The 57,671-nt window shown below is 55.7% G+C and carries 44 protein-coding genes (2 of these 44 cut by a window edge); 11 read left to right on the forward strand and 33 right to left on the reverse strand.

Translation table 11 applies throughout. The annotated features are described in order from the left end of the window. The 26 genes from EY643_RS14220 to EY643_RS14345 form a co-directional block, all read right to left on the reverse strand. Nucleotides 1-1,059: the 5' portion of an acetyl-CoA C-acyltransferase gene (locus EY643_RS14220; RefSeq protein WP_153239855.1), read on the reverse strand. It extends 144 nt beyond the left edge of the window; only the first 1,059 of its 1,203 coding nucleotides appear in the window; its start codon is at nt 1,057-1,059; the stop codon falls past the left edge of the window. Nucleotides 1,060-1,087: 28 nt separating this feature from the next. Then, nucleotides 1,088-1,879 (reverse strand): SDR family oxidoreductase, encoded by a 792-nt coding sequence (locus EY643_RS14225; protein ID WP_153239856.1) that lies wholly within the window; start codon nt 1,877-1,879, stop codon nt 1,088-1,090. A 10-nt stretch (nt 1,880-1,889) separates the two neighbouring features. Next, nucleotides 1,890-3,092 (reverse strand): acyl-CoA dehydrogenase family protein, encoded by a 1,203-nt coding sequence (locus EY643_RS14230; protein ID WP_153239857.1) that lies wholly within the window; start codon nt 3,090-3,092, stop codon nt 1,890-1,892. Beyond that, entirely contained in the window at nt 3,089-4,261 is a 1,173-nt protein-coding gene (locus tag EY643_RS14235) for an acyl-CoA dehydrogenase family protein (RefSeq protein WP_153239858.1), read from the reverse strand. The genes EY643_RS14230 and EY643_RS14235 overlap by 4 nt, the downstream gene beginning before the upstream one ends. Nucleotides 4,262-4,315: 54 nt before the next feature. Next, nucleotides 4,316-5,203, reverse strand: a complete 888-nt coding sequence (locus EY643_RS14240) for an SDR family oxidoreductase (protein ID WP_153239859.1) — start codon at nt 5,201-5,203, stop codon at nt 4,316-4,318. 14 nt (nt 5,204-5,217) lie between these two features. Further along, on the reverse strand, nt 5,218-6,366 hold the full coding sequence (locus EY643_RS14245) for an acetyl-CoA C-acetyltransferase (RefSeq protein WP_153239860.1): 1,149 nt from the start codon (nt 6,364-6,366) through the stop codon (nt 5,218-5,220). Between the two features lie 16 nt (nt 6,367-6,382). Continuing rightward, entirely contained in the window at nt 6,383-7,429 is a 1,047-nt protein-coding gene (locus EY643_RS14250; protein ID WP_153239861.1) for an acyl-CoA dehydrogenase family protein, read from the reverse strand. 3 nt (nt 7,430-7,432) lie between these two features. Beyond that, the gene (locus EY643_RS14255; protein ID WP_153239862.1) at nt 7,433-8,599 is read right to left on the reverse strand and encodes an acyl-CoA dehydrogenase; all 1,167 of its coding nucleotides are present in this window, start codon (nt 8,597-8,599) and stop codon (nt 7,433-7,435) included. A 9-nt stretch (nt 8,600-8,608) separates the two neighbouring features. After that, nucleotides 8,609-9,361 carry an enoyl-CoA hydratase family protein gene (locus EY643_RS14260; protein ID WP_153239863.1) on the reverse strand — a complete coding sequence of 251 codons (753 nt, stop codon included), beginning with the start codon at nt 9,359-9,361 and terminating at the stop codon, nt 8,609-8,611. A 13-nt stretch (nt 9,362-9,374) separates the two neighbouring features. Continuing rightward, complete coding sequence (locus tag EY643_RS14265; RefSeq protein WP_153239864.1) at nt 9,375-10,439, reverse strand: NAD(P)H-dependent flavin oxidoreductase; 1,065 nt, start codon at nt 10,437-10,439, stop codon at nt 9,375-9,377. Nucleotides 10,440-10,442: 3 nt separating this feature from the next. After that, complete coding sequence (locus tag EY643_RS14270; protein WP_153239865.1) at nt 10,443-11,243, reverse strand: CoA-transferase subunit beta; 801 nt, start codon at nt 11,241-11,243, stop codon at nt 10,443-10,445. Between the two features lie 17 nt (nt 11,244-11,260). Next, on the reverse strand, nt 11,261-12,136 hold the full coding sequence (locus EY643_RS14275; protein WP_153239866.1) for a CoA transferase subunit A: 876 nt from the start codon (nt 12,134-12,136) through the stop codon (nt 11,261-11,263). A gap of 14 nt (nt 12,137-12,150) precedes the next feature. Further along, entirely contained in the window at nt 12,151-12,615 is a 465-nt protein-coding gene (locus EY643_RS14280) for an Lrp/AsnC family transcriptional regulator (RefSeq protein WP_153239867.1), read from the reverse strand. Beyond that, a complete protein-coding gene (locus EY643_RS14285; RefSeq protein ID WP_153239868.1) occupies nt 12,605-13,102 on the reverse strand; it encodes an Lrp/AsnC family transcriptional regulator in 498 nt (165 codons plus the stop codon). The genes EY643_RS14280 and EY643_RS14285 overlap by 11 nt, the downstream gene beginning before the upstream one ends. Continuing rightward, on the reverse strand, nt 13,099-14,676 hold the full coding sequence (locus tag EY643_RS14290; protein WP_153239869.1) for a FadD3 family acyl-CoA ligase: 1,578 nt from the start codon (nt 14,674-14,676) through the stop codon (nt 13,099-13,101). Before EY643_RS14290 ends, EY643_RS14285 begins: the two co-directional genes overlap by 4 nt. A gap of 170 nt (nt 14,677-14,846) precedes the next feature. After that, on the reverse strand, nt 14,847-15,683 hold the full coding sequence (locus EY643_RS14295; RefSeq protein WP_240732713.1) for an MBL fold metallo-hydrolase: 837 nt from the start codon (nt 15,681-15,683) through the stop codon (nt 14,847-14,849). Nucleotides 15,684-15,686: 3 nt separating this feature from the next. Further along, on the reverse strand, nt 15,687-16,877 hold the full coding sequence (fabV, locus tag EY643_RS14300; protein WP_153239870.1) for an enoyl-ACP reductase FabV: 1,191 nt from the start codon (nt 16,875-16,877) through the stop codon (nt 15,687-15,689). Nucleotides 16,878-16,990: 113 nt separating this feature from the next. Continuing rightward, nucleotides 16,991-18,739 (reverse strand): sugar phosphorylase, encoded by a 1,749-nt coding sequence (locus EY643_RS14305; protein WP_240732714.1) that lies wholly within the window; start codon nt 18,737-18,739, stop codon nt 16,991-16,993. Nucleotides 18,740-18,774: 35 nt separating this feature from the next. Beyond that, nucleotides 18,775-20,004 carry a glycosyltransferase family protein gene (locus EY643_RS14310; protein ID WP_153239872.1) on the reverse strand — a complete coding sequence of 410 codons (1,230 nt, stop codon included), beginning with the start codon at nt 20,002-20,004 and terminating at the stop codon, nt 18,775-18,777. Nucleotides 20,005-20,020: 16 nt separating this feature from the next. After that, nucleotides 20,021-20,851 carry an HAD-IIB family hydrolase gene (locus tag EY643_RS14315; protein ID WP_153239873.1) on the reverse strand — a complete coding sequence of 277 codons (831 nt, stop codon included), beginning with the start codon at nt 20,849-20,851 and terminating at the stop codon, nt 20,021-20,023. Then, entirely contained in the window at nt 20,848-21,744 is an 897-nt protein-coding gene (locus tag EY643_RS14320) for a hypothetical protein (protein ID WP_153239874.1), read from the reverse strand. Before EY643_RS14320 ends, EY643_RS14315 begins: the two co-directional genes overlap by 4 nt. A gap of 94 nt (nt 21,745-21,838) precedes the next feature. Further along, nucleotides 21,839-23,476, reverse strand: coding sequence for a dihydrolipoyllysine-residue acetyltransferase (gene aceF, locus EY643_RS14325; protein ID WP_153239875.1), 1,638 nt, complete (start codon nt 23,474-23,476; stop codon nt 21,839-21,841). Nucleotides 23,477-23,493: 17 nt separating this feature from the next. Further along, entirely contained in the window at nt 23,494-26,145 is a 2,652-nt protein-coding gene (gene aceE, locus EY643_RS14330) for a pyruvate dehydrogenase (acetyl-transferring), homodimeric type (protein ID WP_153239876.1), read from the reverse strand. A 242-nt stretch (nt 26,146-26,387) separates the two neighbouring features. After that, nucleotides 26,388-29,261, reverse strand: coding sequence for an insulinase family protein (locus EY643_RS14335; protein WP_240732715.1), 2,874 nt, complete (start codon nt 29,259-29,261; stop codon nt 26,388-26,390). Between the two features lie 3 nt (nt 29,262-29,264). Further along, entirely contained in the window at nt 29,265-30,362 is a 1,098-nt protein-coding gene (locus EY643_RS14340; protein WP_153239877.1) for an AI-2E family transporter, read from the reverse strand. A gap of 15 nt (nt 30,363-30,377) precedes the next feature. Beyond that, entirely contained in the window at nt 30,378-30,608 is a 231-nt protein-coding gene (locus EY643_RS14345) for a sulfurtransferase TusA family protein (protein ID WP_153239878.1), read from the reverse strand. Nucleotides 30,609-30,837: 229 nt separating this feature from the next. On the opposite strand from EY643_RS14345, the gene EY643_RS14350 reads away from it, so the two are divergent. Continuing rightward, complete coding sequence (locus EY643_RS14350; protein ID WP_153241059.1) at nt 30,838-32,247, forward strand: M48 family metalloprotease; 1,410 nt, start codon at nt 30,838-30,840, stop codon at nt 32,245-32,247. Between the two features lie 18 nt (nt 32,248-32,265). Here the strand turns inward: EY643_RS14350 and nadA are convergent, their stop codons facing one another. Continuing rightward, entirely contained in the window at nt 32,266-33,339 is a 1,074-nt protein-coding gene (gene nadA, locus EY643_RS14355) for a quinolinate synthase NadA (RefSeq protein ID WP_153239879.1), read from the reverse strand. 105 nt (nt 33,340-33,444) lie between these two features. Between nadA and EY643_RS14360 the strand changes: the two genes are divergently transcribed. After that, nucleotides 33,445-33,933: a nitroreductase family deazaflavin-dependent oxidoreductase gene (locus EY643_RS14360; protein ID WP_153239880.1), complete on the forward strand. Its 489-nt coding sequence runs from the start codon at nt 33,445-33,447 to the stop codon at nt 33,931-33,933. Here the strand turns inward: EY643_RS14360 and EY643_RS14365 are convergent, their stop codons facing one another. Together EY643_RS14365 and EY643_RS14370 are read right to left on the reverse strand one after the other, a co-directional pair. Then, entirely contained in the window at nt 33,934-35,916 is a 1,983-nt protein-coding gene (locus EY643_RS14365) for a DUF3604 domain-containing protein (RefSeq protein WP_170287404.1), read from the reverse strand. Between the two features lie 16 nt (nt 35,917-35,932). Next, nucleotides 35,933-36,745: an enoyl-CoA hydratase/isomerase family protein gene (locus tag EY643_RS14370; RefSeq protein WP_153239882.1), complete on the reverse strand. Its 813-nt coding sequence runs from the start codon at nt 36,743-36,745 to the stop codon at nt 35,933-35,935. Between the two features lie 250 nt (nt 36,746-36,995). On the opposite strand from EY643_RS14370, the gene EY643_RS14375 reads away from it, so the two are divergent. After that, a complete protein-coding gene (locus tag EY643_RS14375) occupies nt 36,996-38,702 on the forward strand; it encodes a putative bifunctional diguanylate cyclase/phosphodiesterase (RefSeq protein ID WP_153239883.1) in 1,707 nt (568 codons plus the stop codon). Here the strand turns inward: EY643_RS14375 and EY643_RS14380 are convergent, their stop codons facing one another. Then, nucleotides 38,703-39,947, reverse strand: coding sequence for a GGDEF domain-containing protein (locus EY643_RS14380; RefSeq protein WP_153239884.1), 1,245 nt, complete (start codon nt 39,945-39,947; stop codon nt 38,703-38,705). 131 nt (nt 39,948-40,078) lie between these two features. Between EY643_RS14380 and EY643_RS14385 the strand changes: the two genes are divergently transcribed. From EY643_RS14385 to EY643_RS14410, 6 genes are all read left to right on the forward strand, one after another. Next, nucleotides 40,079-41,890 (forward strand): two-component system response regulator, encoded by a 1,812-nt coding sequence (locus EY643_RS14385; RefSeq protein ID WP_153239885.1) that lies wholly within the window; start codon nt 40,079-40,081, stop codon nt 41,888-41,890. A gap of 18 nt (nt 41,891-41,908) precedes the next feature. Beyond that, nucleotides 41,909-43,864 (forward strand): S8 family peptidase, encoded by a 1,956-nt coding sequence (locus EY643_RS14390; RefSeq protein ID WP_170287405.1) that lies wholly within the window; start codon nt 41,909-41,911, stop codon nt 43,862-43,864. Nucleotides 43,865-44,218: 354 nt separating this feature from the next. Further along, a complete protein-coding gene (locus EY643_RS14395) occupies nt 44,219-44,839 on the forward strand; it encodes a hypothetical protein (RefSeq protein ID WP_205743077.1) in 621 nt (206 codons plus the stop codon). Between the two features lie 221 nt (nt 44,840-45,060). Further along, a complete protein-coding gene (locus EY643_RS14400) occupies nt 45,061-49,497 on the forward strand; it encodes a two-component regulator propeller domain-containing protein (RefSeq protein WP_153239888.1) in 4,437 nt (1,478 codons plus the stop codon). 120 nt (nt 49,498-49,617) lie between these two features. Continuing rightward, the gene (locus EY643_RS14405) at nt 49,618-52,644 is read left to right on the forward strand and encodes a ligand-binding sensor domain-containing protein (RefSeq protein WP_153239889.1); all 3,027 of its coding nucleotides are present in this window, start codon (nt 49,618-49,620) and stop codon (nt 52,642-52,644) included. 74 nt (nt 52,645-52,718) lie between these two features. After that, entirely contained in the window at nt 52,719-53,624 is a 906-nt protein-coding gene (locus EY643_RS14410; protein ID WP_153239890.1) for an FAD:protein FMN transferase, read from the forward strand. Here EY643_RS14410 and EY643_RS14415 read toward each other — a convergent pair. Beyond that, the gene (locus EY643_RS14415; RefSeq protein ID WP_153239891.1) at nt 53,621-54,379 is read right to left on the reverse strand and encodes an enoyl-CoA hydratase/isomerase family protein; all 759 of its coding nucleotides are present in this window, start codon (nt 54,377-54,379) and stop codon (nt 53,621-53,623) included. The genes EY643_RS14410 and EY643_RS14415 overlap by 4 nt on opposite strands. A gap of 119 nt (nt 54,380-54,498) precedes the next feature. Here EY643_RS14415 and EY643_RS14420 point away from each other — a divergent pair, with 119 nt between their 5' ends. Both EY643_RS14420 and EY643_RS14425 read left to right on the forward strand, forming a co-directional pair. Then, nucleotides 54,499-55,083, forward strand: a complete 585-nt coding sequence (locus EY643_RS14420) for a DNA-3-methyladenine glycosylase I (protein ID WP_420841623.1) — start codon at nt 54,499-54,501, stop codon at nt 55,081-55,083. Further along, nucleotides 55,084-56,427 carry an MATE family efflux transporter gene (locus EY643_RS14425; protein ID WP_153239892.1) on the forward strand — a complete coding sequence of 448 codons (1,344 nt, stop codon included), beginning with the start codon at nt 55,084-55,086 and terminating at the stop codon, nt 56,425-56,427. Here EY643_RS14425 and EY643_RS14430 read toward each other — a convergent pair. Further along, nucleotides 56,424-57,131, reverse strand: a complete 708-nt coding sequence (locus tag EY643_RS14430) for a histidine phosphatase family protein (protein WP_153239893.1) — start codon at nt 57,129-57,131, stop codon at nt 56,424-56,426. The genes EY643_RS14425 and EY643_RS14430 overlap by 4 nt on opposite strands. Beyond that, nucleotides 57,131-57,671: the 3' portion of an SDR family oxidoreductase gene (locus EY643_RS14435; RefSeq protein WP_153239894.1), read on the reverse strand. 269 nt of this gene lie beyond the right edge of the window; only the last 541 of its 810 coding nucleotides appear in the window; its start codon lies beyond the right edge, outside the window — the gene reads right to left on this strand; its stop codon occupies nt 57,131-57,133. Before EY643_RS14435 ends, EY643_RS14430 begins: the two co-directional genes overlap by 1 nt.

Below are 57,671 nucleotides of genomic sequence, written 5' to 3' on the forward strand. Positions count from 1 at the left end.
GGCAATGGAGCCGCCATTGACGTTCAACCTGTCATTGTCGATCCCCAACTGGTCACGACTGTAGATAACCTGACAGGCGAATGCCTCATTTAGTTCCCACAGGTCGATATCATTTACGGTCAGGCCGTGACGGGCCAACAGCTTGGGCACAGCAAACACAGGACCAATACCCATCTCATCCGACTTGCAACCGGCAACAGCCAGTCCGCGATAGATACCGAGCGGGGCGAGCCCTTTCTGTTCCGCCAATTTACTGTCCATCACTACACAGGCAGACGCACCATCGGACAGCTGGGACGAGTTGCCAGCGGTGATAAAACGGCCCTGTTTGACCCACTGGCCATCTTTAAACACTGGCTCCAGTGAAGCCAGATTCTCCAGCGTCGTGCTCGGGCGGTTACAATCGTCGCGATCAACTACAGTGTCCTGAAAGCTCGTCTCCTTGGTCTCGCGGTTGAATACCGACATGGTGGCATTCATCGGCACGATCTCATCGTCGAACAGCCCCGCCTGCTGTGCTGCAGCTACGCGCTGCTGACTCTGTAGCGAATACGCGTCCTGAGCCTCGCGGCTGATACCGTAGCGATCGGACACCACTTCGGCTGTTTCGAGCATCGGCATATAGGCAGTGGGATCGATCGCCGTGACCGTTTCAGAAACCGCCCGGTAGGTATTCTTGTGCTTGGTCTGCACCAGGGAAATCGATTCGACACCGCCGGCCACGGCGATATCGTATTCATTGCACATAATGCTTTTCGCAGCGGTGGCGATGGTCATCAGGCCGGAAGAGCACTGACGATCCATGGACATGCCCGCCACAGTGTCGGGCAATCCACCGGCAATGCCGCAGAGACGGCCAATGTTATAGCCCTGTGAGCCCTGCTGGGCAGCTGCGCCGAACAGGCAGTCGTCCACTTCCGCCGGGTCGATGCCAGCGCGCTCCACCGCGGCGCGCACAACGTGCCCCCCCATGGCGGGAGCCTCGGTGTTGTTGAATCCGCCACGGAAAGACTTGGCCAACCCGGTGCGGGCGGTAGATACGATAACTGCTTCTCTCATACTCATTCTCCGATTGAAATTTTGTTGCTCAGGCGTGCTGACTGGACACTGAAACATTCTCGCCTGTCATGTAGCTCGAATAGTCGGATGCCAGGAACATCATGACATTGGCGACTTCCCAGGCCTCCGCCGCGCGTCCGTAGGCTTCCTTGGACTCCAGCTCCTCGAGAAGTTCCTGAGAAGCAGACTTGCGCAGCATCGGGTGTAACACGATCGATGGCGACACCGCGTTGATGCGCACATCAAACTCTGCAGCTTCCAATGCGGCACAACGCGTGAGCGCCATGACCCCGGCCTTGGCCGCCGCGTAATGCGCCTGCTCTTTCTGAGCGCGCCAGCCCAGCACCGAGGCGTTGTTAACAATCACGCCGCCCTGCCCCCGCGCCTTCATCGTGCGCATCATGCAGCGCGTCATCCGCATGGTGCCGTTCAAGGTGACGTCGATGACCTTGTGCCACTCGTCATCTTCCATTTCGATCAGAAGTTTGGAGGTACCGAGACCGGCATTGTTAATCAGGATATCTGCGCCGCCCAGCGTTTCCTCGGCATAAGCAACCAGCGCCTGCACCTCATTTTCCACGGCGACGTTACAGGTCTTACCGTAGATATCGGCAAGGCCGGTCTCTGCCTTCAGCTTATCGACCGCCGCCGCAAGGCGTCCTTCATGTATGTCGCTGATCACTATGGCACGCGCGCCCTCTTCGGCAGCCCGGGTCGCGGCAGCAAAGCCAATACCGGCACCAGCTGCTGCGGTGACCAGCACCGACTTGCCTTTGATCAGCCCGTGACCAGGCACATATTCAGGTGTTTTAAGGCTCATATCTGTATTCCTATTTCGCTGTGCCTTTCGGTTCCCGAGGCATCCCCAGGCCGCGCTCGGCGATGATGTTTCTCTGAATCTGGTTAGTGCCACCGTAGATGGTGTCGGAACGCACAAACAGGTACATGGATTGAAGTCGGCTCAATTCATATGGACCACCTTCGAGAATGTCGCATTCTGGCCCCATCACATCCATAGCGAGCTCCCCAAGGCTGCGGTGCCAGGTTGCCCAGAACAGCTTGTAGATCAACGCTTCTTTCTGCAGGGAACCATCAGAGCCGCTCTGCCCGGATAGCATGCGCAGCGAGTTGTAGCGCATGATCTTGAGCTCCGCATGCGCCCTGGCAATTCGATCGCGAATGGATGGGTCTTTTGCAGCGCCGTTTTCCCTCGCCAACTCGACGACATCGTCAAGCTCATTCTGAAACTGCATCTGCTGGCCCAGAGTTGATACGCCACGCTCAAACCCGAGCAAACCCATGGCAACCTTCCAGCCATCACCGGGCGCTCCAACCATATCACTGGCATCGCAATGGGCGTCGTCGAAAAACACTTCGTTGAACTCGGAGGTGCCGGTGATCTGCTCAATTGGCCGCACATCAATACCCGGCTGATCCATCTTGATCAGGAAAAAGCCCAGGCCCTTGTGCGCAACAGAGTCGGGATCGGTGCGTGCAATGACAAAACAATAGTCGGATTCATGGGCAAGAGAAGTCCAGACTTTCTGGCCATTGATGATCCACTTGCCCTGCTCATCGTCGAAGCGCGCCTTGGTTTTCACGTTAGCCAGGTCGGAACCTGCGCCGGGCTCAGAGTAACCCTGACACCACAATTCGGTTCCCGCCACGATACCCGGCAAGTACTTCTGTTGTTGTTCTTCCGTGCCGAAGGCAATGAGTGTCGGACCAGTAAGGCCCTCCCCGATATGCCCTACGCGCCCTGGGGCGCCGGCGCGAGCATACTCCTCGAAAAAGATAACCTGCTGTTCAATGCTACAGCCACGACCGCCGTGCTCCTTCGGCCAACCCACACAGGTCCAGCCACCTTCAGCCAGCCTCTTTTCCCAGTCCTGACGCTCCTGCGGGAACATATGCTCGTCCCCCGGGCCGCCGCGATACTTGAGTTTGGCGAACTCTCCCGTAAGATTTTCTGCCAGCCACCCTGCAACTTCGGCGCGGAACAGTTCGTCCTCAGCACTAAAACTCAGTTTCATGCCACATCCTCCCCGTCGAGAAGCGCCGCGGCTATTCGCTCTCGATGTTGTGCACCATTGCCCAGCAAATGCTCTGAAGACTTGGCGCGTTTAAAGAACAAGTGCACATCGTATTCCCAGGTAAAGCCAACCCCTCCGTGCAATTGCATCGCATCTCCGGCAACAGCAAAGTAAGCGTCCGAACAGTAGGATTTTGCGACGCTGGCAGCCTCGGGCAACTCACCCGCGAGTTCTGTGCCGGCCAACGCTTCCTGGGCAACGCAGGCTGCGTAATAGATCGCGGAGCGCGCCACTTCGGTTTGCAGCATCATATCGGCGGCCTTGTGCTTCACCGCCTGAAAACTGGCGATAGTGCGACCAAACTGCACCCGCTCGCTGGTATAGGCGATCGTGCTGTCCAACAGCTGCTGACTACCGCCAACCTGTTCAGCAGCGAGTGCTATTGCGGCGAGATCCTGCACCTGACTCAAAGTATCCCAGCCGGCACCTTCTTCTCCCACAAGAGCTTGCGCGTCCAGCACCACTCCCTGAAGTGCCAGTGCGGCCTGCTTGCGCGTCTGATCCATCGTGGGCAGCCACTCGCGCTGAAGACCTGGAGCGTCTGCCGGCAAGAGAAAAAGGCTTATTCCCTGCTCGCCGCTGCTGCCCTCTTCTCTCGCCGCGACGATAATGAGTTCCGCGGTGTGGCCGTCGATGACATAGCGATACTCGCCATTGAGTTCAAAGCCACCGGCACAATGGCGCCAGGTAGCGGTGACAGAATCTGCAGCCCAGTGAGCAACACCCCCGTTACTCGCGATCGTCGCGGTAATGCCGCGCTCGCAGAGCGCTCCCAACCACTGGGCTTTCTGCGTCTCACTGCCCGCCAGCAGCAACGCGTTTGCCGCCTGACAAACTGTCGCGAAGTACGGCGAGCACAATAAGTGACGCCCCATCTGTTCCATCATTGCGACAACTTCAACATAACCCAGGCCCATGCCGCCGTATTGCTCAGGGATATGAATGGCCTGCCAGTACATCTCGCCGCAAACACGCTGCCACAGCTCTGCGTCGTAGCCGATGTCGGTGGCCATCGCCGTGCGCACGGCCTCGCTGGTAGACACCTCCGCCAGGAACGCAGCGGCAGTGTCGCGAATCATTTCCTGCTCTTCGGTAAATGCAAATTCCATGATTGTTCTCTTGAACTATTTTCGTCGCTGATTCTGATCGATTCCGAGGCGGCTTCAGGTGCCCCAGACTTTCTGGGCGGGTGTTTCCTGCGCCAGTAACTCAGTCATAGCCTCGCCAATCTCGGCAGGCGCCCAGGCAGCGCCTCGATCGACGCCCTCCGTGGTTCGCCATCCATCACAGATGCAAATGCGCCCGCCTTCAGATTCGAAGACACGGCCCGACACATGCGCCGCTTCAACAGAGCCAAGCCAGGCCAGCAGGTTGGAAACATTTTCGGGAGCGAAGTGATCGAAGCTGCCGTCTTCAGGCTTTTTCATTCGCTCGGCCATGGCTGGAACCGCGCTGGTCATGCCTGTGCGCGCGGAGGGGGCCACTGCGTTGGCGGTGATACCGTAGCGCCCCAATTCTGCAGCCTGGTTGAGCGTGAGTGCGGCGATGCCAGCCTTGGCCGCGGCGTAGTTTGACTGACCAATAGAGCCCTGCAAGCCGGCACCGGAAGTCGTATTGATAATTCGCGCGTCGACCTCATGCCCTTCCTTGGCCCGGCCACGCCAGTAGTGCACAGCATGTGAACTGATACAGAAATGTCCCTTCAGGTGAACACTCATAATCGTGTCCCACTCGTCCTCCGTCATGGAGGCGAACATACGATCGCGATTGACCCCCGCATTGTTCAGTACAATGTCCAATGTGCCGAAGCTATCAATCGCCTGTTTGATCGCGTTCAGACTGTCGTTGTAATTGGTAATGTCTGAGCTGTTCACCGCGGCCTGGCCACCGGCAGCGACGATGTCATCGACCACGGCCTGCGCTGCGTCTGTGTTGATGTCATTGACAATCACTGCACAACCTTCACTGGCGAACACTTTCGCATGGGCAGCACCGAGGCCGCCGCCAGCACCGGTAACAATGGCTACACGCCCTTCAAGAATTCCACTCATCACTTTTATCCTTTTTACAGTCTTTCCAGAATCGTGACGTTCGCCTGACCGCCACCTTCACACATGGTCTGAAGACCATATCGGCCCCCGCTGCGTTCGAGTTCATGCAGCAGCGTTGTCATCAGCTTGGTGCCGGTGGCACCCAAAGGATGCCCCAGGGCAATAGCGCCGCCATTAACATTGGTTTTAGCGTGGTCGTAACCGGTTTCTTTCAGCCAGGCCATCGCCACCGAAGCGAAAGCTTCGTTGATTTCAACGCAATCGATGTCATTCATGCTCATACCCGCTTTCTTCAACGCGTATTCTGTCGCAGGAATCGGTGCGGTCAGCATCCAGATAGGGTCGTCAGCTCGCACGCTCATATGCGCTATGCGCGCACGGGGTATCAGCTGATAGCGTTTCAAGGCTTCTTCGGACACGATTAGCATCGCAGAGGAACCATCACAGGTCTGGCTGGAAACGGCTGCTGTCACCTTGTCGCAGCCAAACAGGTAATCCAGCTCTGCCATTTTCTCCAACGTGGATTGGCGGGGAGTTTCATCCGTGGCCACGCCTTCCAGCGGAGCGATCTCTCTCTCGAAACGCCCCTCCTCAATCGCTCTCAGAGCGCGCGTATGCGATTCGAGTGAGTAGCGCTCAAGATCTTCACGAGACAGATCCCATTTGTCCGCAATCATTTGCGCCGAACGAAACTGTGTCGGCGGAACATCACCATAGCGCTCCACCCAGCCTTTGGAGCCTGTAAACGGGTCGGTAAAACCCAGTGGCTCCGCGGCAGTCATGGCCGAGGAGATCGGAATCTGGGTCATGGTTTGCACGCCACCGGCAACGACCACATCGTTCACTCCCGCCATCACGGCCTGAGCTGCAAAGTGCACCGCCTGCTGCGAGGAGCCACACTGGCGATCGATGGTGGTTCCGGGAACAACATCAGACAAGCCGGCCGCGAGCCAGCATGTGCGTGCGATGTCACCGGCCAGGGGGCCGATGGTATCGACGCAACCAAACATCACGTCATCATACTCGCTGTCCGGAATATCATTGCGCTCGACCAGAGTCTTGAGCACATGAGCACCCAGGTCTGCGCCGTGGACATGCGCCAGGCCTCCCTTGCGGCGCCCTGTGGGCGAGCGCACTGCATCTACAATATAGGCATCTGCCATGATTCTATCTCCTCGATTAGCCGAAGGTGCCATCGGCACCCAGTGCCGCGCCCTCAGCAAAAATATGTTGTGCCACGCGCTCCTTGTGGAATGCGGCGTCGCCCCAGGTATTGGCCAGAGCCCAGGCCTTTTTCATGAAAATATGCAGATCCACCTCCCAGGTGTACCCCATCGCGCCATGCACCTGAATACAGTTCTTGGCTGCCAGACTGGCCGCTTCACAAGCGACCAATTTCGCCTGGGAGACCGCGTGTGAGGCAATCTCTTCCCCGCCCGCAATCGCATAGGCAGCGCGATGGACCGGCGCTTTGGCGTACTCCAGGCGAACGGCAACATTCGCCATGTGGTGCTTCACCGCCTGGAAAGCACCAATCGCCTGGCCAAATTGCTGACGCTCACTGGTGTACTGCACCGAAATATCAATCATCCGCTGGGCAAGACCCAGAGCCTGGGCAGCAGCGCCGAGAGCACCGCGATTTCGCGTGGCTTCAAGCAGCGTGGATGCCTCATCGCCAGTCGCCACCGCGGCGACGCCGTCATTGACCGTCAGGCTGAACAGCTTGCGTGACGGGTCTACCGACTCGTTGAACTGCAAAGTCATCTGTTCCGGCGTCAGCGCAAACCACTTTCCATCGGTGTACCACAGCACGAGATCGGCGACATGGGCGTCTTCCGCCAGCATATTCTGCTCGATGCCTGCCACCACACGCGCTTCACCTGCGGCCACTTTCGGTAACCACAGCTCCGCCAGCTCTCCCCCCATCGCCTGCAACAAGGGAACCGCCACCAGCACGGTATTGACCAGAGGTTCGGGCAGGGCGACATAGCCGCACTCCTGCGCCAGCAGTACGAAATCGAGTTCGCTCATGCCGAGACCGCCATGCGCTTCAGGCACCGTCAAGCCTGTTAATCCGAGCTCAGCCAGTTGCGCCCACAATTCGGGACTGCGGCCTGTTTCGGTTTCCCAACTGGCACGAATCCGCTCCGGTGTGATTTCGTTCATGAGGAAATCGCGCACCGATTCCTGAAACAACAGTTGGTCTTCAGTAAACGTGAAATCCATGGCTTACTTCCTCGGCATTCCGAGCATGCGCTCGGCAATAATGTTTCTCTGGACTTCGTTGGTACCGGCATAGATGGGCCCAGACTGGGAGAACAACCAACCATCCAGCCAGCTGCCTACGCCTACCGCATCCGGTGCATGGGGCAGCAGTTCGGCGCGGGCACCGAGAATACTCATGGCGGTGGCGTGCATATCTTGGTCGAGTTCGGACCAGAATATTTTGTTGGTGGATGACTCAGCGCCGATCTTGCCCCCCTTGTTCAGGCGACAGGCTGTCTGGTAGGTTGTCAGGCAATAGCTCTCCGCCGCCATGTAGGCACTTATCACCGCATCCTTGACGGCCGGATCACGCTCGGCAACTGCACGGTTTTCACGATAAAGCTCTACAAGGCGTCGCGCAGTCTCCTGGAAGCGTGCCGGAGAACGCAGCATCAGGCCTCGTTCAAAACCGGCAGTGGCCATGGCCACACTCCATCCTGCACCCTCGTCACCAAGGCGATTTGAGACATCCACTTCAACATTGTCGAAGAAGATTTCAGCAAAACCAGGCAAGCCATCCAGCTGTGGAATCGGCCGCACAGTGATACCCGGCGAATCCAGTGGCACGAGGATAAAAGTCAGACCCCGGTGGCGCTCGGAGTCAGGGTCAGTGCGAAACATGCCAAAGCACCAGTCCGCCCACACCGCGCGAGTAGACCAGGTTTTCTGGCCATTGATAATGTATTTGTCGCCTTCAAGCTTCGCAGTGGAACGAATCGCTGCCATATCGGAACCAGCGTTAGGCTCCGACCAGCCCTGGGCCCATACCTCTTCGCCATTCGCCATCTTGGGCAGGATCCGGGCTTTCTGTTCTTCGGTACCGTATTCCATCAGCGTGGGCCCGAGCAGGAAAATACCATTCTGGTTAACCCGCAATGGCGCGCGAGACTTGTAGTACTCTTCCTCGAAGATCAGCCACTCGATCAGGTCGCAGGCGCGCCCCCCTAGCTCTTCGGGCCAGGTCACCATGCCCCAGCAGCCCGCATTCAGTTTCGCTTCCCACTCGCGGTGCTGCTCGAAACCCTCAGCGGTGTCGAAAGTCGTCAGCGGCTCGGCAGGTACGTTCGCCGCAAGCCAGCTGCGCACTTCTTCACGGAAGGCGTTTTGTTTCTCGGTAAAATTAAGATCCATAATTGTTCTCTAGAATTTGGCGTCGCGCTTTTCGACAAAAGCGTCGCGAGATTCCTGGGAGTCACCTGCGGTATAGGCTTCCAGGGTAAAGCCCTGCTCCCACCGGTATTTGTCTTCCAGGTTACCGTCCTCAATACCCGTGAGAGCCTCCTTCGCCAGCTTGACCATGGCGGGAGATTTCTCGGCTATTTTCGCCGCGATTTCGCGCGCGGTAGCCATCAGATCATTCAGCGGCACAACCTTTTCAACTGCGCCCAGACGATAGGCCTCCTGAGCGTCGATAAACTCGCCGGTAAAATACATGTAGCGAACTTTCTGCACCGGGAACATGCGCTGCAGGTGTGCGCCGCCACCCATGGCGCCACGGTCGATCTCGGGCACACCAAAACGGGCACACTCTGAACACACAATGATGTCTGCTGCGCCCGCCATACCGATACCGCCGCCGAGCACAAAGTTGTGCAACGCAACGATTACCGGCTTGGGATTGCGATGGATGGCGCGGAAGGTTTCGTAATTGCCCTTGTTAACATCGACAATCTTGCTGCCATCCGCGGCGAGTTCCTTGATATCAACGCCGGCGCAAAAACCTTTGCTGGCGGAACCAATTACAATCACACGGACGTCATCATTCGCGCCGAGTGCATCGATTTCGTCGGCAATGGCAAACCAGCCGGCACTGTCAAAGGCGTTCACCGGCGGATGATCGAGCATCATTTCAGCGATGCCGTGTTCAATACTGGTGGTAAAGGGCTTGGTCATCGTCAACTCCCTGTTAATTGACCCGCTGGGCGAGTATTTTGAGCCGCTCTTCAGCTTCGCTCACAATAGAATTCATCAGCTCTTCACAGCTGAGCAGTTGGTCGATCACACCGGCTACCTGCCCCGAGGGCAATACGCCTTCAGACGGTTGCCCATCGACCATGGCTTTCTGGATAATCATCGGCGCATTGGCCGACATCATGGCCTGCGAGGTCGTAATGTCGGCGTCCTTGTGCATTTGCCAGGCCGACTTCAGCAGGCTGGTGAACGTAGCGCCGGTATGCTCACGAAAGGCGAGGCCATTGCGCAAAGCGATGATCAGCTTCTGCAGTGGTCCGGCCTTCTCCAGGCCCGCGAGTAGTTCATTCATGATCATGCGCTGCGGCAGACCATCCATCGCCCGGGAAACAATGATCGCGCCCGGATTGTTGCAATCGATGTAGCGCTGCAAGGTTTCCCGCGGCACCGGGCTCTCCTCGGTCATGAGGAAACGTGTACCCATCGCAATCCCATCGGCGCCCCAGGAAAGCGCAGCGGTAAGGCCGCGGCCATCTTTGAAGCCACCGGCGGCGACCACTGGCACTTTGTCGCCAACAGCATCCACAATTTGCGGAATCAGCAGTGTGGTGGGTATGGCGCCAGTATGGCCACCGCCCTCGCCACCCTGCACTGTGACCACGTCGGCGCCGAGTTCCACCGCTTTGATGGCGTGTTTCGGTAAACCCACGGTCGGCATGCAGACAACGCCGGCGTCCTTTAACTTGCCGATCAACTCGGGACCCGGAGAGCGCGAATAACTCACGGCCTTCACGCCGTGGCGAATAACCATGTCGACAATGTCAGCCGCGTTGGGCTGGTACATGTGGAAGTTCACACCAAAAGGCTTAGCGGTGAGATCCTTTACCCGCAAGATATCCCGTTCCATTTCATCGGCGGGAATAGTCGCACCAGCCAGAAAGCCGAAACCGCCAGCGTTGCAGCTGCCTGCTACCAGCCTGGGATCAGCCACCCAACCCATCGCGGTTTGCACGATGGGGTATTGGCAGCCAAGTAGTTCTGTCAATCGCGTCTGGAGCATGACCTAGCCGCGCTCCCCGGCGGGATTGTCCTTAATCTGATAGGCGCGCTGATTATGCGGATCCATCTCAGCGATGATGGCCAGCTGCTCCAGGGTAGGTGCTTCGGTGGTGGGTATATCACCCTCAACAAAGACCGGATAGGCGGTGTTCTCCTGCACCTGCGCAGCGGTGATTCCCGGATGCAGGGACACCAGCCGCACCTGATGATCAGGGCCACCAAAATCCATGACGCACAGATCGGTGACAATCAGGCGGATATCGATATCGTCGAGACTGTGCCCTTTGGGCAAGCGCTCAGGGTTGTAACCAATGGACGATACGAAATCACACTCACCTTCCATGAACACGCGCGTGTTATGGCTGGGAACGAAAAAGCTATTGGGATGTGAAATAGAGTTTCCCGGGAAGCCGCGGGCGCCCAGCATCATCACCTTGGGGGCCTCGTAGGTCCCGCCCAACGCGGACGTGTTGGTCTGCCCGTATTTGTCGATCTGGGTAGGACCCAACATCGCGTGACGCCGCCCGCTCCAGACATTGTCAAAGATACGGGAGAAGCCCATCCAACTCTCATTGGCTTGCACGTGGTCGTCACCGCGCTTGCCGATGGGATTAGGCTCGCTCAGCATCCAGGCTTCTGAGTCAGTCATCATCAGATCCGGATTCGATGTCTTCATCGCCAGGCTGGCTGCCAGGCGTGGAATCACGCCAATGCCCGTGGCGAGTACTTCGCCGTCATTCGCAAAAGCCTTGCTTGCGGCCACGATGCAAAGTTCGGCCAGGGTGTAATCGCTTGCTACAGTCATTTCTCTCTCCTCGCCGATCAGTAAGTGGGCAGTTCAATGGCACGGATAGCGTCAAGGCCACCCACATTCTGCTGATATTCTTCCTCATTGGCTCCGAGGAACGTGTCCAGATACCCCTGAAACCCGGTCTCCTCCTTCGCGGAACCGGTATATGCCTTGAAGTGCGGCACATCAAAACCGTACGCCGGTGAGCAGGAAGTCGGATGAGCCCCGCCGGCAATTTCAACCACACCAGTGGTCTGGGAGCGTTCCCAGTGCACCAGGCGAGCCTGGGCAGGGTCGTGGAAGTATTGGCTATCTACCATCTCGTCACAGGAGACGAAGGTCTTGTCGGCAGCACGAGCAAACCAGTCATCCATATAATGGTCCGGCCCGGCTATCTGACACACACCCCGGTCATCAGCCCGGTCGGCATGAATGAGCGATACGTCGAGTTTCAGTGCGGGCATGGCAACCCACTCTTTGTCGTCATAGGGGCTGTCGACAACTTTGATGTCAGGGTTTTTAGTGACGATATCAGTACCCAGCCCCACTTCAGTAGGTATATAGGGCACTCCCCAGGCGGCAGCGCGCAGGCCCAGCAACATCATGCCTTCGTCGATTTCCATCACCTCGATAGAGCCAGACTGACGCGCTTTGCGGAAGTAGGGTTCAAGAGGAATAAAATCCAGCGATACAAAGGCAAAAACCACCTTCTTTACTTTGCCCGCTGCACACAGCATACCCACGTCGGCACCGCCGTAGGACACGATAGTCAGGTCCTTGATATCGGAGCGCAGAATCTCCCGCACCAGAGCCATGGGTTTACGCCGGGGGCCCCAGCCGCCAATACCGATGGTCATACCATCTTCCAGTTGGGCGACGACGTCAGCCGCTGTCATCTGCTTGTTCATATCGTTTTCCTTACTTAACTGACGATCCGCGCCATGCGGTAATCGTGCTTGATAAAATTAACCCCGAGCGTGCTTTCTGTGCGCCGCACCCCGTCGATACTAGTGATTCTTGCGTGGACGAACTGGGCCAGGTGTTCAGCATTACGCACCATCGTGATGGCGAGAATGTCGGAGCGACCGAGCATCACACCTACGAACCCGAGCTCTTCCACTTCTGACAATTTGCTGGCGACCTGCCGGGCCTGATCACTGCGCTCTACTTCTATCCAGATGTACGCGAGCGCGTGATTTTCGAAACGATCGATATTGGTCACCGCGGTGATGCGCACCTGCTTTTCTTCTTCCATGCGCTTGATCCGCGCGCGCACCGTGCCCTCACTGACGCCCAGACTCTCGGCAATCTCGCGATTGCTAATCCGTGCATCGGGCGCCAGCCGTTCGACAATAGCCTTGTCGACTTCGTCGAGCTTACGCGTCATGGAATGGCACCCAGTCCGGCTGATTCTTGAGTACGTCCACCGCGAGTGAAGGGGTCAGCTTGCACACTCCAGCAAGCGTCGCCAGCGTCTCACTGAGCAGGGTATTCAGGCCCTGCTGGTCGGCGGCGACAACGAGGATTTCTATATCGTGGGTGCCCACCACTGCGTTCACCGAGAACACTTCCGGTATCTGTGCGAGTTCGCGCGCCACCTCTTCCGGTGCCCTGCCCTCTACCTGAACCCCGACGGCGAGCAACATATCGAAACCTGCCGCCTGGGTGTCGGTTACCGCTACCACGCGCATGGTGTTGGTTTCTTCCAGCCGGCGAACCCGGCTGCGCACCGTGGCTTCGGTAATGTTCAATTCACGTGCGATGGCGCGATATGGCATGCGGCCATCCGTACGCAATAATTCGATGATTCCGATGTCCGTCTCGTCCAGGTCGATGGATGGCCCGGAGTTATCGGTGCTGGCAGCGAAATTCACCGTGACTCCTCAGCGGCCAGATCACGCAATTTGTTTTTAAGGATTTTTCCGCCTGCGTTCATGGGAAACTCTTGAAGGAACCCCACGCTACGAGGCACTTTGTAGTTCGCCATCTGCTCACGCGACCAGGCGATAACCGCAGCCTCGTCAATATCAACACCAGCCTCAACCACTATATAGGCATGCGCCACTTCGCCCATGCGCTCATCGGGAACCCCGATCACCGCAGCGCGCGCTACTCCGGGCATGGAGCAGAGAATGTTCTCTATTTCAGCCGGGTACGTATTGAATCCACCGACAATGAACATGTCCTTGATGCGATCGGTAATGCGAACATAGCCATCTTCATCCATCACCCCGACATCGCCGGTTTTCAACCAGCCATCCTCAGTAATGGTCTTGTGCGTTTCCTCGGGGTTATCAAGGTAACCGCGCATAACATTGAAACCCCTGAACCAGATTTCTCCCTCTGCACCTGGAGCGACGGTATTGCCTTCGCTGTCCACGCACTTCATCTCCACACCATCCATGGCGCGACCAGAACTGTGGGAAATTCGCTCGGCACTGTCATCAGCGCGACAGATGGAAACCACGCCGCAGGATTCCGTGAGGCCATAGGCGGTAACAACAACTTCAAAGCCGAGTTCACCTCGCATCTGGTCGACCAGCGCCACAGGCACCGGTGCGGCCCCGGTCACGGCCAGGCGCAAACTGGAAAGATCGAATTCGTGGCGTCGAGGATGGGCTAGCAGTGACTGATAGATCGTCGGAGGGCCAGGGATCATGGAAATGCGATCGCGAGCGATCTGCGCCAGCACTTCGTCCAAATCAAAACTGCGCACCGGCAGAATATGGGCGCCGCGAATGATTGCAGCCAGCCACCCGGCCTTATAGCCAAAGGAGTGGAAAAAAGGATTGATCACCAGGTAATTGTCGTCTGCGCGCAGACCAACAGTGGCACTCCAGTTTTCGAAAGTGCGAATGTTCTGTCCGTGGCAGGTCACCACCCCCTTGGGATTGCCCGTCGTGCCTGACGTGTAGAGAATATCCAGCACATCATCGGGCACAACTTGCGCGGCTCTGGCTGCCACCTCGCCAGCGGCAATAGCTTCTCCGGCAGCGAGAAAATCCTCCCAGGCCGGGCCGCCCAAACCACCATCGAGCATCACCGTACTCTCCAGAGCCGGCAGAGATTGGCCCTCGAGTAAAGCAGGGTAATTTACCCCGAGAAATTCCCCCACGGTGAATAGCAACCTTGCGCCACTGGCGTTGAGCACATAGGCCGCTTCAGCGCCCTTCATCCGGGTATTCAAGGGCACCAGCACACCACCCACTGACTGGGCGCCGAGGGCAGCAATAATCCACTGATAGATATTGGGCGCCCAGATCGCGATACGGTCGCCCTTTTCAAGTCCCGCTGCAATAAAAGCCCGGCCAGCCTCGACACGTGCCGCATCGAGCCCCGTATAGCTCAACTGCACATCGCCATCGGTAATAGCAGTGCGATCACCGTGCTGGGCAGCGGCTTCGGCCACTAACTGGGGCAGAGTTCGGGGCTGGTAGGAATCCGGCATGGTAGCTGGCGTCCTCATGCAAACAAGTGAGGCGCAATAATAGGCCGCTAGCGGACGAGCAACAACCGGATTTCGTAACTATTGGTTCAATTTTCTACGAATAGCGTTATTTATTCTTAAAATTAACGGCGTTATTCGCAGAAGCTCTAAGAATACAGGGGCGCCCGTCTTTACAGAGTGATCAACTCCCAGGTGTCGTCTTCCGGATGCTGCAGGGCTCGATTCTCATGGTGCAACTTGATCAGATGAGCGCTCATGGAAAGCTTGGCCATCTCGTGCAGGCCCTCGTCCACATCGTCGTAAACCACCTTTACCAACGTGTCCAGCCCAGCCCTGCCAATGCTCTGCAGGCCTTTGATGACCTTCGCTTCGCGTTGCAGGCGGTGATTCACCAACCAATCCACAATAGCCCTGGAATCTTCCATCACCTCGCCGTGACCGGGCGCTATCAGGTGCAAGTCGTAGCGCAACAGTAATTGCAGCGATTCGATATACGCTTTCATATCGCCGCTGGGAGGCACGATCACCACGGTGGAGCCATTCATGATGTGGTCGCCGGCGAACAGCATGCGCTCCTCCTCCAGAAAGAAGCAGAAATGATTACTCACGTGGCCGGGGGTATGGATGGCCCTGAGGGTAAACTCATCACTGCGCAACACATCGTCGTGTTCAAGCTCCCAGATAGGCTTGAAGGTCTCATCCTGAAACATATTGTCACCAGGAGACATTCCCAACGGCTTGGCGCCGGTGGCCTCAGCAATCGCCTTCCAGGCAGGGGAATGATCAACATGCGTGTGAGTGCAAACCACCCATTTAATCCGGTCGCCGCCCGCCTCAAGAATCGCGTCGATATGCGAGGGGATCGCCGGGCCAGGGTCCAGTACCGCAACCTGTTCGTCGCCCAGCAGGTAGGTATTGGTGCCCGCGCCAGTCATAGCACCTGGATTAGGCGCAACAATACGCCTGACCAGTGGGTTCAGCCGAAAAGGTACGCCGTGATCAAGCATGACTTAAACCATATTCTCGATGTTGGCTATCGGATCGACATCGGCGTCGTAATCAACACCATCGACCTCGAAACCAAACAGCTGCAGAAACTCACGCTTGTAACCCGCGAAATCGGAAAGCTCTCTCAGTGTCTCGGTATTGATGTCCTGCCACAGATCAGCAACTGCAGCCTGAACTGCAGGATCCAGCTCCTTACGATCTGCCCGCAAGCGGCCGTCCTCATCAAGATAGGGCTCGGCGCCATACAGTGAATCGCGGAAAAGGCCATCGACCTGCTCAATACAACCCTCGTGACTGCCGTTCTCTTTCATCACCTTGAACAGCAGCGCCAGATAAATCGGCATGGCGGGAATGGCCGCGCTGGCCTGCGTGACCACGGCCTTGAGTACGGAAACCCTCGCATCACCACCCTTGGCGGCAAGGCGTTCGCGAATATCGACAACGCGCTTGTCGAGATCTTTCTTGGCCGCACCGATGGTGCCGTGCCAGTAGATATCCCAGGTGAGCTTGTCACCGATGTAGGTATAAGCTGTCGTCTTGGCGCCCTCGGCCAGTACTCCGGCCGCATCCAGGGCCTCGATCCACATCTGCCAGTCTTCACCGCCCATAACCGCCACGGTGTTAGCGATTTCTTCATCGTTGGCCTGCTCGATATGGAAGTCCTGCACCTCTTCCTTGTCGGTGTTAACACCCTTCTGCACAGTGTCTTTGCCGATGGGCTTGAGTGTTGAGTTGTGTATCTCACCCGTGACAGGGTGTTGGCGGCGCGGCGCGGCCAGGCTGTAGACCACCAGATCCACCTGGCCCATATCGGCCTTGATTGTCTCGATGGTCTTCTGCTTAATCTCGTCGGAAAATGCATCGCCGTTAATGCTCTTGGCATACAAACCTTCCTCGCCAGCAAACTTGTGGAAAGCCGCTGAGTTGTACCAGCCTGCGGTGCCGGGCTTGCGTTCAGTGCCCTCTTTCTCGAAGAAAACTCCCAGTGTGGACGCGCCCGACCCAAAGGCAGCACTGATCCGGGACGCCAGGCCATAGCCGGTGGAGGCACCGATCACCAATACGCGCTTGGGTCCGTCAGCCAGCACACCCTGGGACTTTACGTAGTCGATCTGCTTTTTGACATTGGCCTCACAGCCGGTGGGATGGGTAGTAATACAGAGAAAACCGCGAACGCGTGGTTTGATGATCATTGGCTAAAAATCCTGGCTTGAATAGTTTCCAAGGCCGGGAGTTTAGCACAGCCTGAGGCGCCTGCTCAGGCCTTGCAGCGTAGAAGAAAAGCGCCCCTCAGCGGGGAAAAATCTCAGAGAGCGTCGGAGTATCCCGCCAGATTAGTAATCCACAACGTTTGGTAGGGCTGCACGTCAATGACCTCGTCGCGACCGTGATAGTGAATACCGCTGATCAGCTCTATCCAGTCATCCGTGCCAATCAAATTGATATCCGAGAGTGACAGCGGCAACACCTTGTCGGAAATATTGCTGATGCAAAATACACTCTGGCGGCGATCCATACTCTGACGCCAGAAGCCAAATATGCCTTCACCCAGATGCAGCGTGAACTGGGTGGCATTGGGGTGGAAAGCTGCCTGCTCCCGGCGAATACCGAGCAAGGCCTTGATTCGGGCCAGCACCTGAGCGTGAGTGGACTCCTCGCGCGCAAGAGCCGCCTCCAGGGCCCCATACTCCCACTGATGCCGGTTGATGGCCCGATAGTGCCCGGCGTTCTCGACCCGATCGTAGTCGTTGCGAGTACCCAGCAAACTGTGAATATAAATACCCGGGATACCTTCTAGACCTAGCATGATGGCGTGAGCACAGACAAAGCGGTCAACACCCCAGGCATCAGGTCCAGAGGTGGTTCCCTGCAGCGCATCGAACAGGGATATGTTGATTTCGTAGGGTTTGCTCTGGCCGTTTTCCAGCGCACGGTAGGAAACATGGCCACCAAAATGGCTCATGGTGTCGACCAGCGACTCCAACTCCTGGTCACTCAGCAACCCCTCTGCCGGCCGCAGACCGATGCCGTCATGTGACGCGATAAAGTTGAAATAAGCGGTGCCGTTCTGGGCGGGCGGCATGCTCATCATCCACATCTTAAGGTGCTTGCAGTTGCCGGTGACAAGCGTGTTAACCAGCAGCGGCGGCAGTGAAAAATTGTAGATGCAATGAGCTTCGTTGGAATTACCGAAGTAAGAGAGGTTCTGCTGGTTGGGAATATTTGTTTCGGTAATCAACAGCGCCCCGGGCACCGCGTGCTCGACCAACGTACGAAACAGGCGCACCACCTCGTGAGTCTCCTCCAGATTGAGGCTACTGGTACCAGGCACCTTCCAAAGAAAGGCTACTGCGTCCAGGCGAAAAATACGCACCCCCTTATCCAGGTAGTGGCGCACGATGGTGACAAATTGCTTGAGCACCTCCGGATTGCGGAAATCAAGATCGACCTGATCGTGGCTGAAGGTGCACCACACATAGCGGGTGCCATCGGTGGTTTCCACCTCGCGCAACAGATCGGAAGTGCGCGGACGAACGACATGACTCAAATCGTCATCCGGTGACGCGGTATAAAAGTAGCCCTTACCTGGCGACTCATCTTTCAGAAAATTCTGGAACCAAAGACTGCGAGAGGAACAGTGATTAATCACCAGGTCGGCCATCAGGTCGTAATCAGAGGCAATGCTCTCTACGTCATCCCAGGCACCTAGTGACTCATTCACACTGGAGTAATCCAGTACCGAAAAGCCATCATCGGAACTCCAGGGATAGAAAGGCAGAATATGGACGCCGGTAAGCAGGCCGTCGCTGTACTTATCGAAGAAGCGCTTCAATGTAACCAGCGGCTTCTCGCCCTCTTGAAGAATAGTGTCGCCGTAGGTGATGGCAATGGCGTCGCGCTGGGTCCAGTAATTGACGTATTGTGCTGGCGGCGTGATACACGCATCCAATCGCATCAACCCCAGCAGCTCCTCCGCCAGGCCATCCAGGTTAGCGTCCAACGGATTGCTCCGGTAGATCAAATCCACATGGTGTTGAACCCTATCCAGCAACATCGCTTGTTCCCTACCTCGCTGCAGCATTTACCTACCTACTCCCCCTGCCCAAAGTCCCGGTGATCAGCTTCCACCGCCTCGTGCAGCTGCTCAAGTACATCCGGGAGCGCACTAATCACGCGACTCCAGCTGGGAATAAACGGCCGCTCCATAGGCCTGGCCAGGAAGGCCTCACCCGCTTTCATAATATTCTCCGCAAACATCTCAACCGCCTTCTCCTCATTGTGGATATCGAGGGTTAAGCCATTCATCACTGCATCGTTATGGTAAGTCTCGACAAAATCCAGGGCGATGCGATAGTAGGTAGCCTTGATCGAACGGAAAAGCTCCGTGTTAAAGGTCACGCCGCGAGTCGCCAGTTTACGGATCAAGGCTTTGGTGATATCGATGGACATTTTCGATAGCCCACCCTGGTCATCCTCGGCCGAGAGCTCCTGGTGCTTGTGGTCGTAGATATCGGCGATATCTGCCTGACACAGGCGATTGTTCGCATAATTGCGATACATCTCGGACAGTACGCCAATTTCAAGCCCCCAGTCGCTGGGAATGCGAATGTCGTTTAGCACATCCCGGCGGAACGAGAACTCACCCGCCAGGGGATAGCGGAAACTGTCCATGTACTCCAGGTACTCCATCTCACCCAGACACTTCTTGAGGGCCCGCAGTAAAGGCGTCACCAGCAAGCGACTAACGCGGCCATTGATCTTGCCGCCGGCAACGCGAGCGTAATAACCCTTGCAGAATTCGTAATTGAAACGCGGGTGGGCCACAGGATAGATCAGCCGCGCCAGCATTGAACGTTCGTAAGTCACGATATCGCAATCATGCAGGGCTACAGATTCCGTGCGATTTGACGCGAGCACGTAACCCATGCAGTACCAGACGTTGCGCCCCTTCCCTAACTCTTTTGGCGCAAGATCCTGCGCCTGCAACTGTGCGTCCAGCGCTTGTAGCCGCGGACCCTCATTCCACAGCACACGGTGACGCTGTGGCAGTTGACCAAAAAATTTCAGCGCCGCCCGATACTGGCCTTCAGTCGCCCGATCGAGACCGATGACAATCTCCGAGAGATAACTCGCCGGTTTCAGCTCGTCGATAATCTTCGGTAGCGCCTCCCCTTCCAACTCGGAATAGAGTGACGGCAGTATCAGGCCAAGCGGCCGCTCACGAGAAAAACCCAGCAAGTCTGCCTCGAGCTCCTCCACTGGCCTGTCCGATAAATTGTGCAGCGTCGTGATGATGCCGTTCTGGTAAAAATCGCCCATCTTTTATTCCTTTTATTCAGCTTGCGCTGTGCGTGGAGGCAAGCCAGTGCTCGACTCCTTTGGCCCAGCCCGCGGGGCCGAACGCATCGCTGTAAATGACATCACCGGTACGCTTCAACTCAGGGAAATCGTTAACCGGCGAACGTATCACCAGGGCAGTCTGTGCCGCCTCTAACATGGCCACGTCATTGCCGCTGTCGCCAGCAGCCAGGTCCGCGACCTGTTCAATCTGCCAGGCCTCGGCGAACGCCTGGCGCAGCCAGACGAGCGCTCGGCCCTTGTCACAATCGCCCGCCACTGAGAGAAAGCGCCCACCCTGTAATGGGTTGGCACCTTTCTGCCGTAGCCGGGCGACAAATTCGGCCTTGTTATCATCACTGCCCAGCCATCGCACGGGCTCGCTGTATTCGCGATGATTGGCAAGTCTCGCTGCCTCGGATGAGAGCCCAGTCATCGCCACGATACCGTCAACGCCTGCACTGGAGAATGACTCAAACTGGCCTGGGTACTGATGACTCAGCACCGCCAAGTGCTCAAGCCAGTGACTGCGTGATAGCGAACGCTCATGGATCCAGTATCCATCGCGCTCTACTGTGCCCAGCGGTTGGCTGGAAAAATAGCCCACAGGAATGAAAACAGCCGCGCCATTTTCGACGATGAACGGATGCTCATTGCCAAGCGCCATCCTGATAGATTCGATCTCCGCCCGGGTTTTACTGGTGGTGGGAATCACCGGCACCCCGAGCTGCGCCAACTGCTCCAGAGCAGGTAGTGCGGGCGCAAAGCTATAGCTGTGATGGTCGAGCAGCGTGCCGTCAAGGTCGGTAAAAACAAGCCGTCCGGTCATCCCCTAACTCCGGGTGCAGCCAGATAGGATTCGATCTTGCGATCAGAATCCAGGGTAAACAGGTGGTTAACCCGCCGCGGCAATTGCTGCAGGCAGTGATTAGTTACACGCTGGTAGTGCTGGATAAAGCGACCGACTTCTTCAGCCGACATAACACCGCTTCCGGCACGCCGCTGCGCGAGCTTTTCCTCCTGTTCCAGGCGCCAGCGATAGACGCAGTCAAAGGACGGCGCCTTGAGCATCAACCACTCGTCGACAAGATCGTAGAGCACGGGAAAATCCGTCGCGAGTGCCTGGTTTACTCTATCGCGCCAGGCCCCATCAGTATCCTCGAGCGACTCCAGCGCATTGACCGGGACTGCGAGCTCTGCTGTGTCCACCGACCGAGCCCCGAGGCACCAGCCTTCCAACAGAATAATATCTACCGGGGCCTCAGGGTATTCCCAGGCCTCGGCAGGCGCTCTGTCATCGGTCGCTTTGTCGAAACGGGGAATGACCGGGGTCTCACCTGCCAGCATCGCCTCAAGCGTCTTTAGCAGCAACGCCATATCGTGCGTACCAGGCACGCCCCGGGTCGCGAATAGCGGGTGAACACTTGCCGCGAGTTCTTGCCGCTCGGCGCGCGTCAGATAGAAATCATCCAGAGAGAGCGAGAGCGCCACGAGGCCATGCTCGTGGCGAAAGCGGGAGACGAGGTACGCACAGAGGGTACTCTTGCCCGAGCCCTGGCTGCCATTCACAGCGACCAACAGCGGCCGGCGCGCACCGTTTTGGTGCTCCACCAACAAGTTCGCCACAGGGGCGAACCATTTCAGTGCGCTATCCAGATAAGCCGGGGGCAGTGCATGCGCCTGCAGGAACGCTTCTTGCCAGTCTGGGCCTTGCTCGGCCATCGTTTTACCATCTTGCGGAATAGTATTACTCCGAATGTAGCAGTTTCTATGCCAACGGCACCAAGAGTGGCCAATGGCACCAAAATGGTGAGCCCTACATGATGATCTGGCGGATATCCCCCAGTAGAGATACCAACTGAGTCATAAAGCGGCCGCCGTCACCGCCATTGATCACGCGATGGTCGTAGGACAAACATAGAGGCAACATTTTCCGAGGCTCAAATTCTGCACCGTTCCAGACCGGCTTCATGTCCGCTCTGGAAACGCCCAGAATGCCAACTTCCGGCGCATTAACAATCGGCGTAAAACCGGTTCCGCCGATGCCACCCAGGCTTGAAATAGTGAAGCACCCACCCTGCATATCCACGGGCCGTAGCTTGCGATCGCGCGCCTTGCCCGCGACTTCAATCACTTCCTCAGCCAGCTCCCAGATGCTCTTCTTGTCGACATCGCGGATCACCGGGACCACAAGACCGGCGGGGGTATCCACCGCCATGCCTATGTGGATGTACTTCTTGTAAACCAGCGACTCGCCCCCGTCGGCTATGGAGGAGCAAAACTTGGGGTTGTCCCGAAGGGCCACTGCACAGGCCTTCAGCAAGAACGGCATGGGCGTGAGCTTGACACCCCGGCGCTCTGCTTCAGCTTTCATGCTCCCGCGGAAGGCTTCGAGATCAGTGATGTCCGCGTCGTCATACTGAGTGACGTGAGGCACGTTAAGCCAGCTGCGCTGCATATTATTGGCAGTGACCTTGTCCATTTTGGACCGCTGGGTCACTTCTACATCACCAAACTGACTGAAATCCATTTCCGGTATGACAGGAATGCCGGCACCAGTGCTGGCCGCTGCAGCGGGTGACTTGATGCGCTGCTGCACAAAGGCATGCAGGTCTTCCTTGAGCAAACGACCTCTGGGGCCAGTGCCGGTGACTTCCGCCAGAGGCACGCCAAATTCGCGGGCTAATTTGCGCACCGCAGGCCCTGCATAAACACCCGCACCGGCGCTGGCAGGCTCTGACTGAGTCAAAGGCGTGGGTTTGCCTGGTGCAGGCGCAGGTGACGCCGCGGCAGCTACTGGCTGAGAAGCAACCGGGGCAGGTGCCGGCTCACTGACTGCCGCGGGCACAGGCGCAGATGCTGCTGAGCCTTGCAATACGAGCAACTCGTCGCCCTGCTTGACCTGATCGCCTTCACTGACACGAATCTCCAGCACCTCTCCCGCGAATGGAGCGGGAACCTCCATCGAGGCCTTGTCTGACTCGAGCACGACCAGTGAATCGCCCTCGGCAACGGTATCGCCAACGCTGACGGGAATCTCTATCAGCTCGACAGCATCGTCGGTTCCTATGTCTGGGACCGCCACTATCTCGGGCGCAGCCGCAGCTGCCACAGGTGCCGGTTCTGGCTGGGATACAGGTTCTGTTTCGGCCGCAGGGCTGGACGCAGGCGGCGCCTCAGGAGTCTCTTCTGCCGGGGCAGCGGCAGGAGCGTCGCCCGCTGCTTCAATGATCGCGACCAGCGCGCCCTCGGCCAATTCCTGACCTTCAGCCACCAACAACTCAACCACGGTGCCAGCTACTGACGAGGGAATTTCCATCGACGCCTTGTCTGACTCCACCACACAAAGGCCCTGGTCGACTTCAACCTCGTCGCCTACTGCCACCAGCAGCTCGATGACTTCGGCCCCTTCGGCGCCACCAATATCGGGTACGGTTACTTCTTGCTTAGCCACGTTATTGTCCTTTTTTATTACACCGTCACAGGGTCAATTTTGTCCGCTGAAATACCGAGATCCGCCATAGCCGCGGAGACGGTGGAAACTTCTATGAGACCTTCGTCCGCCAGTGCCTTAAGTGCCGCCAGCACCACAAATTCGCGGCTCACCTCGAAGAAATCACGCAGCTTGGCGCGCGTGTCGGAGCGACCAAAGCCGTCAGTGCCCAGGGCAGTGAAATGCGTCGGGATAAATTCACGAATCTGGTCGGTGTAAGACTTCATATAATCCGTTGCTGCGACCACAGGGCCTTCGGCACCTTCCAATAACTGGGTAACATACGGCACCTTCGGCGTTTCTTCCGGGTGCAGCATATTCCAGCGCAAGGCTGCCTTGCCCTCTCGCTGCAGCTCATTGACGGACGTCAGGCTCCAGACATCCGCACTCACGCTGTACTTGCTCTCCAGGATCTCCGCAGCAGCTTCTACTTCACGCAGGATCGTCCCGGCACCCATCAACTGAACCCGCATCCCGTGCTTGGCGTCACTCTTGCGCAAGCTGTACATGCCCTTGATGATGCCTTCTTCAGCACCTTCCGGCATGGCGGACTGCACGTAGTTCTCATTCATCGTGGTGATGTAGTAGAACTTGTTCTCACCTTCCTGGTACATGCGGCGCAGACCATCCTGCACAATCACCGCCAGCTCATAAGCGTAAGTAGGATCATAGCTGACACAGTTGGGAATGGTGCTGGCCTGAATGTGGCTATGGCCATCCTGATGCTGCAGGCCTTCGCCATTGAGTGTCGTCCGGCCAGCAGTCGCGCCAATCAGGAAGCCGCGTGCCTGGCAATCGCCGGCCGCCCAGGCCAGGTCGCCGATACGCTGGAAGCCAAACATGGAATAGTAAATATAGAACGGCACCATGGGGTAGGCACTGGTGCTGTAGGAGGTAGCCGCTGCCAGCCAGGCGGAAAATGCACCGGCTTCATTGATACCCTCTTCCAGAATCTGACCCTGGATATCTTCCTTATAGAACATGATCTGGCCGGCGTCGTGAGGCGTGTAACGCTGACCAACAGAAGAGTAAATACCCAGCTGACGGAACATACCTTCCATACCGAAAGTACGCGCCTCATCCGGCACGATAGGCACAATGCGCTCGCCAATCTCTTTGTCCTTCACCAGATTGGACAGCATGCGCACAAAAGCCATGGTTGTCGAGATAGCCCGCTTGCCACTACTTTCGAGCTGTTTCGAAAACGCATCCAGTGGCGGCGTTTTCAGCAGCTGCATCTCGCTGCGGCGGGAGGGGATCATTCCTCCCAGCTCTTCCCGGCGCTGGCGCATGTAACGCATCTCCGGGCTGTCTTCTTCCGGCTTGTAGTAGGGTACGGTCGCCAACTCTTCATCATTGATCGGGATGCCGAAGCGATCACGGAACGCCTTGAGGCTATCAATGTCGAGCTTTTTCAGGGAGTGAGTCTCGTTATTCGCCTCTCCCGCTTCGCCCATACCATACCCTTTCACGGTCATGGCAAGGATGACTGTCGGCCGCTCGGTTTCGGCGACTGCCTCGGCATAAGCTGCGTACACCTTGTAGGGGTCGTGACCGCCGCGATTGAGATACATGATCTCATCATCCGAAAGATCCTGAACCAGTTCGAGACTCTCAGGATACTTGCCGAAAAAGTGCTCACGGGTATAAGCGCCACCGTTGTACTTGTAGTTCTGCAACTCACCGTCGCACACCTCGTCCATGCGCTGACGCAGGCGACCGCTTTCATCATTGGCAAGCAGGGGATCCCACTTGCGGCCCCAGATCACCTTGATCACATTCCAGCCAGCGCCGCGGAACACACCTTCCAGTTCCTGGATGATCTTGCCGTTGCCGCGCACCGGGCCATCCAGGCGCTGCAGATTGCAGTTGATGACGAAGTTCAGGTTGCCCATCTTTTCGCGCCCGGCGAGGGAGATGGCCCCCAGTGATTCGGGCTCGTCACACTCACCGTCGCCCATAAAGCACCAGACATTGCGATCACCGTGCTCAACCAGGCCTCGGTGCTGTTGGTATTTCATAACCCGCGCCTGATAAATCGCCTGGATCGGGCCAAGACCCATGGAGACTGTGGGGAACTGCCAGTAGTCAGGCATCAGCCAGGGATGGGGATAGGAGGACAGACCATTGCCATCCACCTCGCGGCGGAAGTTATCCAGTTGACCTTCACTCAGGCGCCCTTCGAGATAGGAACGAGCGTACATACCGGGGGCGGAGTGGCCCTGATAGAACACCAGGTCACCCGGATGATCGCCGTCGCTGCCGCGGAAGAAGTAGTTGAAGCCCACGTCGTAGAGAGTGGCGCTGGACGAGAAACTGGAGATATGCCCGCCAAGACCCTCGTCATTGTCATTGGCGCGCATGACCATGGCCAGCGCATTCCAGCGCACCAGCGAGCGAATCCGACGCTCCATGAACAGGTCGCCGGGCATGCGCTTCTCGTCCGCGGGGGAGATGGTGTTTACAAAAGGCGTGGTGATGGAGTCGGGCAATTTCACCTGGTTGTCCAGGGCGTGACGCCCCAATTCCATCATCAGGTGGTTGGCGCGCTCCGGACCACTGTTGCGAATGACCTCGTCAAGCGCGTCCAGCCACTCTTTCGTCTCTATAGGATCTTTATCTTCTGCCATGCTATTCACCTGCGAACATCAGGGGATACTTATGGTTTTCTTATAGTTTCCTTTTGGAACCAACAGCTTGAAAACACGTCATCCCAGTATAGTAGATACAAAGAAAGTCGCCGGGCTTTATTGCCCAGGCGACTGAATCTGTAAAAATATTACACTATGCAGGGGTAAAATGGAACATCAGTTCCATTTTGGGACGTTAATTAGGGCTAAATCAGCCTATTTTTTGTAGTTTTGTTACAAAACTACTCAATGATGTAAACATTGTGGGAAGCTTTGATTTCGGCGGCAGAGGGATACTCCTGCTGGTCACCTGTTGGCAATACTCCCCACTTGCCAGGCGCCGCGACCTGCAGGGAACGAGAGAGGCTGAGGAAGTTCTGCCGGTAGTACGCCGACCAGTCGGCAAGTGTCATAGCCTCCACTGCCTCGGCTAACTGCTCCCGGCCATCGAACGCATAGCGCTTCTTGGCGATTGACTGCCAGTAAAATTCAGCACGCTCCCACATGTTCTTCTGCGGACGATTAATTTCATTGACCAGTACTCGGCGATGGCGGAGATACTGCTCTTCATCCAGTTCCCCCTCTACCCTTCCAAGGTAGGCCTCCATCGCCTCTGCCAGCGCGGCACTGTCAGCCACTGGAGACTGAATCAGCATCACCAGGCCGGGCACATCCAGCTGCGACCATGAGAACGCCTGCACAATGTAGCCCAATTGCTGTTCGGTACGCAGCTGCTGGAAGAAGCCGGACTTCATAATCTGCGCCGTGAGCGCTGTTGCCGCGCGATCTTGCCAGCTATTGCCCGCTCCCTGCAGGTACCAGGCCAGCACGGCGTCGTCGTGTTCTACGCTCACTGGAAAGAGCGCGCGCTCCCCTTCAGCGAGCTTTGTCACCTGAAGTGGTGACAGCGCGGGGGGCTTACCGGAGGGCACCACCATATCGAGCATGCCTGCCAGGTCGTCCACTGCGGCATCGGTGTAATTGCCGTAAATGAGTGCTTCCGCACTCGCACTGGCCCAGAAACTCGCTGCATAGGCATTGAGCGTATCGAGCTCTGTAGATTGCAGCGCTGCAATCAGTGCCTGCTCGCCCCACTCTCCGTGCAAAAGGGATTCGCGCAAGTCGTCGAACACCTGGCTGGACGGTCGCTTGGCCACTGCGTTCTCCAGAGAGCGAACAAAGTTGGCGCGGATATTATCGAAACGCTGCTGATCGAACCCCGTCTCGGCAATGTCGGCCAAGATGTCTTTCAGCAACACGAACTGCTTGTCGGTATAACCACTGATGCGCAGACTGACCCCCTGCGCATGCTTGTAGAAGCTGAAATTGAGACCTGCCAAGAGTGCGGGATAAGTGTACTCGTTGACCTGATCACGCAGCAGGGACGTGTAGAGCGCAGCCATCGCCGCCTGCTCCGCGTTTTGCCCGACTTCCGGCGAGCGGAAATTCACATACATCGCGCCCTTCGGAATGCGGTACTCATCATCCTGGGCAAACCAGATGCGCTTGCGTGGCTCGTTGAGCACCAGCTTGGGGTTTCCCGCAGAGGCCTTGTCGACACTTACCAGCGCAACATCGTCAACAATAAATTCGTTAGCCGCCGGCAGCGCCAGCGGCAGCTCACCCGCGTCGCCCTGCCATACCGCGAGTTGCGCCTCGCGGACTTGTGCTATCGAATAAGGCGCACCATAGTGCTCGGACACGCGATCTGTGCTCACACTCTGATCATCAAGAATGACCAGCGCATTGGCTGGCTCAAGATGACTGAACATATCCTCAAGCATCTGCGCCTGGTAATCGCTCATGATGTAGTTGCCCTGCAACACATCCTCGGGCGCGTAATAGTGCATGCTACTGGCAAGGGACGCGACATAGTTTATGGGCTCCGCGCGCTCCTTGAAACGAAACGCCAGCTCTGCCACGCGCGATTGCTCTTCGTACAGCCAGCGCTTCGGCCCCGCCTCGCGCACCATGTCCAGATAATTGAACAGCAGCTGAACTACCCGGTCGTAGTTTTCCACCCCTTCCTCTGTCAACGTGACGCTGACATTGAACAGCGAACCGCCTCGCCAACCGAGGCCGGAGCCCGCTGACAGCGATTCGGCCAGGCCTTCGGCCTTGAGCTGCGACAACAAACTGCCCTCGCCCTCATGGCCCACCAGATTGCCCAGATAGGACATCGGTTTTACGCGGTAATCGTCGCGATAATCGTCAAGTGGGAACATCACCTGCAGCAAGCGGCGCGTCGCCTGGGGCTTAATCTGCAGCATCGCCGGCAATTCACCCGCAGTAAACAGGGGTGCAGCTATTGTCTCGTGCTCGAATGCCTTGTTGGGCACCGGTGAGAACATCGGGGCAACCATCGATTCCAGCTCATCCAGGGACCCAGCACCCAGCACCACCAACCGCATCAGATTGGCGGAATAGTACTTGTCGTAGAACACCAACAAATCATCGCGCACGCTGGCCTGCGGCGTATCCGCCAGCGTGTCCAGGCTGCCGACCGAGAATCGGCTGAAGGGGTGCTCGGGATTCATCACTTCCTGCAGCACATCGAGGCCGCGGCGGGAGTCGCTCTTCAAGCCCATCTGGTATTCGGACTGAACTGCATTCTTCTCCTTGTCTACCAGCTCTTCATCAAAGCGTGGAGAGATAAAGAACTGGGCGAAACGATCCAGGGCCTCCGGCAAGTAGGCAGCATCGATATCAAAGAAATAGTTAGTGTGCTCGAAGCTCGTATAGGCGTTGCGATTACCGCCATGCTCGGTGACAAACTTCTCGTATTCTGCCGGGTCCGGGTACTTGTCCGTACCCAGGAACAACATATGCTCAAGGAAATGGGCAAGGCCTCCGCGGTCATCCGGATTTTCGGCGTGCCCTACATTCACATCCAGGGACGCGGCGGCTTTGGGTGTCTGCGGGTCGGAGATCAATAGCACCTGCATCTGGTTTTCCAGCGTAAGCAGGCGATACTGCCTGTCGTCATTCGGGCTCTGTACCGGCGATACCCCTGGGTTAGGCGAACCCGTACAGGCAGTAATCAATACGACTAAAAAAGAAACAACAAACGACAAGGGCATCAGCGAACGCTGGCGCCCGGAGGTTACAACCGACATCAATTACTCCAAAGCAGTTTCGGTATCAGGGGGTGGCAACTCAAGCGGATTACTATCCCGGCTCGGCCAGGCATAGATAATGGCTTTGATAAGAGTCGCCAGGGGAATTGCAAAAAACACCCCCCACATACCCCAGATACCGCCAAAAAACAGTATTGCGAGAATGATGGCCACAGGATGCAGGTTCACCGCCTCTGAAAAGAGGAAAGGTACCAACACGTTGCCATCCAGACCCTGGATCACAAGATAGACAACACACAGCGTATAAAATTCACTGGCGAAGCCCCACTGAAAGAAACCTACCAGCACAACCGGCAGGGTGACGATGACTGCGCCGATATAGGGAATGATCACAGAGAGGCCGACAAGCAGCGCCAACAGCGCGGCATAGTTGAGCCCCATCCACGCGAAAGCCACGTAGCTCACAGCCCCCACCACAATAATTTCGATGACTTTGCCGCGAGCATAATTGGCGAATTGCAAATTCATCTCAGACCAGATTCGCTTCAGCAACGGCCTTTTCTCCGGCAGGAACTCACCAAGCCAATTGAGGATCAGCTCCCGGTCACGCAGGAAAAAGAAAACAAGAATAGGTATTAGGATCATGTACACCATCAGTGAGAACAGCCCGCTGATATTGGCCAGGCCCTGGGTCACGACGAACTGCCCCAGATTGGCCGCCTCGGCCTGGGCCATACTCACCAGGTCACTCATCTGCTGCTCACTGAAGAAATCGGGGTACCGCTCAGGTAACACCGCCAGCAACTGCTGGCCTTTGCCCAGCATTGCAGGCAACTCCGAAGCCAGGCTCAGGAACTGACGCCAAGCCAGCGGCAACAGCCCCAGGGTCACCGCGAAAAACGCGCCGACAAAAATCAGGAACGAGACACTCACCCCCACCCACTGAGGCAGGCCATAACCCTGCAGCTTGGACGAAATCCCCTGCATCAGGAACGCCAGTACCATCGCCGCGAGCAGCGGCGCGAGAATATCGCCGATAGTCACCAGCAACGCTATCGAGATCGCCAACATGACCAGCAGGAGGATCGCCTCCTCCTCGAATAGATAGCGCTTGTACCACTTGTTGAAGATGTCCAGCATCAGTCAGTTCCGTCCCTAGGCCTTTTCGATGAGGTGGATGTAAACGCCGTCGGCGGTTTCCTGTGAAGACAGGAGCTCATTGCCCGATTGCTCGGCAAATACCCTGAAATCACGCATGGATCCCTGGTCGGTCGCCAGGATGCGCAGGCGCTCCCCCGCGGCCATGGTATTGAGCGCGCGCTTGGCCTTGAGCAAGGGCATCGGGCAATCCAGGCCCTTGGCGTCCAGTTCTACCGGTTCTGTCATGTGCGATTCTTACCTCCAGAAGCGCCACAGTATACGCATTACACTCCTGTGAATGAACTTTGACTGAACCCCGCCCTCTAACTCACCACGGGGTATTGCCCCAAGTGCGGCCGGTTGCAGTACAATGCCCGGCACCTGAAGTTCACAAGCAACCTGGTCTGAGTTAGTGCTATTTATCCGCCAATCGGCAGCCCCCTTTCTGCGCCTGACTGCACTGCTGCTCTGCACCATGCTGGCGGCCCCCGTTTCAGCCAACACTGAAGAGCTCAAGCTGCCCAACCTGGGCGAATCCAGCACCAGCTTGTTTTCCGCAGAGTATGAACATCAGTTGGGCCGAACCTGGCTGAAGATATTTCGCAGCCAGGTGCCTACCGTCACCGACCCCTTGATGTTCGACTATCTCGAAAACCTGATCTACGAGTTGGCGATTCACAGCAAGCTGGAGGACCGACGCCTGGAGTTGGTGGTGGTCGACAATGCAACTATCAACGCCTTCGCCGTACCCGGCGGGGTGATCGGCGTGCACAACGGCCTGCTGTTGTATGCCCAGACCGAAGACGAATTGGCCACGGTCCTCGCCCACGAACTAGCGCACCTGAGCCAGCGCCACTTTTCCCGGGGCGTGGAATTCCAACGCTCCCAGGCGCCGGTGAATCTGGCGGGCATGCTCGCCGGACTGGTGCTCATGGCCACCGCCGGTGGTGACGCTGGCATGGCAGCCCTCGCGGCGAGCCAGGCCGCCGCCCAGAACAATGCCTTGCGTTACAGCCGCAGCAATGAGCAGGAAGCCGACCGGGTAGGCATGCAAACCATGGTTGAAGCCGGGATGGACCCACATGCGGCCCCGGCAATGTTTGAGCGTATGCTGCAGTCTTCGCGCTATTCCAGTGGCGAGCGCATTCCTGAGTTTATGCGCACCCACCCACTATCAGAAAACCGAATTGCCGACACCCGCAACCGGGCCCGGCTGTACCCGAAGATGATGCGCCCGATAAGCCTGGACTACCAGCTCATGCGCGCACGCGCCTACGTGCAACTGGCCAACACGCCTGAAGAGGCCGTGCAGCGCTTCAAAGGGGAGCTGTCCGGCACGCCCCGTTCAGAAGAAGCGGCGCAATATGGCCTGGTGCTTGCACTGACAGAGGCGGGCCGCGCGGATGAGGCAGCTCTTACGCTGGACGCTATCTGGTCGAGCAACCCCGATCGATTGGAATACATTCTGGCAGACGCTGACATCGAGATGGCACGCAACGCACCGGAAAAAGCGGCGAAGAAACTCGCCCGACAACTGGAGCTGAGCCCAGGCAATCATCCGCTCACCATGAGCTACGCCACTGCTCTCATGGCTAATGGCGAATCGCATATAGCGGAAGAAGTGCTGTTGGCACAAAGCACTCGCCGGCCCCACGACCCAGGCCTGTGGTACCTGCTTGCGGAAGTACAGGGCCTGTCGGGAAATATCGCCGGGCTGCACCGTTCAAGAGCGGAATACTTCATTCTGAATGGCATCCTGGACGAGGCAGAGCGACAGCTTAACTACGCCCTCAAACTCACCCAGAATGATTACCACACCTCGGCCCAGATCCAACAGCGCCTGCGCGATGTGGCGCTGCTACGACAGCAAATGGAAAGCCTCTAGCAGAGGCGCTTGTCTACGTCAGGCATTACCTTTCACAGTGACATTGAGCTCGGCGGCAAAGTCGAGCATGCGCCGCAGCGGCACCATGGCCCGCTCACCCAGAGCAGGATCGACGAAGACTTCGTTGTCATTCCGGTCGAAAACGCTTGCCAGGGTTTCCAGTTCATTCATTGCCATCCAGGGACAATTCGCACAGCTGCGACACGTGGCCCCTTCACCCGCGGTGGGCGCGATAATGAACTCTTTGTCCGGCGATAGCTGTTGCAGCTTGTAGAAAATGCCCTGATCGGTGGCCACGATAAAGCGCTGGTTGTCCATTTCCTGGGACGCGCGAATAATCTGAGTGGTCGATCCCACCCGATCGGCAAGCTCCAACACCGACGCGGGTGACTCAGGGTGCACCAGCACAGCGGCGTCCGGATAGACGTTCTTGAGGTCTGCGATGCCGCGCGCTTTGAACTCCTCGTGCACGATGCACGCGCCGTCCCACATGATGATATCGGCGCCGGTCTCGCGTCTCACGTAGTCGCCCAGATGCTGGTCCGGCGCCCAGATGATCTTCTCATCCTGCTCGGCCAGATGCTCGGCTACGTCCAGAGCGATACTGGACGTTACCACCCAGTCAGCTCGCGCTTTGACCGCGGCGGAGGTGTTGGCGTATACAACCACTTTGCGATCCGGGTGCTGATCACAGAACTCGGAAAACTCCTCGATGGGGCAGCCCAAATCGAGAGAACAGGTCGCCTCGAGAGTAGGCATCAGAACCCGCTTCTCAGGCGTGAGAATCTTGGCCGTTTCGCCCATGAACTTTACCCCGGCCACCACCAGAGTCTCAGCGGGGTGATCGTGGCCAAAGCGCGCCATTTCCAGGGAGTCTGACACGCAACCGCCGGTTTCCTCGGCAAGTGCCTGCACCACGGGCGAGGTGTAGTAATGGGCCACGATGGTCGCATTTTCCTCGATCAAGCGGGCCTTGATCAGGGCTTTCAGCTCGGCTTCGCGAGCAGGATCACTGCGGCGCTGTTCAGCATGGTCAAGATGATGCTGTACCTGCTGGCGAATCGTTTCCAGTTTGTCGGTTGCTATGCTCATAAATTTCGGAATGTGGAGGGGCAAACAGGCCGCGATTCTAGCACAGATTGGCAGCAGTGAAATCGTCCTATAAGCTGTCGCATCCAATCTGCGGATAGAACAACAATGAAGAAATACGATTATGTAAAAACCAAGCGCGAGGACGTGTTCCAGTACAAGGAAAGCCAGTTGCCGGCGATCAAGGCATTCCTGCGCTGGGGCAGCAAAGCCCAGGCCAGCGTCTTCCGCATGAGCAAGGGCCGGCTGATGAAGTCGTTCCTCGGCGGGCCGGTGTGTCTGGTGACAATGACTGGCGCCAAATCCGGTAAGACTCGCCATATCCCCCTGATCCACATCCGTCATGGCGAGAACAAACTACTGGTGGCGTCCTCGGGCGGCATGCCCAAGAACCCAGTGTGGTACTACAACCTGAAGGCACATCCACAGATCAAGATTATGGCGGACGGCCAGGAGCGGGAATACATTGCCCGGCAAGTCGATGACGAGGAGAAAGCCGCACTGTGGCCGCTACTTGTAGACACCTACGCCGATTTTGACGAATACCAGGCCCGCACCGACCGCAATATCCCGGTCTTCAACTGCGAACCCGTGTAATTAGCCGCGAGGTGTGTACCAGATCGGTGAACTCCAGGCCCGTTCCTGAATAACAGGTTCAAACACCGGGTCGGCACAATCAGCCGGCCGGTCCGCCTCAGGCAGCGCCAGGCACTGCTGGGCTGAATAGCGACAACTGGGGTTCTCCACCGCGCGCAAATAATAGATGGCTGAACTCTGAGGATCGAACTCCGGGTCTTGCCACACGGTACAGAGCTGGGCAAAGCCCTCGCCTCGAGGGCGACAGGTATCCATGTCCACGTCGGCGCCGTTATCTGGGTCGCCAGCGACCTCAAATACTCGCTGGTGGTGGTTACCTTCATCGTCGGCCCATCCTTTTATCACCTGCAATTGCTGTAACGGCGTACCCGGATAAGCCGCGGTGCCGCCGTCCGCATTGGCTGCCACCAGGAAAGTAGGCGCATCAGATGCGCGCGCAGGAAGATCTGCGCCCATCGGGACCGCCTGAGCATAAGCCTTATCCAACATTTGCGGATCGCCGCATAGATCTGAGGGTAAATCCCAGGCGCCAAAAAAGCGCGGCTGGATGCGAGGCCCACTGGTACCGAAGGTTTCCTTGCGCTGCATGGCATCAAAAATCGAGTCGCGTGAATTCTCCGTTGCCCACACTCCGATCAGGCCGCCCGGATTATTGTAGGCATTGCCTTCATTCTCACTGCTGAAACTCGCGCGCTGTTCGGCGCGAGAGTCACCGTTACCCAAATGTCCTTCGAAGGCCGCTTCCTGCACGCCGCCGCTAGTAGCATTGTGCGTGTCCGTGCTGGCCATGATGCCGAACTTAAAGGGATTGACGCCAATACGCTGCTCCTCCTTGAGACCTTCTACCAGGGCATAGCGCACATAACTCTTGCGATCCAGGCAGTTGGGACCAAGATGCGGCAGCCAGTCGGCCAGAGGGCCGCTGTAACACTGGCCCGGTTGCTCGCCTTCCCCCACGAAACGGGCAAAGGCCAAATCCTCGAAGCGCTCCAGATCACACAGCTCATCTTCCGCTCCGAGCACACCCTCGAGCCCATTGCGGCACTCCGAATCGCCCTTGTGCTGGGTAATTTCCACCAGCGGTTCTATCTGCTGACGCAGCCGAGCGCGATCAGCTTGTTCCTCGATACTATCGGCGCCGGGGTAATCCACTGCAAACATACGTCCGTTGCTAATGTTGGGGTTGTGGGGGATCGCGAGTACATCGCAGCCCGTACCGCTCTCTATGCACTGCTCCTTCAGAATACGCCACAGGTCCCACTCACGGTGCACATCGATATAGCTAACAGGGCGCTGCAGGACGGCCGCATTGCGGAATATCACGTTGCGGTGCAGATTGGAGCCCAGGCGGAAAGAACTGTATTCATAGGCCACGAAGGCTGTGCGCTGGCAGTCGCTACTGGTGTCCTGCCAGGCTTGTGCGGCATCAATGGTGTTGCGCCAGTATTCGGCGGCGCGTGCGGCACAGTCAGCACCCTCTTCGCCACACACGTCCGCGCGGCGCTTGGAAAACGGCGACATAATTTGCATCACCAATTGTGGGGCGCGACCATTGCCGCTGCGCATCACCTCACAGAAGCTACTGCTATAGCCAGCAGCCACCGGATCGAAACACACATCCTGCTCACCAAAAAATTCCGCGTGGTCGGTAACGCCAGCGAAATCCAGCGGCCGGTCGATATACACTTCCCGTGCCTTGTGGTCATCACCCAAGGGCAGTTGCAGCGGGCCGCCGAAGGCATAGCGATAGGCATCCGCCGGCTCCATGCGGACATCAAAATTCCAGGCGTCATTGGAATAGGCCGTGTGAATGTGCAAATCACCAAACAGTGCCTGTCGATTGGGGTCGCTGGATGCGCAGGGTTCAGCCACCTGGCCAGCACTGAAGTCCTTCGCTGCATAGGCCGACTCGGAGGGAGGTTCAAGACCTTTGCCGCAGGCCGACAACACCATGCCTGCCAGCACAATTGAGACTACTCTCACTCGGCTATGCATCGCCTCAATCCTCCATCCAATCCGGCCACTCTGTGGAGACCGACCCCGTCCATTCAGGAGGGCGCCGCTCAAAATACGCCATACCGCCCTCAATCGCGTCCGGCTTGGTCATGCTGAGGTTAAGCGCCCTGCTCTCTAGCCCGGCGAATTCCCCAAGGTCCATATCCATGCCTTTCCAAAGCAAACGCTTGTGGAAAGCCATTGCCAGCGGTGCACTGTTCACAGCAATATCCCGGGCGATATCCATCGCGGTGTCCAAAACCTGCTCGGCAGGTACGCTGCGACCGGCCAGGCCCCAGGCTACCGCCTCCTGTCCGCTGAGGCGCTGACCGCGCATCAGTAATTCCAATGCCCGCTCCATCCCGATCACTCGCGGCAGCACATACTCCATGGCGAAATCGGTGACCACGCCTCGGCGCGCCTGCAGAAAGCCGTACTTAGCCTCATCGGCGAAGACCCGCATATCTGCTTGCATCGCCATTCCCAGACCAGCGCCCACTGCATGACCATTGCAAGCCGCAATGACCGGCTTGCGCACATCCCAGGCCTGGGTGCTGAGGGGGCAAGAGTCAACTTCCACCGCGACCGAATCACTGTCGAAGGTTGCCCCGCCGCCACTCATATCAGCGCCGGCACAAAAACTCCTGCCGGCGCCGGTGACCACCACCACACGCACAGCATCATCCTCATCGCACTGCTTATAAGCTGCGCCCAAGCCTTCTATTACACCCGAAGTCAGGGTGTTGTGAGCCTCGGGCCGGTTGAGGGTGATAAGCCCAATACCATCATTTATCTGCAGTAGTAATTCGTCATTCATAATAGTTTTATAGGCTGGAATACTCACTCAGCTTAATACATGCCCACCCCGCCACAATGCCGGCGGGGGCCACGAATCGTTAGCGGCTTCGCTCACTGAGCGCTAGTTCGGTAATTTTTAATAAACATCCACTAGAATTCCGCTGAATTATTCCGTATAACTTCATGTTATATAAAGAATAAGGGGCACCGCTTCGAAATTGGGCAGAGAGCGGGCTTCACGACTATAAACGGGCATTCAGGGCGAATTGGTGGCACAACACACCGTACTCATCATCTCAGAGAACCAGACAGACCACCTGGTACTGTCGGAATGCCTTGAGCGCTCGCCTCTCAAGCAGTTTCAGCTGGCAAACTCCGAATCGATGGAGCGCCCGCTGGAGGCCCTGCTAGACCCGGCTATTGATGTCGTCATCATGTCCTACGGCCCGGAGACCGAGTACCTGCTCCGATTGGCCCAGAAGCATGACGCTACAATTCCCCTGATACTAGTACTGGATAACCCCGAACAGACCACACTGGAACAGCTGCGGGACCTTGGCGCGCAGGACTACCTGATTCGCGGCCAGATTCAGGACGCTCTCGTTCACCGCATTCTCGATTACTGCATCCAGCTCAAGCAGGCCAAGGACAAAATCCAGCAGTTGTCCAATCGCGACAGCCTCACCGGCGCACTCAACCGCGTCGGCTTCCGCGCGCATCTTGAGCGCGCTATGGAACGCTCCTCGCGCTACGGATTCAATACTGCCCTCCTCTATATCAACATGGATCAGTTCGCCAATATCAACGACCACTACGGCGAGGCGGATGGCGACCTACTGATAAAAACGATTTCACGCAGGCTGATCAACAAGATGCGCAGCACCGACAGTATTGCGCGCCTCGGCGGTGATGAATTCGCAGTAGTGCTCGAAGACGTTAACTCGTTTGCTGACGTTGAATTGATTGCCGAAAAAATGCTCAAGTCCATCGCCGCACCCATGATCCTGAGTGAGCAACAAGTCTCTATCGACGCCAGCATCGGCGCGGCGATGTATCCGGATGACAACAAAGAGTTTTCCGAGCTTGTAGAGAGTGCTCGCAGCGCGATGCAGCAGGCCAAGACCGTTGATGGCAACAAGTTTATTCGCTACTCCGAGCAACTGACCTTTGACGATTCCGGCGCCACCTCGCTGGCGGCAGAACTCCGCACCGCGGTGCGCAAAAATCAGTTTGAGCTGCACTACCAGCCCCGCGTCGACCTGGAAACAGGTGCGCTGGTGGGCCTTGAAGCGCTACTGCGCTGGAACCACCCGGAGCGGGGTCTCCTCTGCCCAGGTGAATTCCTGTCTGCCTGCGAAGATATGGGCCTGATGAAAACCATCGGTTACCAGGTGATTCAACACGCTTGCGCAGCCCAGGTCTGGATCGAAGAACAGGGTATTCGCAATGTGGATGTTGCTGTCAACATCTCCTTCTCCCAGATTCAGGACGATCGCTTCGTAGACATCGTCAAGGACATCATCAGCCGCACCGGCACCGATGCCTCCAAACTTGAACTTGAGTTGACCGAGACCACGATTCTCAAGAGCCCGGATGCGATTAAAGAGCGAATGGATGAACTGCGCCTACTGGGCGTCTCTTTCTCGCTGGATGATTTTGGCACCGGGTTCTCGCAGCTTTCGCACCTGACCGAGCTACCGATTTCTGCCCTGAAGATTGACGCCTGTTTTGTACGTGACCTGCCCTACAATGCGCACCAGGAAGCCGTGTGCACCATGATCATCGAGATGGCTCGCCGTCTGGGTATGTTAGTGGTTGCAGAGGGCGCAGAAACCTATGAGCAGGTGGAATACCTGCGCGAGAAACACTGCCAGCAGGTGCAGGGTTTTTACTACAGCCCGGCAATACCGCTACAACAAATCCCCCGTTTTGTGGAAGAGCAGCGCCTCAAGCGCAACGACCCACTCTTTTCCTGATTACTTTCTCGAGCCTGGCCAGGCTACGCGATTGCGCCCCCCGCGCTTGGCGCGATAGAGCTGCTTGTCGGCTGCCGCAAGCACTTCCTCGGGCGTCTGCAAATCGTCGTCGCGATTGGCAATCCCCGCACTGACCGTGACATACACCGATTCAGCAGAGAGCCGTGTAGCGCCACGGCGGCGCGTGCCCTCTTTTGCTTTGACCGGGCGCTTGCCCTGATCACGAATAGACATACGGTAATTTGATATCCCCTCCCGCGCCTTATCCAGCGCGCCGGCGCATTCGTCCGCCGACTTCCGCGGGAAGACAACGCAAAACTCCTCACCACCATAGCGGTAAGCTGTGCCGCCGCCCCCAACCCGGCGAATACGCGAAGCGACAAGCTTGAGCACCTCGTCGCCCACGTCATGGCCATGGGTGTCGTTGAATTTCTTGAAATGGTCGACATCCACCATCGCGATACTATAGTTGCGCCCAAGGCTTTGCAGACGCTCGTTAAGCGCCCTGCGACCCGGCAAGCCAGTGAGTTCGTCGCGATAAGCCATGGAATGCGAGCCACGCAGTAACCCCCAACCCACCGACAGCAGGCCGGCACACGCCATCACAACAGAAATATACTCGAGATGGAGAAATGCGAGCGCACAGAAACCTGCCAGCAGCGCCCCGAATAAGGCGCTCTCTGTTTCATCGTCGCGCGCCAGCACCAGATAGATCGCGACCAGGGCCGCCCCTGCAATCAGCCAGGACACCGCGCGTGAGAGCATGTACTCCTCATGCGTAGGCGCGGCGAATTTCTCCGCCCAGACAGCCTCAGTGGTGCCTATCCAACCCGACGCCGCATAGCAAAGCCCCAGCAGCGCGGTGAATACGACAACCATCAGCAAACTACGCAGCGTGAGCAAGCCATAGTCCCGCACCACCAGCAGATAGGTGATACCCACAGCGAGGGCCAGACCGGCAAAAAGAAAGAGCTGACCGGCTGCCGGCTGGGTCAGGCTCACCTGCAGGTGGAACTTGATCAGTAAATAGAGGCCAGTAGAGGCCAGCGCAGCCAGCGCCAGACGCAGACGATTAAACATCCACGCCAGCCCACAGCAGATAAGGCAGAGGAAATAAGGTAAATAGTCGAGGAAAATACTGGCTTCCTGCCCCAACTGAGAGGCAAAGCTGCGCGCCCACATAGCCAGCGCAACGAGCAACAAAGGAACCACCAGCCTGTATCCTGCAGACAGATGTACTCGCATGCTCAGTCCGTCACTCCCCCATAAATGATTCTGCTCCACCGATAACCCCGATGCTTTTATTATTCGGGCTAGGCGGGCGTTGTTAGTGATGATAGCCTACCTCACTCTCAAAAAATTTTCCGCTTCTAATCATGCCCAGCGACGACCGCGCTCACTACCGCGCCAAAATTCTAGTTTGCGACGACGACTTCAACGTTCGTCTTCTCACACGCCAGTGTCTGGAAGCAGAAGACATGGTGGTAGTCGAGGCCGCCGATGGCACCGAGGCGCTGGATGTGTTCGCTCGAGAGCGCCCCGACCTTGTGTTCCTCGATGTTGAAATGCCTGGAATGACTGGCCTGGAAGTCTGCCAGCGCATTCGCCAGATGCCTCAGGGTGAATCGATCCCGATCATGATTGTGACGGGTTCCGATGACCGCAAGTCCATCGACCAGGGCTTTGAAGCCGGCGCCACCCAGTACAAAACCAAGCCCGTCAACTGGTCACTCCTGGGCCGCGACGTGCAATATATGCTGCGCGCCTCCGACGCATTCAACTCGCTCAAACGTCAGGAAGACCGCCTGCGTTACCTCGCCTACTACGACCCGCTCACCAGCCTGCCCAACCGGCGCAGCTTCAACGAGCAGTTGAATCGAATTCTGAAACGCTGTCGCCGACACGAAACCGGTGCTGCGCTTCTCTTTATCGACCTTGACCATTTCAAACGCATCAACGATTCCATCGGTCATAGCCGTGGCGATCGCCTGTTGGTAGAGATTGCCAAGCGGCTCACGGTAGAACTGCGCGAAGACGACGCGATCAACTACTACACCGACAATGACGCAAGCACAGAGGAAGCCTTCACCAGCAACACCGAGATCGCGCGCCTGGGCGGCGACGAGTTCACTGTTGTACTGTCCGATGTGAACGACATCAGCCACATCGAAAAAGTGGCCAAGCGCATACTGCACACACTGTCGGAACCTATTTCACTGCAATCGCACAATCCGGTGGTAACCCCAAGTATTGGTATCGCAGTCTTCCCGCAGGACGGCGAGGATCCCGATGCCCTGATCCGCAATGCCGACACGGCCATGTATGTAGCCAAGGCCGCCGGCCGCGCATGCTTCCGCTTCTACAATGAGGAAATGAACGCGCGTGCCGTGGAACAGCTCAAGATGGAAGAAGAGCTGCGCTACGCAATGAGCAGCAATCAGCTGGAACTTCGCTACCAGCCCCAGATCGATACCCGCACCGGCGCGGTGGTTAGCATGGAGGCCCTGATGCGCTGGAAGCATCCGGAGCGCGGCATGATCTCGCCACTGGATTTTATCCCGGTTGCCGAGCGTACCGGCCAGATCATCGAACTGGGTGACTGGGTACTGGGTGAGGTAGACCGCCACTGCCGCTACTGGGACTCCCTCGGGTTGCCAGAATTTCGGGTGTGCGTGAATATCTCACCCATCCAGTTCAACCAGGACGACCTGCCCCGACGCATCAAGCGCTTTCTGGATAATGCCAAACTTCCAGCCAGCCGCCTCGAGCTGGAACTCACAGAGAGCGCGATCATGACCGATGCGCCGGCAAACATTAAGAAACTCGGACAGTTGAAGGAACTCGGGCTGGATGTGGCCGTGGACGACTTCGGTACCGGCTACTCCTCGTTGAGCTATCTGAAGCGTTTCCCCATCGACACGCTGAAGATTGACCAGAGCTTCGTAGCAGACCTGGACACCACCGACGGTGCGGGCATTGTCGATGCGATTATCGCGCTTTCCAACACCTTGAACCTGCGTGTTATTGCCGAGGGCATAGAAGAGAAGCCTCAATTGGATTATCTCGTCGCCAAAGGCTGCCACCTGCTCCAGGGCTACTTCTTCGCCCGACCTCTCTACCCCGAAGACGTACCAGACATGCTGCAGCAGAATTTCTCCCAGGACCTTATTCCTGCAGAGCAGCACTGATTCAAACCCATGAGATTGATGGCCCACACAAGGGCGATACTGACAGCCGCCATCGCGGCTACCAGCCTCTGCACCAGCGCGAGCGAAGAGCACCTCCATGTCATGCTGCAGGGCGAGTCTGCATCAGCCATGGCCGACCTCGTGCAAGCTCAAGGTGGCGAACTCACGCACAAACTACCGGTTATCGATGCCGTTGGCGCCCAGCTGAGCCGCGCCCAACTTGATGCCATTCTCACGTCAGATGAAGTACTACGCCACATCGACGATCTCGCGTTTGATCCTCCGGACGATAACCGCCCTGAACGGACCAGCTGTGATGTAGGCGGCTATCTGCAGTTGCAGTTCGATGAACTCGGCCTGGAGTGGCAGCTCCTCAATAAGACCGACAAAGCCGTCAGGGCCAGCCAGCTTACCCTGGACTGGCCGCATGAGTGGGGCGCTGCCACCATGCTGTCACTGGGTGACACCCAATGGACAGGGAGCCAACTTCCCTCAGCACCGGGCGGGCTCACACTGAACTTTACAGGCGACAAAGCGCCAGCACTGCGAGGAAGCGGCCACCTGAAAGTACGCTTTGCCAATTCCAGCAAGAGGCCCGGCCCTGAACGCCAGAACCTCTTCAGCAGCGAAATCACCTTTGGCCCCGACTGCACACTATCCAGCCCACCCGCCTATCCCGACAATCACAACGATTTTTACTACGCCACTGTCACTGGGGCCGACAACCTGCATAGACACCATATCCGCGGCCAGGGCGTAACTGTGGCCATGCTCGATTCAGGACTCTGGGAACATGACAGCCTCGCACTAGACACATCAGGCGCTCCACGCGTGGTAGCGCGCTACGACGCCATCAGCGGCCACGAAGTCAACGAGGCCTTCGACGAAAGCGGACACGGATCGCACTTGACCAGCGTGCTCGCCCACAGTGGCCCTACGCTAAGAGATGGCAAAGCCACCGGCACCTACAAGGGCATTGCCCCGGATGTGAAGCTCGCCGTCATCAAGGCGTTCAATGTAGAAGGCCAGGGCGGCATGCTCGACATCGTACGCGGCGTCCAGTGGGCCATCGACAACCAGGCGAAACACAATATCCGCGTGCTGAACCTGTCTTTCGCTTCCCGCCCGCGCTGGCCCTACTTCCTGGACCCGGTAAACCAGGCTGTTATGCGCGCGTGGCAGGCAGGTATTGTCGTAGTCGCAGCCGCCGGTAACGAAGGCCCCGAGCCGATGTCTGTCGGTTCTCCCGGCAACCTCCCCTACATCATCACCGTGGGCGCCGTCACCGACTCATGGACACCACTGGACCGGTCCGACGACTACGTACCCGACTTTTCCTCACGAGGACCCACACCGTCGGCGCACATCAAACCCGATATCGTTGCCCCCGGCGGCCACATGACCGGACTAACTCGCCCGGGCTCCAGCCTCACCACCGATCACCCCGAATATCTGCTCGATACCGGCGAGTTCGTGATGACTGGATCGTCCCAGGCTGCCGCACTGGTATCGGGATTGGTGGCACTGCTGCTGCAGCTGGAACCTCAGCTGACGCCAGACAATGTCAAATGCATGCTGACGAGCTCCGCTGATCCCGCGATCAACCGCGATGGGCTATTGGCCTACAGCCCCTTCGAGCAAGGCCAGGGCTACGTGAGCGTGACCCGGGCACTCACCCTGGGCGCCAGAGATTGCGCCAACGAGGGCCTTAACCTGGAGCACGACATTTCCGGAAAAGACCACTTTGAAGGCCCCGCCGTAATGTCAGAAGATGGCGAGATCACCCTGCCCGGCCTCGAGCAAATGCTCTCCCCCGCACCGCCCGCCAAAGGCGCGAGCGATATCCGGACCTGGGGTGTTAAAGCCCATATCGAAAGACTCCCTCCCGGCGCCAGTGACAGCCCAGATTCACCCTTCAATTGGGAGCAGCTGTACCAAATCGAGAAAAAACGCATGGAGGAGATAGGTAACTAGCTGTAATTGCTTACATGACCGACTCGCGTACATTACCCCTCACGGGTCAATCTTTAACCAGCCCCCTCCATTTCGGCCAATAGCTTTTATTTTTCAACAGCTTAGAGCCACCCCCGCAAGCCCGAAACATACTTTCCAGTCCTAACCACCAGCCCGAATAACCCAAAATGGTTATATGGTGTGGTTTATTTTGGTTAGTTGTTACTCGTATAACGAAGTCAAGCACCGCTAGAGAAGAGTGTGACCCAGGTCGCAAAGACGACCCTAATCAACCCGAATAACCAGATGCGCGTCACATTTTCCCCGCGCGCATGCATTCCCAGTCTGTAAAAAAGGTAGGCAAACATGAACGCTATGAAGAACATCAAAAACTTGGGTCTCGGCAGCATTGCAGTCGTGATGATGGCGACGTCCGCGGCAACTGTTGCAGAAGTTTCACAGCCGAACATAACCACAGGTGCCGGCGGCCATAGCCTTGTGAAGCGGGTTACGTATTCTTTGGCGGAGTCAACCTCCTACACTCGCTCGGAAACCACTGGGTACAAGTGGGGCAAAAGAACTGAAGCTAGCACTCAAGCCTTCAAGTGGGGCAATGCAGATCATAGTCGAAGCGGCTATAAGTGGGCTGATAAAGGCTCCAAAAACCTGAGCTCAGAACAGACAGTGATGACGTCGGCCGCCTACCAGTGGGGCTCTAAGAGCTTCTCTGAGCAGTCTGCCTTCAAATGGGGGCTCAAATCCTCAGGCGAGCAGAGTGCTTTCAAATGGGGCCTCAAGTCCTTCGGAGAGCAAAGTGCATTCAAGTGGGGGCTTAAGTCTTCTCACGATCAGAGTGCATTCAAATGGGGTCTCAAGTCTTTCGGCGAGCAAACAGCGTTCAAATGGGGTTTGAAGTCATTTTCCGAGCAAAATGCATTTAAATGGGGCCTCAAGTCTTATTCCGAGCAGAATGCATTCAAGTGGGGTCTCAAATAGCATTCAGCCTCTAGTCAGCGCCTTTCGCTGTCTTTACACATATTTTCATCGCTACATTTAGCCGCGACATCTGAAAAAGTCCGGCTAGGCTTTTGGCGCGGAGACTCTAGGGCCGCCTACCCCTAGCTCCGCGCCGACTTTACTCCAAATCTTCACTTCCCTTTTGAAATCTGTGTCAACAATGACATAGAATTCTTACTCCGAATAAAAAGAAGCTAGGCATGCAGCGCGTATTTCTAATCATTGTTCTGTCATGGGTCGCTAGCTCCTCACTCGCGTTCGATCAACATCGCTATATTAGATTCAGTAAATCCGCGATTTCAGATCAGCTTACTCAGCAAACCGTACGACAGATTCATCAGGACTCACAAGGCGCTCTATGGCTCGTAACTCAAGAGGGACTTACCAAATACACCGGCAGACATCTCGAAAGTTTCACTTCGTCTGCAAGCATCCATGATTCCCTAACGTCAGACACCGTCTCAGGCATCGATGAGGATAATGATGGCAACCTATGGGTAGCTACGCATGGGGGAGGGCTAAATCTTTACAACCGGGTCACCAATGGATTTTCAGCTTTTCGCTACAATCCGGCGGATAAGAACTCTCTATTATCGGACGATATACAGTCAATATTCGCGGACAATAGCGGCAAAATTTGGGTCGGATATATTGATAGAATTAGTGTCCTCGATCCAAGTAAGCGAACATTCTCGCACCTCATCCCAGACAACCGGAAAATACCCAACTTCGGTATCGTATACGCATTCGATCAAGCCAAAGATGACGATGTGATCTGGGCAGCAACTCAACGCGCCGACCTGGTCAGTATCAAGGAGAATGGACTATCGATAGAGGCCCATGAGCTCCAGACTACTTCAGAGATGCCGTCAGAGAAACCCAGGGTGACATACATCGAAGCCTACTCCAAAGACGTCATTTGGATAGGGACAGAGAATCACGGAGTCTATAAGTATAGCCCTACCACAAAAAAAGTAACTCACTACGGACACGAAGAAGACGACCTCGATTCAATTTCCAGCAACAATGTCACTGAGATCTTTATCGACTCACAACAGAACACCTGGTTTGCAACGCAGACTGGGCTAAATCTCTACAACCCCGAAAACGACAATTTCATACGCTACTCAGAACAGAACTCGGGGCTCCCTGAAATTGCCGTGTATTCCATTTATCAATCGAGAGACGGGCAATACTGGGTTGGCACCCTTCACGGACTAGCTAGCGGTAGTGAAAATAGATTTGAAGCTTACGACGAAATCCGGGGCGGGCTGTCGAGCAACTCAGTGAACGCGTTCGCCAGAACCTCAGATGGCAGTCTTTGGGTCGGCACAGATCGCGGGCTTAACAGGTTACGCAGTGACTCCGAGAGATTTGAATGGATAAATCCATTCACCGAGCCAGGTATCTCATCTGACACTGTAATGAGCCTTCTCGGAGAAGAGCAGCATCTCTGGGTGGGAACCTATGATGGAGGACTAAACCGGCTCAACCTTGAAACAAATGACATCGACATCTATCGCCATTCGCCACTATCAGAGGGCACCATCAGTAGCAATGGAGTGACATCACTCTTGCGACTATCGAGCGGCGAACTACTAGTTGGCACATACGGTGGAGGATTAAACGTCTACCACGATGAAAGCGGCTCATTTACTCATTTCCAACATGACGAATATGACATTCAAAGCATTAGCGACGATCGCGTGCTAGCAATGATCGAAGACAGTCTGGGTTATATCTGGATTGGAACGCAAAATGGACTGAACAGATTCTCGTTAGAAGACGGCACATTTTCCCGTATCTACGCTGATAACCAGATTCCAAAAAGCATCGAAAGCGACATGGTGTGGTCCTTTCAAGAAGACAATGAGGGCACGCTGTGGCTAGGCACTGCAGGTGGTGGTATTTCTCGCTGGAGAAGTGACTATCGAACAGAACTTCGACCAGTTTTTGACAATGGCCTACCGAACATTACGCTGCCAAGCTCGAGCATCTATGGCATTCAAATCGACTCATCGAATAGTTTGTGGCTATCACACAACAGGGGGCTCACTAGACTCGACCCATCACTTGCATCTTCCACAAATTTTGGAATAGAGGATGGACTGCAAGCTCTAGAATTCAACATGGGAGCATCTTTCCAGGACTCTGACGGTAAGATTCTCTTTGGAGGAGTCTCAGGGTTCAATGTTGTAGATCCAGCCCTAATTCAACCTCGTGAAAGTCTGCCGGAAGTATCCATCTACTCTATCAAGGTAATGAATGAACTCCGAACCTTCGATGTACCTTACCATGAGCTCAATAAGCTCGAGCTGAGCTACGAAGACAAAATGCTATCGATAGAGTTCTACGCAGCAGAGTTTTCTGCCCCTGAGCTTGTTCAATATGCATACAAGATTGAGGGACTAAATTCGACTTGGAATATTTCTCCAGACTCACGAATCGTATCTGTCACAACCTTACCACCAGGCTCATATACGCTAAAACTTGCCGCGGCTAGTACTGCTGGCGATTGGAACTGGGATGCTCTCAGCCTTCCAATCGTCGTCTCACCACCACCGTGGCAGAGCCCGTTAGCGTATCTTTCTTACACCGCTCTATTTTCATTCATGATCGCGATGTACATACGCGGCCAGCGACGACAAACAGCTCTCGCCATCGAAAGACAACATGAACTCACGCGAATGGTGGAGGAGAGAACGCAAGACCTTCAAGAAGCGCGCGTTATTGCGGAATCTGCAAACACCGCGAAATCACAGTTTCTGGCAACGATGAGCCATGAGATCAGAACCCCAATGCATGGGATGATCGGCATGACCGAGTTACTGCTGCACACCGAGCTAGATGAGCAACAGCGCCAGTTCGCCACAGCAGCGCATAAGAGTGGTAATGCGCTTTTAGACCTAATAAACGAAATACTCGACTACTCTAAGCTAGAAGCGTCAAAAGTTGAGTTAGAAAATATAGAATTCAGCCTAACCGCATTACTTGACGAAGTGTGCTATCTACAGGCAGAACCAGCTGCTCGCAAAGATCTAGACATTAATATAATTATAGGCAGCTCTGTCTCTAGTGGTTACAGAGGAGACCCTACCAAAATTCGCCAGGTTGTAATGAACCTCGTAAGCAATGCAATAAAATTCACTCATCACGGTTGCGTTGATGTCTTGGCTTCGACCAAAGCTCATGGAAATATGGATGAACCCGATCTAGTACTGATTTCAGTGCGCGATGACGGAATCGGCATGGATGAACAGACACAGTCAAAGATCTTTGACGCTTTCACCCAAGCCGATGCTAGCACTACGCGGCAGTACGGAGGAACGGGACTTGGGTTATCTATTTCGAAGCATTTCGTGGAAATTATGGGCGGCGAAATAGACATCCGATCAGAGAGCGGTGTCGGAACCGAAATTTCTATTGCGATTCCACTATATTCAATGCCCGAAAATGAACTGCCTATGACTAGAGAATCCAAGCCTGTGTACATTGCGACATCGTCGCCGGCTTTCTTCAAAATGGTTGAAAGTCATTTGACATACATGAATGTCGATTGCGAATGGCACGATGACTTAAAGACAATAGAGCAGCAAGGAATATATATTGCTGATTTCAATGATATCAAAGACTTTCCGAAGCTCGCTGAACACATTCAAGAAGACGAAGGCACGCATGGATATTTAATGCTGCGCGTGAACGAGACTCCGCCGCCATCTGCTGCGAGCTCCTGGTCAGTCATGTCTAAACCATTTACGCTTGAAAACGCAGCTGATATCTACGACTCAGTTCGATCAAACATAGGTCTAAATGAAGCAGAACCGCACCAACCTCAAGAAGGAGTCGGTCGAAAATTGTCCATATTGGTTGCTGAGGATGTGACGACCAATCAAGAAATCGTAGTTGAAATGCTTAGCATGCTCGAGCAGGAAGTTACGATTGCAGAAAACGGCGCGGACGCACTTCGCAAGTATCAGAGCACGCCATTTGACTTAATTCTTATGGATTGCCAAATGCCAATCATGGATGGATTCCGAGCCACTGAAAATATCAGAAAATTTGAACGGGAGAGCAATCTAAGTTCGTCGAAAATAGTCGCTCTTACCGCAGGAATAAACCCCACCGACAGAGAGAAATGCGTAAAAGCCGGAATGGATCATTTTATCTCAAAACCGTTCTCCATAGATGACATCAAGCAAGCAATAGATCTCACTAGGCAAAGTACGCCAGATACTGAAATCAATTTCGAACTCAAGGGCTCCGTATCGCCACCCCCCCAAAGGCTCCATGAAATTCTCGACACTAAGGCAATTTCTAACATTCTCGAAGTCGAAAGATCGACGGGCAAACCGCTGCTCTCGAGAGTTTTCGATGGATACAAGAGTCAGTTCTCGCAAAAAATCGGCGAGATAGAAGACCATATCGGCGCCGATAACTATGAAGAAACCGCTCGCGCCGCCCATGCGATAAAGTCACTAAGTGCCAACGTTGGTGCTACTAAAGTTCGAAGCATTAGCTCCGCCATTGAAGATGCAGCAAAGATTAAAAGTAGCTTATCTATGGTGTCAAATTTAGAAATTCTGCGCACTGCCGATCGAGAATTTCAAGCTGAATTCCAGAAACAGTATATCGCCTAGAAATACAGTCGAGCTTTTTTCACCTGTATTGAATCGCCACTCAAGACGCGATCCAAGGGCACAGAATCTGTACTAAACTGTTCACCTATAGTCGAATAGTCATAGGGTGACGTCCCTTCAATGCCTCGCCAGAAACAAAACCCGATTGTCTTGATCGTGGCATTGTGCCTCTTCGCTACTCCCGTTTTTGCAAGCACGGGCTATCAGATCGTCACACCACAATTCGTCAAGCAAATTGCCCAACCAACTATCACATCACTAATGCAGGATTCTCTCGAGAACCTTTGGATCGGCACACAAGAAGGTCTGTATAGGTTCAACGGAACCACTCTTTCGTCATATCGTGAAGGGATATCTAAGAGTGGCCCGATTCACTTCTCGGATATTCGAGGCATAGTTGAGTCGCAGAATGGCCAGATTCTTGTAGCTGCGTATGGGATCGGAATTGTCTCTATATCGCAAAAATCGAGCCAAGCTACTTTGGCGTTCGAAGATCAAGACATCAGCCTCAATTCTGTAACTGGAATTTCCAAAGGTCCAAATGGCACCATCTGGATAACTACAAGAAGTGATGTATTCCGCCTGCAAGCTAACCAACGAATATCGAAAATCGAACTTGGAATGACTGAGCCAAAGGAATCCGCGGAGTTGCTGTACATCACCCACACTAGAAATGGTGATACGTATCTTGGAGGCTCCTTTGGTCTTGCAAAATATTCTCGCAAAACCAATTCTTTTCGCATCGATACATCTCTAATCAGGGACGAACACATTGTAGCTCTAGGTGAGGGACCGGAAAACTCTATTATTGCTGCCACACAATCTGGCCAGATCTATCAAATCCCTAGCAATTCCGCGACATCTCCATCGTCCAAAATTCTCGATGTCGAACAGGGTCTGCATATATCTAAACTAGCTACTAACAAAGAAAGGTTCTATATAGCCACCAATAGAGGAATCTACATATATTCATCAAACTTCTCTCTTTTTTCTGTTATTAGATCAAAAGACTCCGCACTGGGGAATGACGCCATAATGAGCTTGCTCTTCGTCGGCGAAGACATCTGGATAGGTACATTCCAGGGGTTATTTGCTGCAACAGAAAGGGAAGTCGAACTCTACAACAAGTCTAACGCAGAAATACACGACGAGGTCTTATCCTTTACACAGGATGCCGAAGACTACCTTTGGATTGGAACCTACAATGGACTTTATCGGGCCAACTTCAAGGGAGAACAACACTACCCTTTTGGAAGGATATACCAGTCGAAACTTACAGATCACCGGGTAATGTCTCTGGCCAGCGACAAGGATAAACTTTGGATAGGCTATCAAGAACACGGCGTTGATCTGGTTGACCTTAGCACGGGGAAAGTCACCCGGCCTTTACCGGAGGGTACAGAGAATTTCGCGGTCACAGCAATACTTCCTACTGAATCGAATACTGTATGGATTGCCACATACAACTTAGGACTCTACCGACTTTCAGGTCAGGTATTGAAGCGCTTCAGGTCTCTTGGCGAGCCATCAGTTACTGTAATAGCTCAAACCAGCAGTGGCTCGATTTACACCGTGACTGAAAAAAATTTGTACCGACACAATGCTAGTACGGACGAGTTCCAAAGAGTCGACCTAGAGTTCGATTCATTGGAAGAGACACCACGAATCCTATCATTCGCTGAACATCCTAACGGAGCCATTTTTCTAGGAACCAAAGACCACGGACTATTTGAACTAAATGGCGAGTTCCAGCATCTCACAGGACCGGTAAAAGCTATTGCAGTTTCAAAGCTCTCAATGAGCAATACAATTTATAGTATCGAGATCGACTCTACAGGCCAAATTTGGACTGCCACAGAGGAAGGAATTCGTGTTTTCAGCGCGAACAAAAAGCCACTGCGACACCTACTCGTTAGAGACGGCCTACAGGGCAACGACTTCAATTTCGGGGCTTCATTAGTCGACCGAGAAGGAAATTTGCTGTTTGGCGGAGTTAATGGATACAACAAAATTACGCCTAACAAGGTATCTACGGATATGGTTCCGCCTGTCCTCCGGATCACAAACATTCGAACTCTTTCTGATAATATTCAAACAAACTTTGAAAACAGCAATGGAAGAGCTTATCTAGATTACACTGACGAGTTCATCATGTTTCAGTTTTCGGTCTTGGACTACATCGCACATGATTCATACAAGTATCGATATCGACTAATAGGGTTCAAAGACGAGTGGATCTACTCTGGATTCGAGCACTCAGCAACCTACACGAACTTACCTGCAGGGCTTTATAGATTTGAGGTACAGTCGACCAACCTTTCAGGCGCCTGGACAAATAATCCAACGAAAGTTGATCTAATAGTTAACCAATCTCCTTGGTTAACTCCATGGGCGCACGGACTATATCTATTCGCATTTCTACTCTCAATTTTTGCGCTCAAGAAATTCTATGATGCCATCATTGTTCGTGAGAAGGCCTTGTCTTATGGGAGAGAAATGGCCGCCACGGCTGACACTATAGAGACTGAGCTCAATGAGCTATTTGACTCGCATCAGGACGACTTGAAAACAGTTAGGGTTTTTTACGCCGAGAGACTACGGTTACTCCAGCACGTATTTTCTAATCAAAAAGGTAAACAACGAGATGACATCCATGAATTGCTTAGTGCGTTCGAGCTTCTAGACCGCTACTGTGCCAGACAACCACTAAACCAAGGGATAGAACTCTGTAGCTTCACGGAACTAGTGATCGCACAAAATATCAGTGCTCAGAGTATTGAACCATCACTCTTGATTTCCATTAATCGGGTGCCAGAGCAATCTATTTCACTAGAAAGATCGCTTCACATCGCCATCTCGATTTTCGAGATGGTGCGTATCAACCTGTCCGAGATCAAGAACGAGAAAAAGACAGTAAGGTACTTTGAAATTGAACTGACTTTTGAACCCCGAAAGAGAAGAGAGGTCGTCATCAGAATCAATACCTCACTAAGTCCAAAACCGGCGAACGAGCTGATCCAGGACGATCCAGCACTGGTACTAAACTCTATTTCCGAAATCACAGGCGGCCGCCTCGAAATCATTTCCAAAGAAAATTCACTGAACATGGAGACAAATATGACATTTGGAATCCCTCCACAAATCTAGAATGACTACTTTGTATAGTAGGTTTATGAATAAACTGTCACACTAACGTCAACAACTACGATACTGGATCGCAAATGACCACCAAATCCAGACTCCAAACCTTCGGTCGCTCATGTTCCCTTGTCATCACTGGCTCTGGAGATAATGAAGACGAACTCGTGGCAGCTGCTGAATCGGAACTGAGGCGGATTGAGAGTAAGTTCTGCTCTTATCAGCAGAGTTCGCTCGTTAGTCAGATTAACCAGGCGGCGGGGACAGGTGCCTTTGTTGAACTGGATGCTGAGGCGCGCGGTTTGTTCGACTTCGCCTCACGCCTTTGGGGGCAAAGCAATCATGTTTTCGACCCTACTACCCGCTTGCTGCAGAATTGCTACTCGGAAGGTGGTGAACTCATCGCCACTGAATCTCAGTTGCAGCAGCTGCTATTAATCATTGGTTGGTCCAAGCTTGAGGTCACAGACCAAGGTGCGAGGCTCGCGCACACGGGCATGCTGATAGATCTCAACAGCATCGTGTGTGCCTATGCCGTCGACGCGGTGCGCAAACTCCTGACCAAAAAAGGCGTCACCAGCGCCCTGATCGAGCTTGATCAGGATGTCGCGACGATCGGCAAAGCCGCAGACGGTGCGAACTGGCTGGTGGGTGTACGCCATCCGCAGGGCGCACGCACTGCGATTGCCCGGATCAAGGTTAACAATGCCGGTTTTACCCGGCGTGGTGACTTCGAAAAACGCATTGCGTTCAAGGGCGAAAATTTCGGCCGGGGCCTGAGCCCGGTAGACGGCCACCCTGTGCCGGGGCTTCTCAGTGTGATGGTCGTCGCCGAGAATTGTCTCGCCGCCTGTGGTGCAGCCAGCATCGCAAGGCTCAAAACTGAAAAAGCCGCGATGCAGTGGCTGGATGCTATCGGGATGAAGTGGCTCGCTATCGACAGGGATCTAAACTGCCATGGGCCGCTCGCGCCGGGCGACGGCTACTAGCTTCCTGTGAAATCTGGCGCGCGCTTCTCGCGTTGCGCTGCAAATCCTTCCTGCAGGTCATCAGATTCCAGGCACCTGTGTGAGAGCACGCTGGCGGCCTCAGGATCGATGCCTGCGCCGGCAGCTTGCTGCAGAATTTCTTTCATAGCACGTACCGCCAGTGGCGCAAGACCGGCAATGTGCTGAGCGAGTTCCTGGGTCTTCTCAACCCGTTCTGAAGGCGCAACTAAATGATCGACAAAGCCAATCTCGAGCATGGCCTGCGCCGAGAACTGCTCAGACGCCACCAGGATACGCTTGGCCAAGTTGACTCCCAGACGCTCCACAAATCGGTTAATGCCGCTGATCGGGTAACACAGGCCGATGGCGGCAGCGGGAACCCGCATTCGGCTTCCCTCTATACCGATACGGAAGTCGCAGCTCAGGGCCAGCTCCACCCCACCGCCGAATACATTGCCATTGAGGGACGCAATCGTGGGTATAGGCAGGTGCGCCAGCATATCTGTAGTGGCCTGGAAGTGGTCGCCACTGATTTTGCCGGCACCCAGTTCGTTCAGCGCCGCACCCGCACAGAAGGTCTTCTCCCCTGCCCCGGTCACGACCAGTACCCGCACATCGCGGTCGGCTTCTACTTCACGGAGGTAGCCCTGAATCGCTTCCAGTTCTTCCTGACCAAGGGAGTTGTGCTTTTCGGGTTTATTCAGGGTAAGTTCAGCAACATGGCCGCTGCGGCGATAGAGAATAGTGTCAGTCATTGCGGTTTCAACAGCGTGAGGGGACGCAAAGTTTGGCACAGCCCGGTTCGCTACACCAGTACTCGCTAGACAGCACCGTGGAGCGGGACCATACTGCTACCCCACACGGAGAGATGACCATGACCAAGCGCTGCACATGGTGCGGAGATGACCCTTTATACGTCAAGTACCACGACGAGGAGTGGGGAGTGCCAGTGTGGGACGATGAGACCTTGTTTGAGTTTCTCATTCTGGAAGGCGCCCAGGCGGGGCTTTCCTGGATCACCATCCTGCGCAAGCGCGAGGGCTACCGCACGCTGTTCGATAACTTCGACGCCAAAAAAATCGCTCGCTATCGCGACAGTAAACTCGACAAAATCCTGCTGGACCCGGCGATCATCCGCAACAAGCTGAAGGTATACGGTGCACGCAAGAATGCGCGCGCTTTTCTAGAGACCCAGGCCGAGTTCGGCAGCTTCGCCAACTATATGTGGGATTTCGTCGACGGGACGCCCATTCAGAACCGCTGGAAGAGTATGAAACAGGTTCCAGCGACTACGCCTATCTCAGATGCCATCAGCAAAGACATGAAAAAGCGCGGCTTCACTTTCGTAGGCTCAACCATTATGTACGCTCACATGCAGGCCACCGGCATGGTGAATGACCACACCACAGATTGCTATCGCCACAAGGAATGCGCTGCGCTGGGCAAGAAGGCCCGCTGAATGCCTGCTGATTCGCAAGACTCTGGCTCCACCAGCCGCCGCGTCTGGCAGCTTGCCTGGCCCACTATCATCTCCAACCTGCTGTTCACCACGGTAGGTTTTCTGCATATCAAGATCGCATCGCCACTTGGCGCCAGCGCCGTAGCGGCCGTAACGACCGGCCACCGGGTCTTCTTCCTGATCCAGGCGGTACTCATGGGCCTGTCTGTGGCCACGGCAGCGGTGGTAGCCCGCAACTGGGGGGCCCAACAGCCGTCAGAAGCGGCGATGGCCACCTGGACATCTATGGCCATGGCCGTGTTCTTCGGCTTTGTACTGGGCCTGCCAGCGCTCCTGGTACCGGAAGTCATCGTGGGCTGGTTTGGCCTGGATGCCGAGACCACTGCCTCGGCAGCCAGCTTCATATTCTGGCTGGGGCTATTCAATGTGTTCTCTGCCTTGAACACGATTCTTTCCACGGCCCTGCGCTCAACAGGCGATGTGATTACCCCACTGTTGTTTCTTTTTTGTAGCTCGGTGCTGAATATAATCGCAGCCTGGGTACTGGCCACCGGGGTCGGCGGCTTACCCGCCTTCGGGGTTCAGGGTATCGGCCTGGGAGGGAGTGCAGCCGCCGCAATTATTACCACAGTCTTTATCGCCATCTGGTGGCGTGGCGCGTTTAACATCAAGCCAGTCAAGCGGCTGCGCATTAATGTGCTCACAGCCCGCCAGCTCGTGAGCATCGGCATTCCTTCTGTCGTAGAGCAGGGCTTCGTCCAGACAGCGTTTCTCGTGTTCTTCGGTCTGGTCGCCACCTACGGTACCAAGGCCTACGCCGCCTATGGCATAGGCATCAGCCTGGTATCGTTTTCCATCGTGATCGGTTTTGGCTTTGGCATCGCGGCGGCAACCCTCGTAGGACAACAACTCGGTGCCGGCAAGCCCGAACTGGCAATGAAGGCGGGATGGCGCGGCCTGCGAATGGCGTTAATCGCGATGGTATCGCTCTCCATCGTGATGGCTTTCTATGCCGGTGAGCTCGCGACTTTCATGATTGAAGACACGGAGGCTGCCGAGTTCACCACCGCGTTTATCTACGTGATTGCGCTATGTCAGCCGCTGATGGCTGTCGATGCGGCGATTGGCGGCGCTCTGCGCGGTGCTGGCGATACGCGCTTCCCACTGCTGGCAACGGTGAGCGGCATCATGATGGGGCGTTTACTGCCCGCCAGCCTTATTCTCATGATGGAGCTATCGATCTACTGGATGTTCCTGGTGATGTTCCTGGACTACCTGATCAAGGCCATCCTTTTGTTGTGGCGCTATCGGTCACGCAAGTGGATGCAGGTCAAAGTGCGCTAGCGGTAACTGACCAGGTTCTCGCCCTTCTCAAGGCTTAACATTTGCAGAAATGAGCGATCGTTAAAGTAGGACAGGGAAACGTTGTCGCCGCTGTAGAATAATTGGGTCACTGAACAATTGAAGATAGGTTCGTAAAACTCGTACACCTTTTCACCGGGCAAGCCCAGGACATGGGCTACCAGCGTCGCTATGGTGCCGCCTGAGGTAAAAATTCCTATCGTCTTGCCAGAGCCTTCATTCGCCATAACCTCGCGCAAGGCCGAGTGCGCCTTGCTGGAGTAATCCTCCCAGGTCTGGATACCATAGTGAGCGCAGTCGTTGCTGACCCAGTAGTTAAAGACCGCACGGATGATTTTCTGATAGTCCTTGCTGACAAGCTTTTCACTGGACATCAGGCGAGCGAGTTCATCATTCTCTTTCGCTAACACCACTGCCAACTCACGCACTTGTTCGTCGTTATCGACCTCGTTAAAACGGGGGTCGATATGATGTGGCACGCCCTCAGCCTGCCCTGCCAGTGCGCGAGCACAGGTCTCCCGCTGGCGCGAAAGGTCGCCACTATAAGCGGCGTCCAGTTTAATTCCCACGCTCACCAGATACTCTGCCGTGGCATCCGCCTGACGCTGACCAAGCTCCGACAGCTGATCATAATTGGCCGCGCCAAAGGACGCCTGTCCGTGGCGAATCAGATAAATCGTTGCCATCAGCTCGTTCCCAGATTCAGCATGCGGCGCATCTTGCGCATTCCGCCGATCCAGCGGCCATAGTCTTTTGCTTTGTTGGCGCGGTACTGCGCCACTTCCGGGTGCGGCAGAATCAGAAACTCGTCCTCCGCCAGCCCCTGAATCACAGACGCGGCAACAACCTCGGGGCTGATCACGCCATCCACTCCGGCTGTGCCACCCACCATGTCGCCATCGCTGTCGTCACCGACACCCACCATTCGGGTGGCCACCGCCTGGGGGCATAACACCGACACCTTGATGCCGTCGTCGCCGTGCGTGATAGCCAGCGATTCAGCGAAGCCAATAGCCGCGTGCTTGGTCGTGGAGTAAGCTGCATCACCGATCTGGCTCAAAAGGCCAGCCGCTGAAGCAGTATTGAGAAAATAGCCTTCTCCCCTCTCGAGCATGCCAGGCAGACACGCCCGTGCAGCATAGACATGCGACATCACATGGATGTCCCACATGGCTTGCCAGGTTTCATTGGGCGCTGAGGTTGCCCACCATGGCTCACCATCGAGA

This window comes from Halioglobus maricola (assembly GCF_009388985.1).
In the GTDB taxonomy this organism is placed as follows: Bacteria; Pseudomonadota; Gammaproteobacteria; order Pseudomonadales; family Halieaceae; genus Halioglobus; species Halioglobus maricola.

What these genes read in the sequence shown, in the direction of transcription:
- EY643_RS14225 (WP_153239856.1), bottom strand. Translation starts at nt 1,879, where the DNA reads ATGAGCCTTAAAACACCTGAATATGTGCCTGGTCACGGGCTGATCAAA.
- EY643_RS14230 (WP_153239857.1), bottom strand. Translation starts at nt 3,092, where the DNA reads ATGAAACTGAGTTTTAGTGCTGAGGACGAACTGTTCCGCGCCGAAGTT.
- EY643_RS14235 (WP_153239858.1), bottom strand. Translation starts at nt 4,261, where the DNA reads ATGGAATTTGCATTTACCGAAGAGCAGGAAATGATTCGCGACACTGCC.
- EY643_RS14240 (WP_153239859.1), bottom strand. Translation starts at nt 5,203, where the DNA reads ATGAGTGGAATTCTTGAAGGGCGTGTAGCCATTGTTACCGGTGCTGGC.
- EY643_RS14245 (WP_153239860.1), bottom strand. Translation starts at nt 6,366, where the DNA reads ATGGCAGATGCCTATATTGTAGATGCAGTGCGCTCGCCCACAGGGCGC.
- EY643_RS14250 (WP_153239861.1), bottom strand. Translation starts at nt 7,429, where the DNA reads ATGGATTTCACGTTTACTGAAGACCAACTGTTGTTTCAGGAATCGGTG.
- EY643_RS14255 (WP_153239862.1), bottom strand. Translation starts at nt 8,599, where the DNA reads ATGGATCTTAATTTTACCGAGAAACAAAACGCCTTCCGTGAAGAAGTG.
- EY643_RS14260 (WP_153239863.1), bottom strand. Translation starts at nt 9,361, where the DNA reads ATGACCAAGCCCTTTACCACCAGTATTGAACACGGCATCGCTGAAATG.
- EY643_RS14265 (WP_153239864.1), bottom strand. Translation starts at nt 10,439, where the DNA reads ATGCTCCAGACGCGATTGACAGAACTACTTGGCTGCCAATACCCCATC.
- EY643_RS14270 (WP_153239865.1), bottom strand. Translation starts at nt 11,243, where the DNA reads ATGACTGTAGCAAGCGATTACACCCTGGCCGAACTTTGCATCGTGGCC.
- EY643_RS14275 (WP_153239866.1), bottom strand. Translation starts at nt 12,136, where the DNA reads ATGAACAAGCAGATGACAGCGGCTGACGTCGTCGCCCAACTGGAAGAT.
- EY643_RS14280 (WP_153239867.1), bottom strand. Translation starts at nt 12,615, where the DNA reads ATGACGCGTAAGCTCGACGAAGTCGACAAGGCTATTGTCGAACGGCTG.
- EY643_RS14290 (WP_153239869.1), bottom strand. Translation starts at nt 14,676, where the DNA reads ATGCCGGATTCCTACCAGCCCCGAACTCTGCCCCAGTTAGTGGCCGAA.
- EY643_RS14295 (WP_240732713.1), bottom strand. Translation starts at nt 15,683, where the DNA reads ATGCTTGATCACGGCGTACCTTTTCGGCTGAACCCACTGGTCAGGCGT.
- fabV (WP_153239870.1), bottom strand. Translation starts at nt 16,877, where the DNA reads ATGATCATCAAACCACGCGTTCGCGGTTTTCTCTGTATTACTACCCAT.
- EY643_RS14305 (WP_240732714.1), bottom strand. Translation starts at nt 18,739, where the DNA reads ATGTTGCTGGATAGGGTTCAACACCATGTGGATTTGATCTACCGGAGC.
- EY643_RS14310 (WP_153239872.1), bottom strand. Translation starts at nt 20,004, where the DNA reads ATGGGCGATTTTTACCAGAACGGCATCATCACGACGCTGCACAATTTA.
- EY643_RS14315 (WP_153239873.1), bottom strand. Translation starts at nt 20,851, where the DNA reads ATGACCGGACGGCTTGTTTTTACCGACCTTGACGGCACGCTGCTCGAC.
- EY643_RS14320 (WP_153239874.1), bottom strand. Translation starts at nt 21,744, where the DNA reads ATGGCCGAGCAAGGCCCAGACTGGCAAGAAGCGTTCCTGCAGGCGCAT.
- aceE (WP_153239876.1), bottom strand. Translation starts at nt 26,145, where the DNA reads ATGGCAGAAGATAAAGATCCTATAGAGACGAAAGAGTGGCTGGACGCG.
- EY643_RS14335 (WP_240732715.1), bottom strand. Translation starts at nt 29,261, where the DNA reads ATGTCGGTTGTAACCTCCGGGCGCCAGCGTTCGCTGATGCCCTTGTCG.
- EY643_RS14340 (WP_153239877.1), bottom strand. Translation starts at nt 30,362, where the DNA reads ATGCTGGACATCTTCAACAAGTGGTACAAGCGCTATCTATTCGAGGAG.
- EY643_RS14345 (WP_153239878.1), bottom strand. Translation starts at nt 30,608, where the DNA reads ATGACAGAACCGGTAGAACTGGACGCCAAGGGCCTGGATTGCCCGATG.
- EY643_RS14350 (WP_153241059.1), top strand. Translation starts at nt 30,838, where the DNA reads ATGCTGGCGGCCCCCGTTTCAGCCAACACTGAAGAGCTCAAGCTGCCC.
- nadA (WP_153239879.1), bottom strand. Translation starts at nt 33,339, where the DNA reads ATGAGCATAGCAACCGACAAACTGGAAACGATTCGCCAGCAGGTACAG.
- EY643_RS14360 (WP_153239880.1), top strand. Translation starts at nt 33,445, where the DNA reads ATGAAGAAATACGATTATGTAAAAACCAAGCGCGAGGACGTGTTCCAG.
- EY643_RS14370 (WP_153239882.1), bottom strand. Translation starts at nt 36,745, where the DNA reads ATGAATGACGAATTACTACTGCAGATAAATGATGGTATTGGGCTTATC.
- EY643_RS14380 (WP_153239884.1), bottom strand. Translation starts at nt 39,947, where the DNA reads ATGCGAGTACATCTGTCTGCAGGATACAGGCTGGTGGTTCCTTTGTTG.
- EY643_RS14385 (WP_153239885.1), top strand. Translation starts at nt 40,079, where the DNA reads ATGCCCAGCGACGACCGCGCTCACTACCGCGCCAAAATTCTAGTTTGC.
- EY643_RS14390 (WP_170287405.1), top strand. Translation starts at nt 41,909, where the DNA reads ATGGCCCACACAAGGGCGATACTGACAGCCGCCATCGCGGCTACCAGC.
- EY643_RS14395 (WP_205743077.1), top strand. Translation starts at nt 44,219, where the DNA reads ATGAAGAACATCAAAAACTTGGGTCTCGGCAGCATTGCAGTCGTGATG.
- EY643_RS14400 (WP_153239888.1), top strand. Translation starts at nt 45,061, where the DNA reads ATGCAGCGCGTATTTCTAATCATTGTTCTGTCATGGGTCGCTAGCTCC.
- EY643_RS14405 (WP_153239889.1), top strand. Translation starts at nt 49,618, where the DNA reads ATGCCTCGCCAGAAACAAAACCCGATTGTCTTGATCGTGGCATTGTGC.
- EY643_RS14410 (WP_153239890.1), top strand. Translation starts at nt 52,719, where the DNA reads ATGACCACCAAATCCAGACTCCAAACCTTCGGTCGCTCATGTTCCCTT.
- EY643_RS14415 (WP_153239891.1), bottom strand. Translation starts at nt 54,379, where the DNA reads ATGACTGACACTATTCTCTATCGCCGCAGCGGCCATGTTGCTGAACTT.
- EY643_RS14420 (WP_420841623.1), top strand. Translation starts at nt 54,499, where the DNA reads ATGACCAAGCGCTGCACATGGTGCGGAGATGACCCTTTATACGTCAAG.
- EY643_RS14425 (WP_153239892.1), top strand. Translation starts at nt 55,084, where the DNA reads ATGCCTGCTGATTCGCAAGACTCTGGCTCCACCAGCCGCCGCGTCTGG.
- EY643_RS14430 (WP_153239893.1), bottom strand. Translation starts at nt 57,131, where the DNA reads ATGGCAACGATTTATCTGATTCGCCACGGACAGGCGTCCTTTGGCGCG.